Here is a 56607-nt window from a genome sequence, read left to right as displayed (position 1 = left end):
ACTTCAGCAACACCGGGGTTTACGCCGGCCAGGGCAACAACCAGATGCTGTGCGCGGACCCCGCGACCGGCGAGATCCGCCGCTTCCTCGTCGGCCCGTCGGGTTGCGAGATCACCGGCCTCACCTTCACCCCGGACGGCAAGACGATGTTCATCAACGTCCAGCACCCCGGCGAAGTCGGCAGTCACCCCAAGCGCCCGACCCCGCCGGCGGGCACGTCGATGGACGATTACATTGCGGCCAACCCGCTGGCGTTCAGCCAATGGCCGGATGCGAGCGGTGGCCGCCCGCGCTCGGCCACCGTCATCGTCACCAAGAACGACGGCGGCGTGATCGGCACCTGACGAACGGCATCAGCCGCGCAGCCCGCATAGTCCCGTCAGGCGCTGTGCGGGACCTGCCGGTCGCAAGACCATCGAGCCTGCCCCGGAGTCACGTCCGTGGCAGGCTCGAATTCTTTACGCTGCGCTCGGCTTCTCGTCGCTCGATTTCCCTTCGCCGGTGATTTCCAGAGCCTCCCCGGCTGCGCGCACATTGCCGCCGTCGGCGCCGAGCAGCTTCAGGTAAGCCGGTGGCGCCTTGCCCTGCTTGTCCTCACCGAAGTAGAGCGTCATGTGCGGGAACGGAATCTCGATGCCAGCCGCATCGAAGTGGCGTTTCACCAGGCGATTGTAGGCCCGACCGACCGGGAACTGCGAGCCCGCAAGCGTCTTGATCCGCACCCGCAGATTGACCGAGCTATCCGCAAGTGCAGTGACACCATGCACCTCGAGTTCGTCGCTGAGAATCTGAGCACGCAGCGCCGGATCCTGCAGCAGTTCATCGAACGCCCCCCGCAGATGCTCGATCGCCTCGTCGGTGTCCTCCCGATAGCCGATCCCGTACTCACCGACGTGGTAGGCGAAGTCGCGGTTGTAGTTCGACACCGTGTCGACCGAAGAAAACGGTAGCAGGTGATACGTCCCGGAGAGGTCGCGCAAGCCGAGCGAGCGGATCGTCATCCGTTCTACCGTGCCGGTGATGCCGCCCGCGGTGACGGCATCGCCAACGTCGATCGCGCGCTCGAGCTGGATGAACACACCGGTGATCACGTCCTGAACAAGCTTCTGCGCGCCGAAGCCGATCGCCAGGCCGAGCACGCCGGCTCCGGCCAGCAGCGGTGCGATGTTGATGCCGATCTCGGCCAGCACCACCATTGAAGTCACCACCACGAGCGCAATGGCCACCGCGTTGCGAAAGATGGTGAGCAGCGTGCGCGCACGCGGATTGGGCGTGGCGCCGGCTTCAGGGTTGAGGCGGAACTCGATCCAGCTCGCGATCACCAGCCACACCAACAAGGCGAGTACGACGATCAGCGCCACCGAAAGCAGGCGGCCGATCATGCCCGCCCCTGCATCCGATGCCACCCAGGCCCCCAGATCGAAGGGCGTCCACGCGTCGACGATGAAGGCAAGCACGACCGCAAGGATGACGAAGCGCGCGAGCTTGAGCGCAGTCGGCACATAGGCGTTGAGTCGGGCCTCGAGCAGCGGGAACTTCGCACGCAACTCGTCGCCGATGCGGATCCGGCGCAGGATGACCTGCGTCAGTAGCGCGGCCAGTGCAATGCCCACCACCACCGCAACGATCGTCTGTCCGGTCGCCGCCAGCATGAACGGAAGCGCTTCCTCCGGATACAGGATGGAGGTGACCAGGATGGCGACGAGATAGATGATCGCGACCACATGCCAGATACGCGCTCCGATCGCGAGGCTGACGCGCGCAAACGGCGAGGCCATGCGCTCGCCCAGCGCCTCTAGCGCGGCACCGGTGCGCACCCGGTTCTGCATCACGATCACCGCCGCCCGCAGCAGCGCGGCGAGCATGATGACGATCGCGACCGCACGCCCCAGCTCGGCGGTGACGAAATGGTTGATCAGCGGCACCGCAAGCAGCAGGCCATAGCCGAGGAAGAACACCATGCGCGAGGCCCATGCATACCAGTAGGCCGTTTCCTCGGACGACACGGGCAGCACGCGCAGGTGCTCACCATAGCGCGAGAACACAAGCCGCAACACGGCGCGCAGCGATTCCACGACCAGGAAGGCATTGAGGAAAAGCGACTCCTGGGGGCGCAGCTCGCCGGCGGTGCCGAGCAGGAACAATGCGAACGCATACCCAACCGCACCGGCAAGCGCAATCGTCGCCACGTCGGTCAGTGCAGCACCCGCAACCGCGAGCCCGCGCCGGACCCAGATGACGGCACGCGGGCCACCGGACGCAGCGGCGGAGCGATCCAGCGTGCGGAAGATGAAACCGGCGCCGATGTACAAGAGGCGGAACGCGACCAGCGTCACCACGACCAGGGCCGCAAACTCCCCCACCAGCCAGAGCAGCGCCTGCGGGTCGGCGCTCAGCAGCCGAGCCCATGCATCGCCGACCGATTCGACCGCGTTGCGCGTCTCGCGCACCGTGCCCTGCGCCACGCGCTGGGAAAAGTCGGCAACGCGCGCGGCGACCGACGGGTCGGGCGCCGCGGTGGCGAGGGCGTCTGCGCTGACATTGTCGCCCAGCTTGCGCAGTTGCTCGACGAGCGCGGCGCGAGCTGCCTCATCCTCGAGCAGGTCGGCGAGGCGTTGGTGACCGGCCTCGCCGGAGGCGGTCTGAACCGCGGGTTCGGCGGCGAGCGCGGATGATGGAAAGAGGCCTGCGAGCAGAAGCGCAAATACAAACGCGCGGCAGGCCATGAGCATGTGCGTCATGGCGGGGCTCCTGGAGTGGGGATGGTCGGGGTTCGGCACCGCCAGGGGGTGCCGAGGCCGCACGATGTCCCCGCAGCGGGAGACGCCTGGCTCGCCTGCCTCGTTCTAGCCCGGGAGGTCAGCGCAAGTGGCGTGCGGCCGATTAGTTTTGCGCAATTGTATCATGCTCGACAGATAGCCCCTCCCGCACGCCACCGTACGCCCGCGCGACGCGCACCGGATGCTCACTCGGTGCGATGCGCTTCCGCAAGATAGTCGCGCGTGCGCATCTCCATCAAGCGGCTGACCGTGCGCACGAATTCGTGCGCGTTGTGGCCTTCGGTATAGAGGTCGTAGGCATCGACGGCCGCGCTCATGATCAGCTTCACCCGGTGGTCGTAGAGCACGTCGATGAGCCAGGTGAAGCGGCGCGCCTCCGACGCATTGGCAACCAGCATCTTCGGTACGGCGGAGAGGATCACCGTGTGATGCTCGCGGGCGATCTCCAGATAATCGTTCTGCGAACGCGGGCCGCCACACAGCGTCACGAAGTCGAACCAGATCACCCCCGGTGCCTGGCGTACCACCGGCAGGCTGCGGCCGAGCACCTCGACTGCCCCGCCCCGCCCCTCGCTCGCCGCGAGGCGGCGGAAGTCTTCGGCCATCTTGCGCTCGGCGCCCTCATCATGCGGGACGAGGTACATCTCCATGTTCTCAAGGGTGCGCAGCCGGTAGTCGGTGCCGTCGTCCACCTCGATGACGTCGAAGCGCTGCTTGATCATCTCGATCGTGGGCAGGAAGTTGATGCGCATCAGGCCGTTCGGATACAGGCCGTCGGGCGGGTAGTTCGAGGTCATCACGAAGATCACGCCGCGCGCGAACAGCGCATCGAGCAAGCGGCCGAGGATCATCGCGTCGGCGATGTCGGAGACGTGAAACTCGTCGAAGCACAGCATCCGGGTGTGGCGGGCGATGCGGTCGGCCACCTTCTGCAGCGGATCGGGTTCGTGGTTATGGTCCTTGAGGTCGTTCTGTACTTCCTGCATGAAGGCGTGGAAGTGCACCCGACGCTTGCGCTTGTAGGGCACGGCGTCGTAAAAACAGTCCATCAGGAAGCTCTTGCCTCGCCCCACGCCGCCCCAGAAATAGACGCTGCGCGGCATCTTCGGTTTGTTGAAAAGCTGCTTGATCTTGCTGCCCTGGCGAGCCGCCTTGAAGCCAACGAGTTCCGTATAGAGCCCCTGAAGCCGCTGCGCGGCTGCGCGCTGCGCGGGGTCTGACTTGAACCCGCGCGTCCTGAGCTGGTTCTCGTAGGCGTCGATCATCCCGTGTTCGGGAACGTTGAGAGTGCGATGCGGCATGGTGTCAGGCGAACGAAACGGATTGATGGCTCGGCGCCCCGAATGGGTCAGGGCCACTTACGCGCGCCGGGCAAGAAGCGCGGAACGGATGCAGAAAAAACAGACGGCAGGGTAGACGGAAAAAGGGTGAGTGGCGAGGACCGGCCCCGCGCAGCTCACCCTCCCGTGCATCAGTACCCGATCAGAAGTGCAACGGGCGCTTGTCGCAGGCGAGCGCAGCCTCGTGCACCACTTCCGAGAGCGTCGGATGGGCGTGGCAGATGCGCGCCAGGTCTTCGGAGCAGCCGGCGAACTCCATCGCCACCACCGCTTCCGAGATCAGCTCGGAGGCATTGGCGCCGATGATGTGCACGCCGAGGATGCGGTCGGTGCTGGCGTCCGCCAGCATCTTGACGAAGCCGGTCGGGTCGCCCATGCCGAGCGCACGGCCGTTGGCCATGAACGGGATCTTGCCGACCTTGTAGGCCACACCGGCGGCCTTCAACTGCTGCTCGGTCTTGCCGACCCAGGCAATCTCCGGGCTGGTGTAGATCACCCAGGGTACGGTGTCGAAGTTGCAGTGCCCCGCCTGGCCAGCCATCAGCTCGGCGACCATGACCGCTTCTTCCATCGCCTTGTGCGCCAGCATCGGACCACGCACCACGTCGCCCACCGCCCACACGCCGGGCAGGTTGGTCTTGCAGTGGTCGTCGACCTCGATCATGCCGCGCTCGGTGATCTTCAGTCCCACCGCTTCGGCGTTAAGGCCTTCGGTGTTGGGCACGCGGCCAACCGACACGATCAGGCGATCAGCTTCCAGCTTCTGATCTGCGCCGTCCTTGTCCTTGTAGTTGATCGTCACACCCTTCTTGCCGATCTTGACCTCGCCGATCTGCACCCCGAGGTTGATCTTGAGGCCCTGCTTGGTGAACACCTTGAGCGCCTCCTTTGCCACATCCTGATCGGCAGCGGCAAGGAAGTCGGGCATGGCTTCGAGCACGGTGACGTCCGCACCCACGCGGCGCCACACCGAGCCCATCTCCAGGCCGATGACGCCCGCGCCGATCACGGCGAGCTTCTTCGGCACCGCGTCGATGTCGAGCGCGCCGACGTTGTCACACACGATCTTGTTGTCGACCGGGATGCCCGGCAGGTGGCGCGGCGACGATCCGGTGGCGACGATGACCTGCTTGGCGACGACGAGCTCGTCACCCACCTTGACGTGCCAACCTGCGTCGCCCTTGCCGGCGAAAGCACCATGGCCGTTGAGCAAGGTCACCTTGTTCTTCTTGAACAAGCCCTTGATGCCCCCGGTGAGCTGGTCGACGATGCCCGACTTGCGCGCAATCATCTTTGCAACGTCGATCTTCGGCGTACCCACGCTGATGCCCTGGCTCTCGAAGCTGTGACCCGCTTCTTCGAACAGGTGCGAGGTATGCAGCAGCGCCTTGGACGGGATGCAACCGACGTTCAGGCAGGTGCCGCCGAGGCGCGGCTCGCCCTTGGGGTCGGCATAGGGGTTGGATTCGCAGCATGCGGTCTTGAAGCCGAGTTGCGCGGCACGGATGGCTGCGACATAGCCGCCGGGGCCACCGCCGATGACGAGGACGTCGAATTCTTTGGACATAAATCTCTCCCTACGGAAAAACGGGGCGCTGCCCCGCCGCGCAGGTCTTCACCTGGCAGCGTGACGCGCCCCTGTTCGTTGTGATCAGACGTCGAGGATCAGGCGAGCGGGATCTTCCAGCGCTTCCTTCATCGTCACCAGGCCCAGCACCGCCTCGCGACCGTCGATGATGCGGTGGTCGTAAGACATGGCCAGATAGTTGATGGGACGCACGACGACCTGGCCGTTCTCGACCACGGCGCGATCCTTGGTGGCATGGATGCCGAGGATGGCAGACTGCGGCGGGTTGATGATCGGCGTCGACATCATCGAGCCGAACACGCCCCCGTTGGAGATCGAGAACGTGCCGCCCGACAGGTCCTCCAGCGACAGCTTGCCGTCCTTGGCCTTCTGGCCGAACTCGGCGATCTTGAGCTCGATCTCGGCAATCGACATGGACTCGGCGTTGCGCAGGATGGGCACCACCAGACCGCGCGGCGAACCCACCGCGATGCCGATGTCGATGTAGCCGTGATAGACGATATCGTTGCCATCGACCGATGCGTTCAGGATCGGGAACTTCTTCAGCGCGGCCACCGCGGCCTTGACGAAGAAGCCCATGAAGCCCAGACGCACGCCGTGCGCCTTCTCGAACTTGTCGCCGTACTGCTTGCGCAGCGCCATGACGGGGGCCATGTTCACTTCGTTGAACGTCGTGAGGATGGCATTCTCGTTCTTCGACTGCAGCAGGCGCTCGGCGATGCGGGCGCGCAGTCGCGTCATCGGCACGCGTTCTTCGGCGCGATCGCCGGTAGCGACCACTGCCGCAGGTGCGGCAGCAGCGGCAGCCTTGGGCTGGGCAGCGACGGCATCTTCCTTGGTCACGCGACCGCCACGTCCCGACCCGGCGACGTCACCGGCAGCGACACCTTTTTCGTCGAGGATCTTGCGCGCTGCCGGGCTGGCTGCACCGGCCGCACTCGAGGCGACGGCGGCGGGCGGCGGGGTGACGGCCTGAACCGGCTCAACCACCGGACCGCCAGCAGCGGCAGTAGCCTCGGTGTCGATCTGTGCGATCAATTCACCCGAGGTCACGGTGTCGCCATCGGTCTTGATGATCTTGACCAGCACACCGGCGGCCGGCGCCGGCGTCTCGAGGACGACCTTGTCGGTTTCGATGTCGATCAGGTTTTCGTCACGCGCAACGGCGTCGCCTTCCTTCTTGTGCCACGACACCAGCGTCGCTTCGGACACGGACTCGGACAGCTGCGGTACTTTAACTTCGATAAGCATGAATTCTCTCCCAAGGTACTGTATTAGTTAGGGGATTGCGGCGTCGCGTCCTGGATCGGACCGAAAGCGTTTTCGAGGATGTCCTTCTGCTGCTGGTTATGCTTTGCGTAATACCCCACTGCAGGCGAGGCCGATGCCGGACGGCTCACGAGCAACAGCTTGCGCTTGGTGCCCAGCACATTGACGAGATGCTGACGCGAGGCGAGCCAGTACCACGCGCCCTGGTTGCGGGGCTCTTCCTGGCACCAGACAACTTCCTTGGCGTTCGGGAACTGCGCGATCGCCTTGCCAAACGCATCGGCCGGGAACGGATACAACTGCTCCACACGAACCAGGGCGGTGTCGGTGATGTTGTTCTCGCGGCGGTGCGCCAGCAATTCGTAGTAGATCTTGCCCTGGCACAGGACAACGCGCTTCACCTTCTTCGGATCGAGTTTCTCGACTTCCGGGATCACGGTCTGGAAGCAACCGTTCGCCAGCTCGTCGATCGACGAAATCGCTTCCTTGTGGCGCAGCAGCGACTTCGGCGTGATGATGATCAAGGGCTTGCGCAGACGACGCACCATCTGCCGGCGCAGCAGATGGAAGATCTGTGCCGGCGTGGTCGGCACGCAAATCTGCCAGTTGTTCTCTGCGGCCATGTTCATGAAGCGCTCGGGACGTGCCGAAGAGTGCTCCGGACCCTGGCCTTCATAGCCGTGCGGCAGCATCATGACCAGGCCGGACAGTCGGCCCCACTTGGCCTCGCCAGAGCTGATGAACTGGTCGATCACCACCTGAGCGCCGTTCACGAAGTCACCGAACTGCGCTTCCCACACGACGAGCTCATTGGGCTCAGCAGTCGAATATCCGTATTCGAAAGCCAGCAGGGCCTCTTCGGACAGCACCGAGTCGTAACACTGGAAGCGCGCCTGGCCTTCCTGGATGTGCTCGAGCGGCTTGAACGTGCCCTCGTCCCAGCGCTCACGCTTCTGGTCGTGCAGTGCAGCGTGACGGTGGAAGAAGGTGCCGCGATTGACGTCCTCACCCGAGATACGCACTGCGTAGCCCTGTGCCAGCAAGCTGGCATAAGCGAGATTCTCACCCATGCCCCAGTCGAGCGGCAGTTCGCCACGACCCATCGCAGCGCGATCGTCAATGATCTTCTTGACGCGCGAATGCAGGGCGAACCCTTCGGGCAGCGTGGTGAGCCGTTCGGCCAGACGCTTCACTTCCTGGCCCGGGATGGCGGTATCGGCTGCGTCGGTATATGGCTGCTTGAGGAAGGGCGTCCAGTCCACCGCATGCTGGCGGTTGTGACCGGAGAGCACCGGGTTGTAGAGCAGTTCGCCGCGGTCAAGGTGCTCGCGGTACTCGGCAATCATCTTCTCGGGCTCGTCGGCGGTGATCGAGCCCTCAGCTACCAGGCGATCCGCATACAACTTGCGGGTGCCGGGATGCTTCTGAATGGTGCGGTACATCAGCGGCTGGGTCACCATCGGCTCGTCCTGCTCGTTGTGGCCGAGCTTGCGGAAGCAGATGATGTCGACCACGACGTCTTTCTTGAACTCCTGACGAAACTCGATCGCCAACGCGGTCACGAAGGCCACCGCCTCCGGATCATCACCATTCACATGGAAGATCGGCGCCTCGACCATCTTGAAGATGTCGGTGCAATACAGCGAGGAGCGGTAGTCGCGCGGATCGGAAGTCGTGAAGCCGATCTGGTTGTTGACGACGATGTGCATCGTCCCGCCCGTGCCGTAGCCGCGGGTCTGGGAGAAGTTGAGCATCTCCTGGTTGACACCCTGACCGGCGACAGCAGCGTCACCGTGGATCAGCACCGGCAGCACCTCGCGCTTCTCGATGTCCTTGCGGCGCACCTGGCGCGCGAAAACCGAGCCCGCGACCACCGGGTTGATGATCTCGAGGTGAGACGGGTTGAAGGCCAGCGTCAGGTGCATCGGGCCGCCCGGCGTCATCACGTCGCTGGAGAAGCCCATGTGGTATTTCACGTCGCCCGCCGAAAGATCGGCAGCGGCCTTGCCTTCAAACTCCGAGAACAGCATCGAGGGCGACTTGCCGAGCGTGTTCACGAGCACGTTCAGGCGACCGCGGTGCGCCATCCCGATCACCGTCTCGGCAACCCCCAGGCCACCGGCCACGCGGATGATCTCGTCCATGGCGACGATGGCGGTTTCACCGCCCTCAAGCGAGAACCGCTTCTGACCAACGTACTTGGTGTGCAGGTAACGTTCCAGCGTTTCAGCAGCCGTCGTGCGCTCCAGAATGCGCTTCTTCATTTCGAGCGAGAACTTGGGCGTACCACGTACGCTCTCGAGTCGGCTCTGGATCCAGCGCTTCTGGGCGATGTCGGAGATGTACATGTACTCCGCACCGATCGAGCTGCAGTAGGTCTGGCGCAGGGCTTCGAGGATCTCGCGCAGGCTGGCGTGCTCGGTCGTGAAGCCGTGGAACGAGCCCACGTTGAAGCTCTTCGAAAGGTCGGCTTCGGTGAAGCCGTAATACGACGGCTCGAGTTCGGGGATCTGCGGACGCTCGGTGCGCTTGAGCGGATCGAGGTTCGCCCAGCGGTTGCCCAGGAAGCGGTAGGCGTTGATCAGTTGCAGGACCGAAACCTGCTGCTTGTCCTCACCACCACCCGAAACGATGGTGCGGACCGGGCCACGCTTGGCCATCTGCTCGAAAGCCGCGATGACCGGGCCATGCGCAACGTCGCGCGTGGCCGCACCGGCCTGGCTCTGCAGCTTGTCAAAGTATTCGCGCCATTCGGCAGTCACTGACGCCGGGTCGGCGAGGTAATTTTCGTATTGCTCTTCGATGAACGGCGCGTTCGAGCCGAACAAGTGCGAAGTTTGTTCGAGTTGCTTCATCATGATGAAAGCCACCTGTTATGTGCTTATGTGCCATTGCCCCGCTTGGGGGTGATGCGGTGTTCGGGAACGCCCCGGCGCCTGTCGGAAGGAAAAACGGGATGGCCACGCATGCGCAGCCACCCCGTACACTTCAGAGTCGGCGAAGCCTCCCTCCCCTCTCCATCGTCTCTTACGGACGCTGTCCGAGTGCCGGAACGTCGCGGCGTGCAGTACCAACGTAAAGCTGGCGCGGCCGACCGATCTTGTATTCCGGGTCAGTGATCATTTCTTCCCACTGGGTGATCCAGCCGACCGTACGCGCCAGGGCAAAGATGCAGGTGAACATCGAGGTCGGGATACCGAGTGCCTTCTGCACGATGCCCGAGTAGAAGTCGACGTTCGGGTACAGCTTCTTCTCGACGAAGTACTCGTCTTCGAGCGCGATCTTCTCGAGTTCCTTGGCCAGCTTGAACAGGCGGTCGTTCTCCAGCCCCAGTTCGGCCAGCACGTCGGAGCAGACCTTGCCCATCAGCTTGGCGCGCGGATCGAAGTTCTTGTACACGCGGTGGCCGAAGCCCATCAGCTTGAAGCTGTCGTTCTTGTCCTTCGCGCGCTTGATGTACTCGCCCACGCGCGACACGTCGCCGATTTCCTCGAGCATGTTGAGGCAGGCTTCATTCGCGCCACCGTGCGCCGGACCCCACAGGCAGGCAATACCGGCCGAGATGCAGGCGAACGGGTTGGCGCCCGAGGAACCGGCCAGACGGACGGTCGAGGTCGAGGCGTTCTGCTCGTGGTCGGCGTGCAGGGTGAAGATGACGTCGAGCGCGCGGACGAGCACCGGGTTCGGCTCGTAACGCTCGCACGGCGTCCCGAACATCATGTGCATGAAGTTCGCGGTGTAGTCGAGGTCGTTGCGCGGGTACATGAACGGCTGGCCGCTGTTGTACTTGTAGGCCATCGCAACAATGGTGGGCAGCTTGGCGATCAGGCGGTTGATCGAGATGTTGCGGTGCTCGGCGTCGGAAAAGTCCATCGCCTCGTGATAGAAGGCCGACAGCGCACCGACGACACCCACCATGACCGCCATCGGGTGTGCGTCACGGCGGAAGCCCGAGTAGAACTTGGTCATCTGGTCGTGCACCATCGTGTGGTTCTTGATGGTGCCTTCGAAAGCCGTCTTCTGCTGCGCGTTCGGGAGTTCCCCATTCTTCAGCAGATAGGCAACCTCGAGGAAGTTGCAGTGTTCAGCAAGCTGCTCGATCGGGTAGCCGCGATACAGCAACTCGCCCTTGTCACCATCGATGAAGGTGATCTTCGACTTGCAGCTGGCCGTCGACAGGAAGCCCGAGTCGTAGGTGAAGAGGCCAGTCTTGCCGCCCAGGGTACGGATGTCGATGACATCGTTGCCGTGGGTGCCGGTCATGACCGGAAATTCGACGGACTGGCCATCGACGTTGAGGGTTGCAGTGCGTTCAGTGCTCATAGATCGTCCCTTCTACTTGCCGGTTTAACTGCTTATCGTCGTAATCGAACCGAAAAACACTGCGTCACCCCTGACGCAGCAGCCCGATCATCTCCTTCCAGCGGTCATTTTCACAAGCCTTGCTGCCGTTTACCCACGCCCAGAGATCGTAGTCATCGCAGCTCAGCAGGTCGTCCAGATCCGCCACCTGATCGTCGGTCAGACGATCGAAATGCTTTTCGAGAAAACGCGTGAACACCAGGTCGAGCTCTAGCAGAGCCCGACGGCACTGCCAGCGCACGCGCCCTCTGTTGATCGTCATACGGTCGACCTGCCCTTAGACCGCACGCCGGACCATCATGTCCTTGATCTTGCCAATCGCGCGAGTCGGATTCAGACCCTTCGGACAGACATCGACGCAGTTCATGATGGAGTGGCAGCGGAACAGACGGTACGGATCCTCGAGATTGTCGAGGCGCGCCCCGGTGTCCTGATCGCGAGTGTCGGCCAGGAAGCGGTACGCGGCAAGCAGGCCGGCCGGGCCGACGAACTTGTCCGGGTTCCACCAGAACGACGGGCACGAGGTCGAGCAGCACGCGCACAGGATGCACTCGTACAGCCCGTTGAGTTCCTCACGGTCTTCCGGCGACTGCAGACGCTCACGCTCCGGTGCCGGATCGTTGTTGACCAGGTAGGGCTTGATCGAGTGGTACTGCTTGAAGAACTGCGTCATGTCCACGATCAGGTCGCGGATGACCGGCAAGCCGGGCAACGGACGCAGCGTGATCGGCTCCTGCAGGCCCTCCACGTCGGTCAGACACGCCAGGCCATTCTTGCCGTTGATGTTCATCGCATCCGAACCGCACACGCCTTCTCGGCAGGAGCGACGGAACGACATCGAGTCGTCCTTCGCGCGCAGGCGGATCAGCGCATCGAGCAGCTTCTTGTCGGACGGTTCGAGTTCGACCGAGATGTCCTGCATGTAGGGCTTCTCGTCCTTGTCCGGATCGTAGCGGTAGATCTTGAAATGAACGGTACGCTTGCTCATGTGTATTTCTCCCGTGCGCTCAGTAGGAGCGCGTGGCGAGCTTGATCGGCTCGACATCGTCTGACAGCGGCTTGAGATTGACCGGCTTGTAATCGAGGCGATTCCCCTCGCTGTACCAGAGGCTGTGCTTCAGCCAGTTGGCATCATCCCGCCCGTTCGGATTTGCCGCCGTATCCGGCGCGTCGTCGCGGACGTGGGCGCCACGCGACTCCTTGCGGGCCTCGGCCGACACCATGGTGGCGCGCGCAACTTCGATCAGGTTGTCGAGCTCCAGCGCTTCCATGCGGGCCACGTTCCAGACCTTGGACTTGTCCGCAATCTCGGTACGCTTGGCGCGCTCGGCGACCTCGCCGATCTTCTGCACGCCTTCCTTGAGCAGATTGTCGAAGCGGAACACGCCCGCATGCTTCTGCATGGTGCGTCGCATCTCTAGACCGACGTCGAACACGCTTTCGCCGTTGGTCTGGCCATCGAGGCGCGCCAGGCGAGCGAGCGAAACCTCCGCAGCGTCGGCCGGCAGCGGCTTGAGCTTGAGCTGGCCCGACTGGAAGTCCTCGACCACGGTCTCGCCCGCAGACTTGCCGAACACCAGCAGGTCGAGCAGCGAATTGGTACCGAGGCGGTTGGCACCGTGCACCGAGGCGCAGGCACACTCGCCCGCCGCGTAGAAACCGGCGACCGGGCTGTTCGGGCTGCCGTCCTTCGGCACCACGACCTGGCCCTTGTAGTTGGTCGGGATGCCGCCCATCTGATAGTGGCAGGTCGGCACGACCGGGATCGGCGCCTTGATCGGATCGACGCCGGCGAACTGGATCGCGATCTCGCGAATGCCAGGCAGGCGCTTCATGATGGTCTCGGGCGAAAGGTGGGTGATGTCGAGCAGCACATGGTCCTTGTCCGGGCCCGCACCGCGACCTTCGTTGATCTCGGTCGTCATCGCACGCGACACGATGTCGCGCGAGGCGAGGTCCTTCAGGTTGGGCGCGTAGCGCTCCATGAAGCGCTCGCCGGACGAGTTACGCAGAATGCCGCCTTCGCCGCGCACCCCTTCGGTGATCAGCACGCCCGCGCCGGCCACGCCGGTGGGGTGGAACTGCCAGAACTCCATGTCTTCCAGCGGAATGCCGGCGCGCGCTGCCATGCCCACGCCGTCGCCGGTGTTGATGAAAGCGTTGGTCGAGGAGTAATAGATACGGCCGGCACCGCCGGTGGCGAAGATGGTGGCCTTGGCGTGGAAGATCGAAACCTCGCCGGTCTCCATTTCCATCGCGGTCACGCCGAGCACGTCGCCATCGGCATCGCGGATCAGGTCGAGCGCCATCCACTCGACGAAGAACTGGGTGTTCGCGCGCACGTTGCGCTGGTACAGCGCGTGCAGCATGGCGTGACCGGTACGGTCGGCCGCGGCACAGGAGCGCATGACCGGCGCCTGGCCGTAGTTCATCGAGTGACCGCCAAACGGACGCTGGTAGATCTTGCCGTTGTCGGTACGGTCAAAAGGCATGCCGTAGTGCTCGAGCTCGATGACGACTTCGTTCGCCTTCTTGCACATGAACTCGATGGCATCCTGGTCGCCCAGCCAGTCCGACCCCTTGACGGTGTCGTACATATGCCAGTGCCAGTTGTCCTCGGTCGAGTTGCCGAGCGAGGCGGCCACGCCACCCTGCGCCGCTACGGTGTGCGAGCGAGTCGGGAAAACCTTGGTCAGCACGGCGGTCTTGAGGCCGGACTCGGAGAGTTGCAGGGCTGCACGCAGGCCGGCACCACCGGCACCGACGATGACCGCATCAAAGGTACGCTTAGCGACGTTCACGCTTAAAGCCTCCACAGGATCTGGGCCGCCCAGCCGGCATAGCCGACGAGCAGGAAGAGGGTGACGAGGTGCAGCGCCAGGCGCACACCCGTCGGTTTGACGTAGTCCATCCAGATGTCGCGGATGCCGATCCAGGCGTGATAGAACAGCGACAGGAAGAACAGGAAGCTGAGGAAGCGGAACAGGCCGCCGGAGAACAGACCCGACCACGCCTCGTAGCTCAACTCGGACAGACTGAACGCGCTGAAGGCGAAGATGATCGTGAAGATCGCCATATAGACCGCGGTCGCACGCTGCGCGATCCAGTCCTTGAGGCCATAGTGGGCGCCGACGACGATACGCTGTTTCACCATAGTGCCACCCCGATGATCAAGGTCAGCGCGATGCTCACGCCGAGGACGATTTTGGAAGACATGCGCGCAGCCTCGAGCTCCAGGCCCTTGTGCATGTCGAGCAGCAGGAAGCGGATGCCAGCGCAGAAGTGATGCAGGTAGGCCCAGAGCAGGCCCATCAGGAGCAGCTTGACCAGCGGGTGACCAACCACAGCACTGAAGGTCTCGAAGGTTTCGGCAGAACCGAGACTGCGGTCGAGCAGATAAAGCAGAAAGGGAAGCAGCAGGAACAGGCCTGCACCACTCACCCGATGAAGAATCGAAACAATACCCGGCAACGGGAGCCGGATCTGATTCAAGGCCAGGTGCTTCGGCCTTTGTTTGCGCACTGTCGCTTCTGACATGAAGACTCCCCTCTGCATGTGCGACGGACTCCCGTCGCGGACTCCGAAAAAGACATAATTATAGCGTCGGAGCTTGCCGACAACTTACAACCACACCCGTCAATTCAACTCGTTCAGATAAAAATGTTCCGCGGTCGAATACAGCCCGCGCCGCCACTCGACCGGCTTGTCGCCATAGGTGTAAGTGACGCGCTCGACCGACAGCAGTGGCGTACCCTCCGTAACTTTGAGCGCCTCGCTGGCGCCACGATCGGCGGCCACCGCGCGGATGCGCTCTTGCGCGCGTATCATGCGCACCCCGAACCGGCTCTCGAAAAGGCTGTAGAGAGACCCGTGCCAGCCTTGAAGAGTTTCCGCGCTCAGACCCTGGAAAAGCTCACCAGGAAGATAGATCTCGTCGATGACGACGGGTTTGTTTGCGAATTTGAGGAGACGACGCACGATGATGATTGGCGCGCCAGGCTCGATCGCGAGCATCCGCGAGGCCTCCTGCCCGGCCTTTGCCCGCCAGCAGTCGAGGGGTATGCTCTGCGGCGCCGACAGATCGCTATCGACCGGAACCAGACGAAGGAAGCGGAAGAGCGCGCGCGGGTCGTTGTGCGACGCGACATAGGTGCCCTTGCCCTGCTTGCGCACCAGCAGGTTCTCGGCAGCCATCTCGTCGATGGCCTTGCGCACCGTACCTTGCGACACGCTGAAGCGGCCGGCGAGCTCCTGCTCACTGGGAATGGCCTGCCCGGGGCGCCACTCACCCGTCTCAAGTGCCTGAAGGATCAAGGCCTTGATCTGGCGATATAGCGGGCTGAAGGTAGGCGATTCATGCGACATGCGCGCATTTGATCATAAAAATACGCGAACGTCTATCACTCTTCTTATATCTTATATAAGACATAAGACCATATTTGACAGAGTCGATCCAACCCATTAGTATCCGTGCGCCTTATCGGTGGCCTCGAAAAAGGGCTCCCAAGCGCTGCGGGGCGACACGACGTGCATCCGGACCAGATCCGCGTCGAGTCCTTCATCGCAAGTGCAGGGCAGGATTCCAGCACATTAACGACCGTCTCACTCGAGGGAGTATCTACATGAGCAAAGCCCCCATGCGCGTTGCTGTCACCGGCGCCGCCGGCCAGATCGGCTACAGCCTGCTGTTCCGGATCGCCAGTGGTGAAATGCTGGGCAAGGACCAGCCCGTCATCCTGCAACTGCTCGATCTGCCCCAGGCCCAGAAAGCGGTCAAGGGCGTGATGATGGAACTGGAAGACTGCGCCTTCCCGCTGCTCGCCGGCATGGTCGCCACCGACGACCCCAACGTTGCCTTCAAGGACGCCGACGTCTGCCTGCTGGTCGGTGCCCGTCCGCGCGGCCCCGGCATGGAGCGTGCCGACCTGCTGACCGCCAACGGCGCCATCTTCACGGTGCAGGGCAAGGCCATCGCCGAGAACGCCAAGGAAGACGTGCGCGTGCTGGTCGTCGGCAACCCCTGCAACACCAATGCCTACATCGCCCGCTCCGCCGCGATCAAGGTCGGCCGCACCAACCCGGCCAACTACCACGGCATGCTGCGCCTGGACCACAACCGTGCCCTGTCGCAACTCGCCGCCAAGACCGGCCGTGAAGTGTCGTCGCTGAAGAAGATGGTCGTGTGGGGCAACCACTCGCCCACGATGTACGCCGACTACCGCTTCTGCGAGTCGAACGGCGACGGCGTCAAGGCCCTGGTGAACGACCACGCCTGGAACAACGACGTCTTCCTGCCCACCGTCGGCAAGCGCGGCGCTGCGATCATCGAGGCCCGTGGCCTGTCGTCGGCTGCCTCGGCTGCCAACGCCGCCATCGACCACGTGCGTGACTGGGTGCTCGGTTCGAGCGACTGGGTCACCATGGGCGTTCCGTCCGACGGTTCCTACGGCATCCCCGAAGGCGTCGTGTTCGGCTTCCCGTGCGAGTGCAAGGACGGCCAGTTCAAGATCATCCAGGGTCTGGAGATCGACGAGTACTCCCAGGGCAAGATCAACATCACGCTCAAGGAACTCGAAGACGAGCGCGCGGCCGTTGCCGACATGCTGAAGTAATACCAGCGCAAGCGCGGCGTCAAGCCGCCTTCGCCGAGGGCCACGGGGTTAGAATCCCGTGGCTTTTTTCTTTTCTGCCCCCCGTTCTCCGCCCCGCCCTTTTTCGTCTCTCGACGCACCCCCAGTTCTGGCGCGGCAGAACGAGGCATTCACCGCCGCCATCGAGGAGTCCGACATGCACCTGCATCCCGCCGAAGTCCTGTTCTCAGGCGAGAAGCCCTTCCCCGCCCTCCCCGCTGTCGACCACTATGCCGGCGCCGAGAAGCTGATGCTCAAGGCGCTCAAGCTGCAGCAGGAGCTCGGCCCTGTGTTCGACATCACCTGCGACTGCGAGGATGGCGCACGCGCGGGGGCCGAGGCCGAGCACGCGCGCATGGTGGTCGAGCTCGTCAATGGCGCCGAGAACCACTTCGGCCGCGTCGGTGCGCGCATCCACGACATCACCCATGCGCACTGGCAGCGCGACCTCGAGATCCTCGTTGGCGGTGCCGGCAATCGACTGGCCTTCATCACCCTCCCCAAGGTGCGCTCCGCCGCCGATGCCGCCGAACAGATCACCGAGCTGCGCCGGGTCGAGGCAGCCTGCAACCTGGAGCGTGCGCTGCCGGTGCACGTGCTGATCGAGACCCACGGTGCCCTGCGCGACGCATGGGAGATCGCCGCGCTAGACGGCGTCGAGGCGCTCGACTTCGGCCTGATGGATTTCGTCTCCGGCCACCACGGCGCCATCCCCGGTAGCGCGATGAAGAGCCCGGGCCAGTTCGAGCACCCGCTCATCGTGCGCGCCAAGGCCGACATCACCGCTGCCGCGCTCGCCAATGGCGTCGTGCCCTCGCACAACGTCACCACCGAACTGCAGGACGTCGCGGTGATCCGCCACGATGCCGAACGCGCCCGCCGCGAGTTCGGCTACCTGCGCATGTGGAGCATCCACCCCAACCAGATCATGCCGATCATCGCAGCCATGCAGCCGGACTTCACCGAGGTCGAGGAAGCCGCCGAGATCCTGACCGCGGCACAGGACAACGCCTGGGGCCCGATCCAGCACAGGGGACGGCTGCACGATCGCGCGTCCTACCGCTATTACTGGGAGCTGCTGCAGCGCGCGCGCAACACCGGCGTGGAGCTTCCCGGCGAGGCCCGACAGCGTTTCTTCGCGCTCTGACGCCGAGAACCTGCAACGCATCGGTCGCCGCGCCGCTCACCATGTCCCTGCCCCCTTCCCCAAGCACCGGCGATGCGTTGCCGGCGCACCTCGAAGCCGGCACCCCCGAGTACCGCCGCGCCAACCTGGCGATGTTCGTGGGCGGCTTCGCCACCTTTGCGCTCGTCTACAGCACCCAGCCGCTGCTGCCGCTGCTCGCCGACGAGTTCGGCGTCAGCGCGGCCAGCGCCAGCCTCACCGTCTCGGCCACCACCGCGGGGCTGGCGCTGATGCTGATCCCGGGCAGCGTGCTGGCGGATCGGCTCGGGCGCCAGCAGGTGATGAAGATCGCGCTCGCGATCGCGGCCGTGCTGGCGCTTGCGACCGCCTTCGCGCCCGACTTCTTGACGCTGCTGGTACTGCGCGCCCTGCTCGGCGCGGTGATCGCCGGGCTGCCAGCGGCGGCGATGGCCTATATCGGCGAGGAGGTGGCCGCCAATGCCCAGGCGCGGGCGATGGGCCTCTACATCGCCGGCAATGCGCTCGGCGGCATGAGCGGACGCTTCGTCGCCGCGCTGCTCACCGATCTCGGTTCATGGCGCACCGCGCTGGCGGTGATCGGCGGGTTCGGCCTCGTGGCGGCCGTGGTGTTCTGGCGCCGCCTGCCCGATTCGCGCCACTTCCAGCCGCGCGCGGCCACCCCGGCGCGCATCGTGCGCGACACGGTCGCCATCTACCGCGACCCCGGCCTGCCCTGGCTGTTCCTGGTCGCCTTCCTCGCCATGGGCGCCTTCGTCGGACTGTACAACTTCCTCGGCTTTCGCCTGCTGGAATCGCCCTACCTGCTCGGGCAAACCGCGATCGGCGCGATCTTCCTGCTCTACCTCGTCGGCACCTGGGCCTCGGCGCTCAGCGGCCGCCTGGCCGAGCGTCACGGCCGGCAGAAGGTGATGTGGCGGATGGTCGCGGTGATGGGCGCCGGCCTGGCGCTGACATTGGGGCAGCCGCTGTGGCTGATCATCGCCGGCGTGGGCGTGTTCACCTTCGGCTTCTTTGCCGCCCACGCGCTCGCCAGCGGCTGGGTGGGACGGCGTGCCGGCGAGCGCCGGGCGCTGGCCTCGGCGCTCTACCTGTCGAGCTACTACCTCGGCGCCAGCGTCATCGGCAGCGTTGCCGGTACAGCCTGGGCGGCCGGGCACTGGCCCGGGCTGGCGCTGCTGCTCGGCGCCTGCGTGCTGGCGACCGGCGCCGTCGCGCTGTGGCTGCGCCGCCTGCCTACTTGAGGTTGCCGGACAGGAACTGGCGCAGGCGTTCGCTCTTCGGCTGGCCAAACACCTGCGTCGGTGGGCCGCTCTCTTCCGCCAGCCCCTGGTGCAGGAACATCACCTGGCTCGACACCTCGCGCGCAAAACCCATCTCGTGGGTCACCACCACCATGGTGCGCCCCTCCTCGGCCAGGCCGCGCATCACCTTCAGCACCTCGCCCACCAGCTCCGGGTCCAGCGCCGAGGTCGGCTCGTCGAACAGCAATACCGCCGGCTCCATCGCCAGCGCGCGCGCAATCGCCACCCGCTGCTGCTGCCCGCCCGACAGGTGCGCCGGATAGCTGTCCTTGAAACGGCTGATGCCGACCTTGTCGAGGTAAGCCATCGCGCGCTCGCGCGCCTCCTTCTTCGGCACGCCCAGCACATGCACCGGCGCCTCGATCACGTTCTCCAGCACCGTCATGTGCGCCCACAGGTTGAAGTGCTGGAACACCATCGCCAGCCGGGTGCGCAGGCGCTGCAACTGCTTCGCATCGGCCACCTGCAGGTGACCATCCTTGCCCTTCACCAGGCGGATCTCCTCGCCCGCGACCGTGATGCGCCCGGCGTCGGGCTGCTCGAGGAAGTTGATGCAGCGCAGGAAGGTGCTCTTGCCCGATCCGGACGAGCCGATGATGGTGATGACGTCGCCCGCCTCGGCCGACAGCGACACGCCCTTGAGCACTTCGTGGTCGCCGTAGCGCTTGTGCAGGTCTTCGACGGTAAGCTGGGTCATTGAAAGATGTCCTTGGAGCAGGCTCACGCACCCTTGCGCAGCGGCTTGCGCGGCTGCAGGTGGGCGAGCCAGCGCCGCTCGGCGACGCGGAACAGGGCGACGAGGGCGAAGGTGATGCAGAGGTAGATCAGGCCGGCGAAGACGAAGGCCTCGAACGGCGCGAAGAACTGCGAGTAGGCGTTGCGCGCGGCGCCGGTCAGATCCATCAGGGTGACGGTGGAAGCGATCGCCGTGCCGTGCAGCATGAATATGATCTCGTTGCTGTACGCCGGCAACGCGCGCCGCAGCGCGCCCGGCAGCAGGATGCGGCGCAGCATCGTGAACCGGCTCATGCCGCACGCACGCGCCGCCTCCACCTCGCCGTGCGGCATCGCGCGCAAGGCACCGGCGATGATCTCGGTGGTGTAGGCCCCGGTGTTGAGCGCGAAGGTCACCAGCGCACAGCCGTATGGGTCGCGGAAGATCAGCCAGAACGCGTTGCCGTCGGCCCATTGCGCCTGGATCCACTCGAACTGGCCAAGGCCGTAGTACATCAGCAGCACCTGCACCAGCATCGGCGTGCCGCGGAAGAAATAGCTGTACGCCCACACCGGGCCGGACACCCAGCGACTGGGCGACACGCGCAGCACGGCGAGCGGAATCGCCAGCACCAGGCCGACGATCAGCGACAGCGCGGTGAGCTGCAGCGTCAGCCACAGCCCCGCCGCATACGACGGCCAGCTCTCGGTGAACAGGCTCCACTCGATCATGCCGAGGCCCTCCGCACACCGACCGAATAGCGCCGCTCCAGCCAGTTGAAGACCAGCCCGGACACCGCGGTCAGCGCGAGGTAGAACACGCACACCACCGCATAGAACAGGAAGGGCTCGTGCGTCGTGCGCCCGGCCTGGTCGGCCAGCCAGGTGATGTCCGACAGGCCGATGATCGACACCAGCGCGGTGCTCTTCTGCATGACCTGCCAGTTGTTGCCCAGGCCCGGCAGCGCGTGACGCAGCATCTGCGGGAACAGGATGCGGCTGAAGACCTGCCAGCGGCTCATGCCGTACGCCCGCCCGGCCTCGAGCTGCCCGGCCGGCACCGCCATGAAGGCGCCGCGGAAGGTCTCGGTGAAATACGCGCCGAAGATGAAGCCCAGCGTCACCACGCCGGCGACGAAGGGATTGACGTCGACATACTCGAGGCCGAGCGCGTCCGTCAGCACGTTGATGCCCACCTGCCCGCCGTAGAAGATCAGCAGCATCATCACCAGGTCGGGGATGCCGCGCACGATGGTCGTGTAGGCGGTCGCCGGCAGGCGCAGCAGGCGGTTCGGCGACAGGCGCGACGACGCGCCGAGCAGGCCGAGCACGAGCGCGAGCAGCAGCGAGAACACTGCGATCCGCAGCGTCACCCAGGCGCCATCGAGAAGGGAAGGTAGATAGCCGTAGAGCATCGGGATCGCCGCGCGCTCAGGCCAGGCAGCCGAGAGCGCAGCGGTCAGAAACATGAAGGCGGCCTTGCGGCCGCCGGGTAGTCAGGTGACGGGTCGGGCGGGAACCATTACCCGGCCACCCGCCGCATTCATTCACCGTAGATGTCGTAGTCGAAGTACTTCTTGCGAATCTCGTCGTACTTACCGTTGGCGCGGATCGCCGCCAGCGCCTTGTCGAGCTTCTGCTTGAGTTCGGCGTCCTGCTTGCGAATCGCGATGCCGACACCCTCGCCGATCACCCCTTTCTCGTCCGCGCTGCGGCCATGGTAGAGGCCGCCGGAGAACTCATAGTCGGCGCCCGCGGGCTGCTTGAGGAAGCCGCCGTCGGCCACCAGCGCATCCGCCCACGCCGCGTCGATGCGACCGGCCGACAGGTCGAGGTAGGCCTCTTCCTGGCGCGCATAACGCACCACGTTCACACCCTGGTCCGCCCAGAAGCGGGTCGCGAAGCCATCCGCCACCGTGCCGCGCTGCACGCCGATGCGCTTGCCCTTGAGCGCGTCCAGTTCGGGGACGAGCACACTGCCCTTTTTCGCCACCAGGGCGAGCGGGGTCGCGTAGTACTTGTCGGTGAAATCCACCCGCTTCTTGCGTTCCTCGGTGATCGACATCGATGCCGAGATGGCGTCGAACTTGCGGCTCAGCAGCGCCGGGATCATGCCGTCCCATTCCTGCTTCACCCAGGTGCACTTCGCCTTCATCTCTTCACACAAGGCGTTGGCAATGTCCACGTCGAACCCCTGCACTGCACCGCTGGTGTCGACCGTGTTGAACGGAGGGTAGGCGCCCTCCGTGGCGAAACGGATGCTGTCCCAGTCCTTGGCCATCGCGCCCTGCATGGCCAGGGCCATTGCGGCAAACATCAGCGTGCGTCGGATCATGTTGAACCCTTCGAATTGTAAGAATTTCGCCATTCTAACCGCTGCGCCGCTGCGCCGATTGCGCATTTGACCGCAATCAGCGATTGCTGCAGCGCAAAAACGCCGTTGATTCAATACAGCTTTTCGGCAAGCGCGCGCGCCAGCTCCTCGGCGGCCGGTGGATGAAAGCGGAAGAAGAGTTCGGGCTCGACGAGCTCGAGCTCCATCAGCCGGAAACCACCGGCGGCGTCGCGCACGAAATCCACCCGCGCATACACCGGCTGGGACGGACACGCGGCCACTGCCGCCTCGGCAAATGCGCGCTCCTCTGCGCTGGGTGCATGCGCATGCACCGTGCCGCCGTGATCGTCCTGCACCCGAAAATCCCCCACTCGCGCCGTCTTGCGAATGGCGTGCGTGCTGCGCCCGTCGATCACGATCAGCGACAGCTCGCCCTCAGCGACGATCGCCGGCTCGAAGCGCTGCACCATCATGGCCTCCTGCGCCAGGCAACGCGCGAACACGGCCTCGTGCCCGGCGAGCGCCTCCGTGCCCACCCGGTAGGTCAGCCGCGCCGCGCCCGACACCACCGGCTTGAAGACGATCTCGTCCCAGCCCTCCTCCGCCATGATCGACGCCAGCGACAGCTGCGCCCCGCGCGCGAGGAAGCGCGTCGGCACGACCGCCACGCCGCGCTGCGCGAGCTCGGCCAGGTAATGCTTGTCGACATTCCAGCGGATCAGGCCTGCGTCGTTGAACAGGCGTGTCTGCGCCGACACCGCATCCAGCCACGGCGAGAACTCGGCAAAGCGCTCGAAGTAATCCCAAGTCGAGCGAAACAGGACGCAGCCGCACTCGGACCAATCCATCTCCGGATCGGCCCACGAGCGCCGCACCACCGTCAGCCCCAGCGCCTGCAAGGCATCGCCCACCAGCGCCTCCTCGCGGGCAATCTGGGCCTGGTACCAGTCATCCAGGTCGGGATGCACATAGCGATCCTCGGTCAGGATCACCACGTCGATCGGCTTGGCATTCATCGCGGGCCTGTGGCGTAATGAAAGCCCGCGATTCTAGCAAGACTCCCATGTCCAATTCCCTGTCCCCCAGCCCTTCCCCCAACTCCATCCCGCTGTCCGTACTCGACCTCGCCCCGGTCACCGCCGGCAGCACGCCCGCCGACGCCTTGCGCAACACGCGCGAACTGGCGCAACTGGCCGACCGCAGCGGTTACACCCGCTTCTGGCTCGCCGAACACCACAACATGACCGGCATCGCCAGCGCCGCCACCGCGGTCGTGATCGCTCACGTGGCCGGCGCCACCGAACGCATCCGCGTCGGCGCCGGCGGCATCATGCTGCCCAACCACGCGCCGCTGGTGATCGCCGAGCAGTTCGGCACCCTCGAGTCCCTGTTCCCCGGCCGAATCGACCTCGGCCTCGGCCGCGCGCCGGGCACCGACCAGAACACCGCCCGCGCCCTGCGCCGCCACCTGGCCGGCAGCGACGACAACTTCCCGCAGGACGTGCTCGAGCTGCAGTCCTACTTCCAGCCCGTCCAGCCCAACCAGGCCGTGCGCGCCGTACCCGGCGCCGGGCTCGACGTGCCGATCTGGCTGCTCGGCTCCAGCCTGTACAGCGCAGAGCTCGCCGCCCACCTCGGCCTGCCCTTCGCGTTCGCCTCGCACTTTGCGCCGCGCTTCCTGTTCAAGGCCATCGACCTCTACCGCAGCCGCTTCCAGCCCTCCGCGCAGCTCGACAAGCCCTATGTCGCCGTCGCCGCCAACGCCATCGCGGCCGACACCGACGCCGAAGCCCACCGCCTGTTGCGCTCGCTGCGCCTGCGCTTCGCGGGCATGGCGCGCGGCGTGCGCGGCCAGTTGCAGGCGCCCGACGCCTTCGTCGAGGCCGACTGGTCAGCCGCCGAGCTGGCGTTTGCCGACGAATCGCTGGCGTGCTCCGCGGTCGGTTCGCCGAGCACGGTGCGCGAAGGGCTGCAGGCGCTGATCGAACGCACCGGCGCGGACGAACTCGTGCTCACCGCGCAGATCTTCGATCACGCGGCGCGGTTGAAGTCGTTTGAGCTGATTGCCCAGGCCTGGGGGCTCACGGGGACCACGGCTGCAGAGCTCGGCACAAGCGAGGACCAGGCCGCACTCATCGAAGCAGGAAGGCATATTCAGGACGAACTAGCCCGTATCGACATCACCGATGACAATGCATCGGCTGACGCCAAGGCTTGGCGCGAGAGCCAGAATCCTTCTTAAGCGGCTCGTCATCAACGCCAACGAGCTCCCTGCCTTCACGCCTGCTGATCAGAGCTCGGCAGCCGTTCCAGCATGAAGCGGTCGTACCCCTGCAGCACCAGCTCGCGCGTCTTCGTCACGTCGGCCTCGAGCGCGCCGTTGAAGACGCCGAGCCCGCTCAGGATGTCGCGCGCCTCGCCGAAACCCTTCTCGAAACCACCGCGGATGACGTCCATGAAGTCGCGCAGCACGGTCTCGGGGTCATCCTCGGGACGGCGCGCGGCATAGGCATCGAAGAACGCGGTCGACATCGACACGATGCGCCCAGCGGTGGCCTCGGCCGAGTTGTCCTGGCCCATCGCGTTCTGGATGGCATCCGGGCCCAGCATCGGCGCGAGCGCCTCGTTGATGCCCTCGATCGCGGAGCGGAACAGCAAGGCCTGCGACTGATCGCCCGCGCGGATCGACACCGCCATCGAGGCCTGCAGGATGCCGACGTTCAGATCCTTGCGCAGCGCGGCCTCGGACACCTGCTCCTGACGCTGCACGCGCGAACCCGCGGCGCTGTTCTGGCGGGCGGCGTCGGCGGGCTGGAAAGCGCCGCTTGCAAGGGCGGAAGTGGCGGGAAGGATTGTGTTCATGGGCGGCTCCGGTAGCGGGTTCTCTGAATTTCATTGTAGGCCTCTGCGGGCCAAGTCGCCCGGCCGGCACGGCACCTACTCGCCCCGCAAGATGCTGAATTCCCTGAACAAGCGACTCGGCAAGGGCACGATCAATCGCCAGTGAATGCTCATTGGCTTACCACCTTCCTTCGCACTATCCAGAATCACGGGGCCACACGCACGGTATGGCTCCCCCTTGGCGGTACGAACGAAAAGCTGGAAGCCCCAGCCATTGCCCGGGCTCTCCAGATAGCGACGGCCCGCAGGCGTCTCCGGCCCCGCCGAGTTCTGCGACTGCCAGTGAAACAGCTCGGGACTGATCGCGTAGTCTCGATACGCGATGCGCTCGTGATAGCCCTCACGCTTGTCCAGCGTCACGAACAGCAACTCGACCTTGCGCTCGTGCAGCGCGAGAACGCCGGCCTGGAAAGGCGTGCGCCGGCTCGGGCTCAGCCAGCCCAGCGCCGTGAGAATCTCGCGGATGCCATAAGCCGCGTGCAGGCAGAGCGGCACATCCTCCAGTCCCGGCACAGCCTGCGCCCGCAAGCTGCTGCGCGCCTGCAAGACACCGCCCAGCTCGGCAAGCTCCGCCACTTGCTCAGGGTTATGCTGCAGCCGCTGCAGGAAATCCTCGCCGCTACCCTTCTGATGCTGCTGCGCATCGATCTGATAGGCGAGCATCTGCAGTAGGCGCCGGTCCCGCTCGTCCCGCACCCGGTAGGCCGCGTCCGGCTCGCGCAGCGAGCACAGCAGATCGGTCCGCGCCGGATCGTCGAAGTGCAGCAGATCCCCAAACCGCCGCCCGAAGTAATCGTCCTCGCTACCCGGCGGCGTGCTCAGCAAGCCCGCGTCGCGCTTGAGGTTGGTCCAGCCCGAGCGCCCGCTGCTGCGATAGAGGTCGTCGAGCTCGATCGCCTGCTCGGTGAGGAAGCTGGCAAGCCGGATGTCGGTGCGTCCGCGCAGCGCGGCGTAGGCCTGCAGCTCCGTCTTCAGCCGCCGCCAGTTCTGCTGCACCAGCTTGCGCAGGCTGCGCAGCACCTGCTCGCGCGTCTGGCGCTGCAGATGAATGTGGCAACCGGGCGGCAGCATGCCGAAGCCCTTGTCCACCGCATCGATCAACTGCGTGCGCGACAGCCCGGTGATGGTCGACAGCAGGCGGTCGAAGCGGAATTCCTCGCGGTGTCGGCCGACGAAATCCAGGATCAGGCAGCTCTCCTTGCCCTTGGCCAGACGCAGGCCGCGGCCGATCTGCTGCTGGAACAGCACCGGGCTCTGCGTCGGACGAAGCAGGAGCAGCGTATCGACGAGCGGCAGGTCGACGCCCTCGTTGTACAGGTCGCAGGTCACCAGCGCGGCGACCTCGCCGCGCGCCAGTAGCTCGGGCGCACGGCGGCGCTCGTCCGTGGGCGTATCGCCCACCACGCACAGCGCCTTGATGCCGGCCCGGTTCAGCCGCGCCGTCATGTCCTGCGCGTGCGCCACCGAGACGCAGAACACCAGCGCCCGCCCGCGCGCCGGGTCGCCCGTCAGGCGCCGCCACTCGTCGAGCACCAGCCGCGCGCGGACATCGTTCCCGGTGACCAGCTTCTCGATTGCGGCGACCTCCCCCGCCTGCTGCCAAGGCACGGCGGAGAAATCCGTGTCGTCGTCGCAGGCGTAATACTCGAACGGACTCAGCAACTGCTGGTCGAGCGCATGCCAGAGCCGCAGCTCCACCGCCGGCGAGCCATCCGGCCGGTTGTCGAAATAACCCAGGATCGGCTTGCCATCGCTGCGCTCCGGCGTCGCCGTCAGGCCGAGCAGCACGCGCGGGCGCACAGCGCTGACAAAGGCATCGAAGCGATCCGCCGCCAGGCGATGGCACTCGTCGACCACCACGGTGTGCCAGTAATCGGCACCGCAGCGGGACACCAGCGCGCGCGCGGACACGCTGTCGATGGTGGCGAACAGATGGTCGAAGCCCTCGGGCTGCACGCCGCCGACCAGCACCTCGCCGAAGGCGTGGTCGCGCAGCACCTCGCGATAGGCGCGCAGCGCCTGCTTCAGGATCTCCTCACGGTGCGCCACGAACAGCAGCCGCGGCCGCCCACCTTCCTGCTGGCAGAGGCGCTTGTAGTCGAAGGCCGCCACCACCGTCTTGCCGGTGCCGGTCGCGGCCACCACCAGGTTGCGCCAGCGGCCGTGATCGCGCTCGATCTGCAGTTGGTCGAGCATCTCCTGCTGGTAGGTCTTGGGCTCGAGATCGAAATAGGTCGGGCGCGCGATCAAGTCGTCCCCCGACTCGCGCCTGAGCGCCTCGCCCAGCGCCTTGCGATGCGCGGGGTTGGCGGGGTCATAGGACTGGAACTCGCTGTCTTCCCAGAGCGTCTCGAAGTGCGCGCTGGCACGCTCGAACAGATCGGTCTGGCCGCGCTCGGTGAACTTCACCGTCCATTCCAGCCCGCCCATCAAGGCGGCGCCCGACAGGTTGGCACTGCCCACGTAGGCGGAGCCAAAGCCGGTGCGGCGGCGGAACAGCCAGGCCTTGGCATGCAGCCGGGTACGACGACCATCCAGCGACACGCGGATCTCGCAACCCGGTAACCGGGCGAGCTCGTCCAGCGCACGGATCTCGGTGGCGCCGGTGTAGGTGGTGGTCAGCACCCGCAGCCGCGTGCGCGGCATGCCATCCGGCCCGACCGCAGTGATCCAGTGCAGGATATCAAGCAGCTTGCGCACGCCGGAATGGGTGATGAAGCTCACCAGGATGTCAACCTGATCGCAGGCCGCCAGCTCGCGGCGCAGCTCGGTCAGTAGCGACGGCGAACCCTTGCCCGCAGTGAACAGCCAGGGGAAAGCCAGACCGGTTTCCGGGATTGCAGGTTTGGGCGACCGCTGGTGGATGGCCTGGAGAATGTGGGGCGGCGCGGACAGCGTCTCGGCCTCGCCCGCGCGCTTGCCGAGACGCTGCTTCAGGCTGACGAGCAGGAAATTGACGAGGTCGAGCTGCTGGCGGAGCTTCTCGGCGCCCTCGCCGTGCAGGTCATCGAGGATGCGGGAGAGTTGGGAGGCGAGCGCATCGGCGAGGCGCTCGGGGGCGTCTTCGACGGTGAGGGGTTTGAGGCTGTGGGCGTGCTCGTCCGTCGTCCGGGTGACGGCGTCGCGAAGGGCCTCGGTGAGGAGTTGGTCGTAGAGACCATCAGGCAGTGTCATACGATTCCCGCTGGTCCTCCGCCGTGGCGAATGGTCCCTGAGACTTCAGAACCCCTGAAACAGCATATCCAGCGCTGTCGTAATTTCGGCCCTGAAAGCGCCAAGTCGCGCCACCGGCACCTTGAGCAGGCTGGCCGGTACCGCCGCCATGAACTGGGTAGCCATCACGAAACGGCCGTCTTCGATCTCAAAGACGGGATTGAGCCCTCTGGCTGGCTGGAGCTCACCACCGCTCGGCAGCAGCGGCACGACGACCCGGGTGTTCAGGTGGCTCAGCAGGTCAGCTTGAACATCGAGCAGAAAGCCCTCGCCCGCGCTGTTTCGGTAGACGTCGAAGCGTGCCATCAGAAGTTCCGAAACTGCGCGAGCGGCAAGCCGTGCTGCTCAACGTATGCGTTCGAGCTGTCTAGCGCGCGACGATTCTCTTCGAGCCATTGCGCTGCACGACGCTCCGCCACGGCAAGCGCCAAACCGGCCTCGGCCGCCTGTGAGATATTGATGCGCAGGGCCTTCGCCTCTACAAGCAAGGCTTCATCGAGCGTCACGTTCGTCGCTTTGCGGGCAGCGCCGGGAACAGTCGTGTGCATCATGATGGAGTCGCCTCGTGAAAGAAGTGCCCACATTATAGATGCGGAATTTCGTGCGCATTCACGCCCACATAAAGCAAAACCCCCCGCCATCTCTGACGAGGGGTCTCTCCACCAGGACGGCCTCCCGGCCGTCCCAGCCTTCCAGCTACTTACCGACTCAAACTTCCACCGTATCCGCAACCGCGCGGAATTCCTCGATCTGGTCGAAGTTCATGTAGCGGTAGATGTCGGCGGCCTTCTTGTTCACCACCTCCACCTGCGCCATGTACTCCTGCACGGTCGGGATCTTGCCCATCAGCGCGCACACCGCGGCCAGCTCGGCCGAGCCCAGGTAGACGCGGGTGTCGATGCCGAGGCGGTTGGGGAAGTTGCGCGTCGAGGTCGACATCGCGGTGCTGCCCTTGCGGATCTGCGCCTGGTTGCCCATGCACAGCGAGCAGCCCGGCATCTCCATGCGGGCGCCCGACTTGCCGAGCACGCCGTAGTAGCCTTCCTCGTTGAGGATCATCGCGTCCATCTTGGTGGGCGGGGCGATCCACAGGCGGGTCGGGATGTCGGACTTGCCCTCGAGCACCTTGCCGGCGGCGCGGAAGTGGCCGATGTTGGTCATGCACGAGCCGATGAAGACTTCGTCGATCTTGTCGCCGGCGACTTCGGACAGCAGCTTGACGTCGTCCGGGTCGTTCGGGCAGGCGACGACCGGCTCCTTGATGTCGGCGAGGTCGATCTCGATAACCGCGGCGTACTCGGCATCGGCGTCGCCCTCGAGCAGCTCGCCCTTGGCGATCCACTCTTCCATCGCCTTGATGCGGCGCTTGAGGGTGCGCGCATCCTCGTAGCCGTTGGCGATCATCCACTTCATCAGGGTGATGTTCGAGTTCATGTACTCGACGATCGGCTCCTTGTTGAGGTGGACCGTGCAGCCGGCGGCCGAGCGCTCGGCCGAGGCGTCGGTGAGCTCGAAAGCCTGTTCGACCTTCAGGTCCGGCAGCCCTTCGATTTCGAGGATGCGGCCGGAGAAGATGTTCTTCTTGCCCTTCTTCTCGACGGTCAGCAGACCGGCCTTGATCGCGTACAGCGGGATGGCGTTGACCAGGTCACGCAGGGTGACGCCCGGCTGCATCGTGCCCTTGAAGCGCACGAGCACCGATTCCGGCATGTCGAGCGGCATGACGCCGGTGGCTGCGGCAAAGGCGACCAGGCCGGAGCCGGCGGGGAAGGAGATGCCGATCGGGAAGCGGGTGTGGCTGTCGCCGCCGGTGCCGACGGTGTCGGGCAGCAGCAGGCGGTTGAGCCAGGAGTGGATCACGCCGTCGCCCGGACGCAGCGAGACGCCGCCGCGGGTGCTGATGAAGCTCGGCAGCTCGCGGTGCATCTTGACGTCGACCAGCTTCGGGTAGGCCGCGGTGTGGCAGAAGGACTGCATCACCAGGTCGGCGGAGAAGCCGAGGCAGGCGAGGTCCTTGAGTTCGTCGCGGGTCATCGGGCCGGTGGTGTCCTGCGAGCCGACGGTGGTCATGCGCGGTTCGCAGTAGGTGCCCGGACGGACGCCCTGGCCTTCCGGCATGCCGCAGGCACGGCCGACCATCTTCTGCGCCAGCGAGTAGCCCTTGCCGGAATCGGCGGGGGCCTGCGGCAGGCGGAACAGCGTGGAGGCCGGCAGACCGAGGGCTTCGCGCGCCTTGGTGGTGAGGCCCCGACCGATGATCAGCGGGATGCGGCCACCGGCGCGCACTTCGTCGAGGATCACCAGGGTCTTGAGTTGCGACTCGGCAACCACGGCGCCGTTCTTGAGCGCGGTGACCTTGCCGGTCTGGGCGTCGACCTTGAGCTCGATCTCGTCGCCCATGTCGAACTGGCCGCAGTCGATCTCGATCGGCAGCGCGCCGGCGTCTTCCATGGTGTTGAAGAAGATCGGGGCGATCTTGGAGCCCAGGCACACGCCGCCGAAGCGCTTGTTCGGGACGAAGGGGATGTCTTCGCCGGTGAACCACAGCACCGAGTTGGTGGCGGACTTGCGCGAGGAGCCGGTACCGACCACGTCACCGACGTAGGCGACCAGGTTGCCCTTGGCACGCAGGTCTTCGAGGAACTTGACCGGGCCGCGCACGCCGGCTTCTTCCGGCTCGATGCCCGGACGCGGGTTCTTGAGCATGGCCAGCGCGTGCAGCGGGATGTCGGGGCGCGACCAGGCGTCCGGGGCGGGCGACAGGTCGTCGGTGTTGGTTTCGCCGGTGACCTTGAGCACGGTGAGCTTTTGCGAGGCGGGGACTTCCGGGCGGCTGGTGAACCACTCGGCGTCGGCCCACGACTGCATGACGCCCTTGGCGTTGGCGTTGCCCTTTTCGGCCAGTTCCTTTACGTCGTGGAAGTAGTCGAACATCAGCAGGGTCTTCTTGAGACCCTCGGCGGCGACCGCGCCGACTTCGGCGTCGGCGAGCAGGTCGATCATCGGCTTGATGTTGAAGCCGCCCAGCATGGTGCCGAGCAGCTCGGTGGCCTTGGCGCGCGACACCAGCGCACAGGCTTCGTCACCCTTGGAGACCTTGGCCAGGAACTCGGCCTTGACCTTGGCGGCGTCGTCCACGCCAGCCGGAACACGATAGGTGAGGAGCTCGACGAGGAAGGCCTCCTCGCCCGCGGGGGGGTTCTTCAGCAGCTCGACCAGCTCGGTGACCTGCTGCTTGCTCAGCGGCAGCGGCGGGATTCCGAGGGCGGCACGTTCGGCGACATGGGCACGGTAGGCTTCAAGCACGGCGAATTCCTCACTTGTTCGTGGCGGTGATCAGGCTCCGGACGGGCGACGCCCGCGCGGGACAGGTTGGATTATATGTCTTTTATAAGACTTGCGGTGCAGTGCAACACCAAGACATCCCTTCCGGGTGACAAACCCGCAAAATTCTACTCCTCTCGCGGGCGCAGGCCCAGATCACCCACCTGCCCCGCAAGCCGCCCGGAATCGGGCGCCGGCGTGATCGTGCCGGCCGATGCCGGCTCGACCTGGGGCGAAGCGCCCTGCCCGCTCTCCCCCTGCCCGCCGGCCGGAGGGTTGTGGTAACGGATCCGGGTGGGCGAGGTCGCCCCGCCGGTCATGACGAAGCTCATCGCCTCGTCCATGGTCCAGTCGGTCGACACCACCTGGGACACCGGCACGATCTCGATGTAGCCCGAGGTCGGGTTGGGCGAGGTCGGCACGTAGACCGCTGCGAGCTCTTCGCCGGTGGTCTCGTCGCGGATGACGCGGGTGACGAAGCCGACTGCCTTCATGTCCCGCGATGGGAAGCTGATCAGCACCACGCGCTGCACACCCTCCGGCTTTTCCTTCACTGCGGCGAGGAAGCGCTTGGTACCGCCATAGATCGCCGCCACCAGCGGAATGCTCTGCACCACGCGCTCGAGCCAGCCGATGATGCGCTGGCCGATCACCAGCGAAGCCAGCCAGCCCAGCACGTAGAGCACCACCACGGTGAAGATCACGCCCAGCACCGACTGAAACTGCGGCAGCAGGATGAAGTCCGCCACCGCCGGGTAGTTGCGCTGCAGGCCGCGCGAGATCGCGATCACCCAGGGCGTGCCGAGCCTGGACAACTGCGTGAAGATGAAATCGAAGACCAGCCAGGTGACCCAGAGCGGTGCAGCCGTCAGCAGGCCAATGAGCAGGTAGCGCCGGGTGGTGCGGATGCGTTCTTGGGTATGTTTGTCCATCGCGAGCGTCTGCTCTCGGGCCATGTGCGAAGTGGCAGGAGCATACCGCAAGCACTGCGCCATCTGCCGCGCTGCACGCCGACGCGCACGCGTTTTTGCCCTCATCGACGGGTTTTTATCACTGCCGTGGGGCGCCATGGTGCAGAATTGCAGGGCCTTTCACGCCCATGCCCGATGAAGCCCGACCAGCCCTGCCCCTGCGACTCGAGCCGCCCCTACGCACGTTGCTGTGGGCCACTGCACGCAGGCGCCGCAGCACCCTCGGCCGAAGCGCTGATGCGGTCGCGCTACGCGGCCTTCGTCCTCGGCCTGGACGATTACCTGCTCGCCACCTGGCATCACACCACCCGCCCCGCCTCCCTCGATCACGACGAGGCCCAGCCGCCAAAATGGATTGGGCTGCAGATCAGGATGCAGCGGCAGCTCGACGCGGAGCATGCCGAAGTGGAGTTCGTCGCACGCTACCGCATCGGCGGGCGCGCGCAGCGCCTGCATGAACTCAGCCGCTTCGTGCGCGAGGACGGACGCTGGCTCTATGTCGATGGCACCCTTTACTGAACCGGAGCCCCACCATGAACCTCGAGAAAGTCATCTTCGGTTTCTTCATCGTGCTCGCCGCCACCCTGAACTTCGGCTTTTTCGTCGGCGACATCGACAACCCTGCACACCATGACATCTACGAGCTCTTCGCTGCACTCGTGGTCAGCCTGATCGCCACCGTGCTCAAGTTCGGCGACCGCACGCAGATCGGCGCGGTGCATCTTTCGACCAGCCTCGCAGCAGATCTTCAACTGATCGCCGCCGCGCTGGTCTGGGGGTATGCGGCGCATGTCTCTGAGACGGGCCTCAGCCCCGACATGACGGCCAAGGTGGTTTCGCTGTCGGGCGGCGCGCTGTTCGCCAACATGGTCTCGGTCATCATCCTGATCGCCGAAACCATCATCCAGCGCCGCTGACAGGCGAGCCGGGAACGCGGCCGTGCAGGATCTCGCCCGCCATCACAGCGTCTTCTTCCTGATCCTGCGGCGCCTGCGTGCGCCGCTGATCCTGCTGATCACGCTGTTTGCCATCTCGGTCCTCGGACTCACGCTGGCGCCCGGGCCCGAGGTGGACGGCCGGACGAGCTACCTGAGTTTCTTCCACGCCTTCTACTTCATCAGCTACACCGCCACCACGATCGGGTTCGGGGAGATCCCCTACACCTTCTCGGACCAGCAGCGGCTGTGGGTGATCTTCAGCATCTATCTCTCGGTGATCGGCTGGGCCTACACGCTCGGCTCGATCTTCAGCCTGCTGTCGGACCGCAGCCTGCGCCAGGCGATCGCGATGCAGGGCTTCGTGCGCGCCGTGCGGCGCCTGAGCGAACCGTTCTATCTGGTGTGCGGCTACGGCGAGACCGGCCGCCTGATCTGTCAGGCGCTGGACCGGATGGGCCTGCGTGCCGTGGTGGTGGAAGTGGACGAGAGCAAGGTCGGCGAGCTCGACCTGCACGCCTACGCGGCCGATGTGCCGGCGCTGTGCGCCGACGCCGGTAACCCGGAAACGCTCAAGTTCGCCGGCCTGACGCATTCAAGCTGCATCGGCGTGATCGCGCTGACCAACGACGACCCCACCAACCTCGCGATCGCGATCAGCGCCCGCCTGCTCGCACCGCGGGTGCCCGCGCTGTGCCGAGCCGAGCACGACGCCACCGCCGACAACATGGCCTCGTTCGGCACGCGCCACATCATCAACCCCTTCGAGCGCTTCAGTGAGACGCTTGCGCTCTCGCTGCACGCGCCCAAGGCCTCGCAACTGATGGGCTGGCTGACCGGAGTGCCCGGCACCGAGGTCGAGCAGCGCCGCGACCCGCCGCGCGGAAACTGGATCGTGTGCGGCCACGGCCGCTTCGGGCGACTCATGGTGAGTGCGATGGACTCCGAGGCTTTGCCCGTGACCATCATCGACCTCGAGCCCAAGCCCGACGGCATCCATCGCTGGATTCAGGGCGACGGCACCGGCGCCAACGCGCTGCATCAGGCAGGGGTGGAGAACGCGACCGGCATCGTGTGCGGCACCAGCTCGGACACCGACAACCTGTCGATCGCCGTGACCGCACGCGAGCTCAACAAGGAACTGTTCGTGATCGTGCGCCAGAACCACGAATCTAACCGTGCCCTGTTCGATGCCTACGACGCCGACATCACCGTGGTGCCGAGCCGGGTGATCGCACACGAGTGCATTGCGATATTGAGCACACCCTTGCTGGTGCCCTTCCTCGACGAGGTGCGCGCCCGCGACGAGGCCTGGTGCGGCACCCAACTCGAACGCCTGACCGGCCGCCTCGGGTGGACGGTGCCCGAGATCCGCAGCGAACGCATCAACGTCAGTCGCGCGCCTGCCCTATACCGGCGCCTGATGCACGGCGAAACGATCACGCTCGACACCTTGCTGCGCTCACCGTCCAACCGCGACCGCATGCTCGAGTGCGAGGTGCTTTTCCTCGACCGCGACGACGACGACCACCTGCTGATGCCCGCCGGCGACAGCCGGATCCGCGCCGGTGACGAGCTGCTGCTGGCCGGCACGCGCGCGGCGCTCAACGACATCGGGCTCATCATCGCCAACGAACACACGCTGGCCTACATCCTCACCGGCGAAGACCTGCCCGGGGGCTGGATCTGGGAGCGGATGGCGCGCCGCAAGCAGGCGCCGGTGCGCGCACGGATTCCCTGAAGCGGAACGGCCCTTCGGCTACTCGGCCGCAACCAGCTCGATCTCTTCCCCGGCGAAGCGGACCCGCTGCCCGGGCCGCAGCTTTGCCCGCTTGCGGCTTTCGACGGCACCATCCACCCGTACCTGCCCCTGCTCGACAGCGGCATGTGCCGCACCGCCCGAGTCCACCAGACCCGCTGCCTTGAGCAACTGATCGAGCTGGATGTAATCACCCCGCACTGCAAACTGGACTGCCATATCGTTCCCCGTTGTGTGTCTTTGGCGGCGGTTTCTCTTTCCCGACGCATCTCGCTGGGCCCACGCCCCGTGTCAGAATGGCGGCATTCTCGCCCGCCCTCTCCAGCATGACCAGCACGCCCACCCGCCACCGCTCCCCGTTCGACGATCCGGCAATCGAAAGCCTTCTCGACCGCGCCGACGACGTCATCCGCCGCGCCCTGCACCGCGGCGCGCTGCAGCCGATCCGCACCGAGCAATGCTGGCTGGCCGATGGCACCTTCCGCTTCTCGGTGCGCTGGGTGTCGTCGCTCGCGCTCAAGGATCGCGCCCGCGTCGATACCGTCATCCACCGCAAGCCCGACTTCAACCCCTTCCTCCCACCGGAGGCCGATCTGACGGTGGCGGAGCTGGGTGACGCGCATCTGGTGGTGTTGAACAAGTTTCCGGTCATCGATCGCCACCTGCTGATCGTGACGCGCCAGTTCGAGGATCAGCACACCCCGCTCTCGCGCACCGACTTCGACGCCCTGGCGGCGGTGATTGCGGCGCATGGCGGACTCGGCTTCTACAACGGCGGCCGGACGGCCGGTGCGAGTCAGGCCCACAAGCACCTGCAGTGGGTGCCGGAAAGCGCGGCCACGCTCGATGCCTTCATTCCGGCAGATCTTCCGGCACAAGCACCGGCGGCCGGCGCAAGAGCCTTTGCCAATCCTGCCCTGCCGTGGGCGCACGCCTTTGTCCGCCTGGCCAGCGGCGAGCGCTCCGACACCGAGCTCGACGGCGCAACGCTGGCCGCCGCGTTCCGCATTGCCTGCGCCGCGCTCGGATTGCCCTGCGCAGCTGATCCGATGCCACCCTACAACCTGCTGGTGACCCGCGAGGCCTTGCTGCTGGTCCCGCGCGTGCACGAGAAGTGGCAGGACGTATCGGTCAATTCGCTGGGCTACGCCGGATCGCTCTTCGTGCGCGACCGCGAGCAGATCGAGCGCCTGCGCGCCTGTGGCCCGCTCGCGGTACTGGCCGCGGTGGGACGCGCGCCGGGCTGACGCACGATCCCCCTTACAGCGCAGGCAAACCGTGGCGGCTGCGAGCCCGGTTGCAGGCATCGTCACCGATACCAAGCGCGGCATACGGCGCGAAGTCGCGACAGGGCGAGGGGCGGCTGGCGTACAGGCCGCAGCGCACCGACACCCCGATCTCGCCTTCGAGCGCCACGCACCGCGGCGACGCCTCGTCGGTTCCGCGCATGCGCACGAGGGTCGCCGTCACCGGTACGGTCAGCGCGTCGGGCACGCCCCCCGGCGTGCGACTGGCGAGTTCGGAATGGTGAAAATCCACCCGGAACGCTGCACAGCAAGCGCCGCAGCGCGTGCAGTGATCCTCACGCATCCGTGTCGCCGGCCTCGGCACCGCAGCACTTCTTGTACTTCTTGCCGCTGCCGCAGGGGCACGGGTCGTTGCGCCCGGGGGTGGGTGCGCCCGGCTTGCGCGGCGGCGCGGTGGACAGCGCCGCCGCGGCAGGCAGCCCGAGGTCGCGCCAGTGCGAGAAGATGTCGTTGGCCGCCTCGCCAACCGCCGCCAGCCAGCCGAGGCGGGTTTCGTCGTCGGCCTTGGCGGCGTCATCCTCGCCCCAGGGCGTGAGCACCTCATCCAGCGTCTCGCGCACCGCTTCGACAGCCTCGTCGTCGAGGCCCTCTTCCCAGCCTTCGGGCCACAGGTCCAGGCCCTGCGCAAAACCGTCGATCCAGGCTTCGCCGAGCTTGAGCCCGTCGCCATCGGCAATCGCGAAGCAGAACGGCTCCCAGCACGCCTCGTCGTCGTCGTCGAGCCCCAGCGTGGCCAGCAGCTCGTTGTGATACGCCTTGACCAGGCGGATGGCGCGCTGCAGTCCGGTACCCGAACCAAAGCCGACCTCGTCACCGTGCGCCGACCACACGCCCGGCATCCAGCGCTCGGCGGCAATCGGGCGCGGTGAAATGAGCACGCCGGCGAGATAGCCGTCGAGCATCTCGAGATCCATGCAGTCCTCGGGGACGACGTCCGAAGTCAGGATCTCCTCGAGTGCCTCGAAGTCCTCGTCGCTCATCAGCGTCGTGGCGGGCAGTTCGATCTCGGCGGCAGCGCCAGGGACATCATCAGGAGTGGAGTCGGGGGCGTTGTTCATGGCAATCTCCTTTTATCGGCGCCAAGGGTGGCCCAAGGCGCCATGGCGGGCAAGTCAATTCTTCGTGAGGGCCGCGGCGGCAGACAGATCGACGCCGAGCCGGTAAAGGGTCTGGCCCGAATCGCGATACTTGCGCTCGAAGGGCGTCAGCGGCACCTCGGCCGAGAATGCCTCCCAGACGACCGGCTGCCCGATCGCCACCTCCAGTGCAATCGCAAACTCTTCGATGTAGACACGCCAGTTGCTGCGACATTCCAGCACGCCACCAAGGCGCGCAATCCACGGGAACGCCGGGTGCGCATGCCAGCGCCGACCGAGATGACCGATCTTCGGCCACGGGTTCGGATACAGCAGGTAGTGCCGTGCCAGGCGCAAGCCCGCCTCATCCAGCAGACGCCAGAAATCGACGAGGTCGGCGCGCACGAACACCATGTTCCCGGGCAGCAGCGCATCGGGATACGGCTTGCGGCGCTTGAGCCGATCCTCGGACTGATCGACGCCGATCACCCAGTGCCCGGGATACTGGCGCGCGATCTGGATCGTGCTGTGTCCCACGCCGCAGCCAGCGTCGAGAATCAGCGGCGCCTTGCCGTCCCAGCCTGCCAGCGCCGCCTGCAGCGCGGCACGGTTGTACTCGGCGAAGGGTTTGCGAAACGGTTCGGCGAGATGCTTGCGCACGCGCTCGATCAGGGCCTCATGCACGCCTTGCTGCGCGCTTTGCGGGATACGGGAATTGGCGTAACTCAATTGGCGTGACTCATCGTATTTCAGATCCTTGTCGGCGACGGCGAGGCCTACCCACTCGCTCCATGCCGCGCCAGCACCTGGTCCACTTCGGCCAGCGAGCGCAGGCCACGGATCTCGGCAAACAGCAGGCGTGCACCGGTGTAATTGCGCGCGAGCAGATGCAGCCACTGCTTGATGCGGCCCGGGGCATGGCGCGCCTCCACCTTGAGCCGTACACGATCGCGGAACTCACCGAGCAGCGGCAGCAGGGCTTGCCATTCGGCAGCGCGTTCGTCGGCATCGGGCTCGGCCAGATGCCCGGCGCGGATGCGGCGGGCGAGGAAGGGGTCGGCCACCGCCCCGCGCCCGAGCATCACGTCGGCGACACCCGAGACCGCGCGGCAGCGTGTCCAGTCGGCCGCGGTCCACACCTCACCGTTGGCCACCACCGGCACGGCCACCGCCTCGGCCACCCTGGCCACCCACTCCCAGTGCGCCGGCGGCCGGTAGCCATCGAGCTTGGTGCGCGCATGCACCACCAGCAGGCTCGCCCCGCCATCGGTCAGGGCTTGCGCACACTCGGCCGCGCGGCCGGGATCGCTGACGCCGAGGCGCATCTTTGCGCTCAGTTGCAGCCCTGGCGGAAGCACGTCGGCAACCGCGCGTGCGATGCGAACGAGCAACTCCGGCTCGTCGAGCAGCACGGCGCCGCCGCGATGGCGATTGACCGTGGGCGCCGGGCAGCCGAAGTTCAGGTCGATGCCTGCCGGACCGAGCCGAGCGAGACGGGCTGCGTTGGCCGCCATGCACTCGGGGTCGGAACCGAGCAGCTGCACGCGCACGGGCGTGCCGCCGGGCGTGAAGCTGTCGCGATCGAGTTCGGACGCGATGCGACGGAAGAACCGATCCGGCAACAGCGTCCCCGACACGCGCGCAAACTCGCTGACCGCATAGTCATAGCCACCCGGCCGCGTGAGCACCGCGCGCAGGACGTCATCGAGCAAGCCTTCCATCGGCGCAAGCAGCAGGCGCACCCTTTCCTCCACCGCCAGCGCGGTTCCTTTCCATACCGGGCCGCGATTGTACTGCGAGCGGCCTGCCGACCCCGCGGTTTCAACCCAATTCCCTTGCAAGGCGCAACGTAGTGCAGGATAATCCTGCGCTTTACTACTCAGGGCGGTCACATCCGCCGCCCGCAAGATTCCAGGAAGACACTATGAGAGCGGACATCCATCCGAAGTACAACGAAGTGAGCGTGACCTGCTCCTGCGGCAACACCTTCACCACGCGCTCCACCCTCGGCAAGCCCCAGTACCACGTCGAAGTGTGCTCGGCCTGCCACCCGTTCTATACCGGCAAGCAGAAGATCGTCGACACCGCCGGCCGTGTCGAGCGCTTCCGCCAGAAGTACGGCAGCGTCCAGCGCGCCAGCTAAGTACACGGGGGCCTGGAAGACAGGCCCTGCGGTACAGGTCCCGGGCCCCAGGGGCGCAAGACAGCGCGCCCGCGGTCAAGCCCCTCGGGGATAGCCCCCTGAGCGGACCTCCCGACAAGAAGGCAGCCCAGGCTGCCTTTTTTGTTGTCCGCAGCCCTCATCGGCTGCATCGCACTTGGCCTGCGCTACCGGTCCGCCGCAAAATGCCCCCCATGACTCGCGACCCCGTCACCCCCACCCTGTTCCAGCGCCGTATTTACGGCACGGTCGGCCTGGCTGTGCTCGTCGCGCTCTATCTGCTTGTCGGGCTGACCGTGCACGACCCGTGGCGCGGGGACGACGCGCGCTATTTCGGTCCCGTCCTGGCGACGCTGCGCGGCGAATCCTGGCTGTTCCCGATGCTGGCAGGCGAGCCGCTCGCCGACTATCCGCCGCTGTATTTCTGGACGGCATCGGCCTTCGCCTGGATGGGCAGCAACTTTCTCCCCGCGCATGGTGCCGCACGCCTGGCAAGTGCGTTCTTCGTCGCCCTTGCGGTGTATTTCGTCGCCCGCGCCACCGAAACCCTGCATGGCCGGTCGGTGCGCACGCCGGGCGCGTTGCTCGCCCTAGGCGCGCTCGGCCTGGTGCTGCACGCGCACGAAACCCAGCCCCTGCTCGCCGTGTTCGCAATGTTGGCGCTGGTCGTGAACGGCCTGGCCGAGCTTCCGCAACGCCCACTCGCGGGCAGTCTCAAGGCTGGTATCGGCAGCGCGCTGGCGTTTCTTGGCGGTGGTTTTTCGGGCCTGCTCGTCACCGCGCCGCTGCTGCCGCTCGTCCTCCTGTTCACCCGCGAGTGCCGCACGCCGCGCGCAAGCGGTGCCTTGCTGATCGGCCTGTGTCTTGCGCTCACGCTCGCGGCCGCCTGGCCGATCGCGCTGCAGCTGACCCAGCCCGAACTGCTCACGCTGTGGCTGCGTGCCGAGTGGCTGCGGCTGACCGGCCCGGCGCTCCAGGTCCGCGAGCTCGTCGACCTGCTCGAACTGGCCGGCTGGTTCCTGTGGCCCTTGTGGCCGCTCGTGCTCTGGGCCTTGTGGCGAGGTCGCCGCAGGCTCGCCACCCTGCCTCTCATGTTGCCGCTGCTGAGCCTCATGCTGGTGTTGCTGTGGCTGGTAACGAGCGGAGATTCGTCGCAGGCACGCATGCTCCTGCTGATTCCGGCTGGCGCCCTGCTCGCGGCCAGCGGTGTATCCACGCTGCGGCGCGGCGCCGCGAGCGCCTTCGACTGGTTCGCGCTGATGAGCCTTGCGGCTTTCGGTGTACTGGTCTGGCTGGCATGGACGGCGCAGGCAGTTGGCTGGCCACCCGGGCTGGCGCGTCACGCCGCGCGCAACGCGCCCGACTTCGTGCTCCCTGACGGCGGCTTCCAGCTCGGCGCGGGTATTGCGATCAGCGCATTGTGGATCCTGCTGGTCGCACGCCTGCCGCGCTCTCCGTCACGCGCGCCCGCAAACTGGACCATCGGGCTGGTGATGCTGTGGTGCCTGGCCGTGGTGTTGCTGATGCCCTGGTTCGACCATGGCCGCAGCTATCGGGCGGTCGTTCAGTCGCTGGACATCGCCGTGCGCGGCGAACGCACCGAACGCCCCAACGCCTGCATCGCCACCACCGGCCTGCCCGACGCGATGCGCAGCTCGATGGACTACTTCGCCGCGCTGCGCACCCAGCGCATCACCGACGGCGCGACGCCCTGCCCACTGCTGCTCGTCCATACCGAGCGCCTGCGCAGCTTCGGCGAGTTCGCACCCGAATGGGAAACGGTGTGGGAATTCCGCCGCGGCGCAGGCAAGCGCCAGGAAACCTTCCGGCTGCTGCGCCGCGCAACGCCCTGATCAGCGCCGCTTCTTGGTACCACTTCCCGCACAGCCCCTCACTCGAGGCGCAGGAAATGGTCGCGGTAGTGGCGCAGTTCGCCGATCGACTCGTGGATGTCGGCCAGTGCGGTGTGGCTGTCGCTCTTCTTCACCCCGGCGTACACCTCCGGACGCCAGCGGCGCGCGAGTTCCTTGACCGTGGATACATCCAGATTGCGGTAATGGAACCAGTTCTCCAGCGACGGCATCCAGCGCGCGAGGAAGCGGCGGTCCTGGCACACCGAGTTGCCGCACATCGGCGACGTGCGCGCCGGCACCCACTGCTGCAGGAAGGCCAGCGCCTGCGCCTCGGCCTCGGCCTCGGACACCTTGGAGGCGCGCACGCGATCGATCAGGCCGGATTTGCCATGCGTGGTACGGTTCCACTCGTCCATCGCGTCGAGCACGCTGTCGGGCTGGTGCACGGTGATCACCGGGGCTTCGACGATGGTTTCCAGCGCCTCATTGGTAAGCACGAGCGCAATCTCGATGATGCGATCGCGGTCGGGTTCGAGGCCGGTCATCTCCATGTCCAGCCATATCAGCGTCTTCGGGTCCTGTGCCATAATCCATCCGCCTTTTTCGGGCACCTTGGTGCGAAACAATCAAGGGCGCGATTGTGTCACAGTTCCTGTCCGCCCCGGTTCTGCGGCGCGTTCAGCCAGGCTGCCCCGGCTGAACGCATCCCGACCAGGCGGCAGACGACCCTGTGAAGAGCCTGCTTCAGGACTCGCCGGCCTTTCTCATCCTCGCCACCGGAACCGCCATGAACGCCTTTGCCCTTGTTTTCGTCGGCCTGTTGCTGGCCGGTATGGCCGCCAAGCTGGCCCTGATGCGACGCCACGTGCACCACGTCCAGGCTCACCGGGACACCGTACCCGAAGCCTTCGCAACCTCGATCCCCTTGTCGTCCCACCAGCGCGCTGCGGACTACACCACCGCCCGCGCCGGCCTCTCGGCGCGCCAGACCATCGCCAGCGCCGTCTTCCTGCTGGTGATGACGCTCGGCGGCGGGCTGCAGTCGGTGCACGACGCCTGGTCGGCCGTGCTCGCACCGGGCGGGCTCGCCCACGGCGTCGCCCTGCTCGCCACGCTCGGCGTGCTCGGCTGGGTGCTGGAACTGCCCTTCGTCCTCACCCGCACCTTCGTCATCGAGAAGAAGTTCGGCTTCAACCGCATGACGCCGCGCCTGTTCGTCACCGACACCGCGCGCGAAGCCGTGCTCGCCGCCCTGATCGGACTGCCGCTGCTCGCCGTGGTGTTGTGGATCACGAGTTCGATGGGCGAGCTGTGGTGGCTGTGGGTGTGGGCGTTCTGGCTCGGCTTCAACGTGCTGGTGATGCTGGTGTGGCCCACCTTCATAGCGCCGCTGTTCAACAAGTTCACGCCGCTGGCCGACGCCGCGCTGAAGGCCCGCGTCGAAGCCTTGCTCGCGCGCTGCGGCTTCCAGTCCAAGGGCCTGTTCGTCATGGACGGCTCGCGCCGCTCGGCCCATGGCAACGCCTACTTCACCGGCTTCGGCGCCGCCAAGCGCATCGTGTTCTTCGACACCCTGCTCGACAAGCTCAGTGCCGACGAGGTGGAGGCGGTGCTCGCCCACGAGCTCGGGCATTTCCGCCATCGCCACATCTTCAAGCGCCTGGCCGTGCTCGCCCCGGGCAGCCTGGGCATGCTCGCCCTGCTCGGCTGGCTGATGCAGCAGCCGTGGTTCTTCTCGAGTCTGGGCATGACGGCCACCGACATCGCGAGCGCGCTGGCGCTGTTCATGCTGATCCTGCCGGTGTTCACCTTCCCGCTCGCGCCCTTCTTCAGCCACTGGTCGCGCGTGCATGAGTACGAAGCCGACGCCTATGCCGCCAGCCAGACACGCGCTGCCGACCTGGTCGCTGCGCTGGTCAAGCTCTATCGCGACAATGCCTCGACGCTCACACCGGATCCGCTGTACTCGCGCTTCTTCGACTCGCACCCGCCGGCGGCGCTACGCGTCGCGCGGCTGCAGACCCTGCAGCAGTGACACCCCCACAACAGAGAGAGAGGAGACAGACATGAGAACGCGCATTTCCACCGCCGCCACCGCCGCTACCGCCACCCTCCTGCTGGCGCTGCCGCTGGCCGCCCAGGCCGACCCCTTCCCCAACGCCGACCACGCCGCCGGCAAGGACATGCACGCCCGCCTGTGCGTGGAATGCCACGAGCGCAAGTACGGCGGCGAGGACGGCTCGGCCATCTACCTCCGTCCCGATCGGCGCGTGACCACGCCGAGCGCCCTGTCGCAACAACTGACCGCGTGCACGACGATGCTCAACCTCGACCTCTTCCCGGAAGACGAGCATCACCTCGCCGGCTACCTGAACAAGCTCTACTACAAGTTCGAGTGAAAAAAAGCGCCCACCCCGTCAAGCCTACCGAGGCACGCCTGAAGGGCGTCATCGTCGCCGCCTTCGGCCGCCATTACGAAGTCAACACCGCCGCCGGCCGCCTGCAATGCTACCCGCGCGGCAAGCGGAGCAGCTACGCCTGCGGCGACGAGGTCGAGATCGTGCGCGGCGGCGACGGCCAGGGCGTCATCGAGAAGCTGACGCCACGCCGCAACCTGCTGTGGCGCTCCGACGCCTTCCGCGAAAAGCTGATCGCCGCCAACCTCAGCCACATCGTCATCGTCGTCGCCACCGAACCCGGCTTCTCCGACCTGCTGGTGTCGCGCTGCATCGCCGCCGCCGAAAGCCAGGACATCACGCCGCTGATCGTGCTCAACAAGGCCGACCTCGAAGAGCGCCTGCCCGGCGCGCGCGCGCAGCTCGCGCCTTTCCGCAAGCTGGGCTACGAAGTGATCGAGGTCTCCGCCCTGCACGGCGCCGACGGCCTGCGCGCACGCCTGAGCGAGTTGCACGCGATCTTCGTCGGCCAGTCGGGTATGGGTAAATCGACCCTGACCAACGCCCTGATCCCGGAAGCCAACGCGGCCACGCGCGAGATATCGGACGCGCTGGACTCGGGCAAGCACACGACCACCTTCGCGCGGCTCTACCCCCTGACACCGGGGGGCGAGAGCGCAGAAGCAGCCGAAACCAACGCAGCCGATCCCACCTCCGGTGGCTGGCTGATCGACAGCCCCGGCCTGCAGGTCTTCGGCCTGGCACACCTGACACCAGACAGCCTCGCCGAGGCCTTCATCGAGTTCCGCCCCTTTCTCGGCAAGTGCCGCTTCCGCGACTGCCGCCACGACAGCGAGCCGGGTTGCGCGCTGCTGGGCGCGGTGGCGTCGGGGCAGATTCACCCGCGGCGCTGGGAGCATTTCCGCAACATCCGCAGCGAGATCGCCGCGGCGAGAAAGCTCAATCCGGGCTGGTGAGTCCCCAGCGCCAGCGAGCCGACAGGGCAAGAACGATCGCGCTCAGCGCGCGAGCAGAAAGTCGCGCACCACGGCGATCTGGGCCGGGTCCATCAGCATCGGCGCGTGGCCCACGCCGGCGAACTCCACCGTCCGCGCGTGCGGACCGCGCGCCGCCATGGCGCTCAGCGTTGCCGGCTCGAGCAGGTCGGAGTCGGCGCCACGCAGGGCCAGGGTCGGACAGCGGACCGCCTCGTACACCGGCCACAGGTCGATGTCTTCCAGGATGGGCGCCGCCCGGAAAACGTCGCCTAGCCCCGGGTCGTACACCATCGCGAACCCGCCCTCCTCCCCCTCCAGCGGGCACACCGAATACGTTGTCAGATGACGCCACTGCGCGTCGGTGAGCGCACCGAAGGGCGCACCGACCTCGCGAATCCACGCCTCCGCCGCCGCCAGGTCCGGAAACTCGGGGGCCCTGCCGACATACTGCGCGATGCGCTGCAGCGAGGCCGAGGTGATGACCGGCCCCACATCGTTGAGCACGAGGCGGGTGATCGGGGTGCGTGGCTGGCTCGCCAGCACCATGCCGATGATCCCGCCCATCGATGTGCCCACCCAATGCACCTCATCCACATTCAGGCGCGCGATCAGGGTGACCATGTCGTTCACGTACACCGGAAAGCCGTAGTCGGCCTTCACGTCCAGCCAGTCACTACGCCCACGGCCGACCACGTCGGGGCAGACCACGCGGTACTCGTCGGCCAGCGCGCGCGCCAGGTCGTCGAAGTCGCGTCCGTTGCGGGTCAGGCCATGCACGCAGACGAGCACCCGCGGGTTGTCGGGGTCGCCCCATTCCGTATAGGCCATGCGGTGCAGCCCATGCGGGCCCATGCACTGCACCGAAGCCTCGCGCATGGCAGGGACTGGCGACGGGGATGAGTGGAGCAGATGCTGCAGCGCGGACTGGAGGGACATGGTCTGGGCGATCCGTGAACCGAGGCTATCGAAGGCCTTGAGTCTAGCCCGAAGCGGCCGTGGCGGCGCAAACCTTGTTCAGCGCGGTCCGCACGTCGCAGCGCTCAGCGTCCATGCCAGTAGCGCGGCGTCCGCTCACGTTCGGCAAACACCGTCACCCCCTCGTCGGCATCGGCCGCAAACACCATGCCGATGGCTCCTTGTGCATCGGTACGCCAGTTGCGCGCACCGGCTGCCGCCCAGCGCGCCCACACCTGCGGATGCGGATGACCGAATGCGTTGCGGTAGCCCGCCGAATGCACCACGTGCGCCGGCAGCGTCGCGTCCACAAAGCCCTGCGATGAAGAAGAGCGGCTGCCGTGGTGAGCGCTGACGACGACCTCGCTGCGCAATGCGCTCGTATGCGCACGCGCGAGCAGAGCGGCTTCCGCCGCGACCCCGATGTCGCCTGTCAGCAGCAAGGCCCCCGACGGCCCCGACACCCTGAGCACACAGGACGCATCGTTGTCGTGGTTGCGCCCGGAAAGCAGCTCGGCAACGGGGTGCAGCACTTCGAAGCGCACGCCATCCCATATCCACGGTGCTGCACCCGCGCAAGAACGCAGCGCCGTGGCCTGCAGCCACGGCTCGTCACCGCCCGGCGCGCCGGCTGCGGCCTCGGGCTGCCCGGCCAGCACGTCACCGACCGGCAGGCCGCCGATCACGCTGGCCGCCCCACCCACGTGATCGACGTCACCGTGGGACAGCACGAGGCGGTCGATCGCGCGCGTGCCCGCTCCACGCAGGTAAGGCAGGATCACCCGACTGCCAGCGTCCGCCTCGCTGCCATAGGGCGGCCCGGCGTCAAAGAGCAGGTCGTGACCGCGCGTGCGCACATGCACGGCCAGGCCCTGCCCCACATCGAGCACCTGCACCTCGAAGCCCCCCTCCAAAGGTCGCGCAGGCTGCCAGACCAGCAAGCCGCCAAGCAGCACAGGCGCAGCAAGCCGCCCCGGCGTGGCGCGCGGCAGCAGCAGCACGGCCACCGCCACCAGCCCGCCGGCGAGCAACCACGGCGGTGGCGTCGCCTGCTCCCACAGCGCCTGGTCCCATGCGGCCAGCCCGTTCAGCGCCGCCATCATCAAGCCCGCGGCGACATCCGCGGGCACGAGCAACAAGGCATTCGGCCACGGCAGCGCGAGCAGCACCAGCGGCGTGATCACGAAGCTCACCACCGGAATCGCCACCAGGTTCGCGACCGGCGACAGCAACGGAAAGGACTGGAACTGAGCCAGCAGCAAGGGGATCAGCGCCACGCTGATCGCAAGCTGGACGCGCACCGCGCCCCGCCATCCCGTTCGCGCGCGAACCCGCCCGCCGACACAGGCAAGGATGATCGCGACCGCGCCGAAGGACAGCCAGAACCCCGCCGACAGCACCGCCCACGGATCGGCCACCAGCACGACCAGCAGCGCAATCGCCAGCACGCGCGAGGGCGCCACCGTTCGCCCGGTAAACAGCACCCACACCGCCACGGCGAGCATGAGCCAGGCGCGCAGCACCGGAATGCCGAGCCCCGCCAGCAGGGCGTAGGCACTCGCCCCTGCCAGCGCCGCCAGCGCGCCGGCCTTTTGCGCCGGCACGCGCAGCGCCAGGGTTGGCACCCGACGCCACACCATCGCCACCGCGCCGCCGCAGAACAGGCCGACGAGCGCGACGTGCAGCCCGGAGATGGACACCAGATGCCCGACGCCGGTGCGCCGGAACACCTCCCAGTCCTGAGCTGGGATGCCGCCCTGATCACCCACGGCGAGGGCCACCATCAGGCCACCGTGATCGCCGCCGGGCATGGCGGCAAGCAGACGCTCGCGCACCGCGGCGCGGACTCGGTGCACCTGCTGCATCGGGCCGCCGACGCCATCATCGACACGGATCGCAGGGTCGCGCACATAACCGGTGGCGCGGATGCCGCGCTCGAGCAGCCAGGCCTCGTAGTCGAACCCGCCCGGATTGACGAAGCCGTGCGGGCGCCGCAAGCGCACGCCAAAAGACCAGCGCTCGCCGGGCTGTGGCATCACCGGCAGTGTGCCGTCCTCGCCCCTGCGCTCGCGCCAGCTCAGCAGCACCCGGCGCGGCACGCCGTCCTGACCCGCATCCGGCTCGAAGACGAAGCGCCAGCCCTGATCGAGCGCCTGCGGCAGGCCGGCGATGCGCCCCTGAATCACGCGATCGGCGCCTTCCAGATCACCGCGCAGCTCGTCCGCCAGCCGCAATTCGGCCCGCCACGCGGACCAGGCGACACCTGCCGCGGCCGCGATCGCCACCGTCAGCACGGCGCACGCCACTCGAGCTTGAAATGGAAGGCGCGCAGCCCCCCGCAGCAGCGCGATGCGCAGCACGAGCGCCGCACCGAGGCCCAGCATGCCGGCCGCCGCCCAGCCGTCGAGGGCAGCACGCGTCTGGACCACACAGACCCCGATCAGGAAGGCGAGTGCAAACATTCTCATGGCATAGCATGATGCCAATCGCAAACCCTTTAGGCCAGCCCGCGCGCCAGATCCGCCTCCGATGGCAAAGCTCCCGGTCGCGGATACAAAGCGCAACATCGCCACTGCGAACCCGGCGCGCGTAAGGCGCATCCGACGCTGACGGCGCGCACGCTGACAACTGCTAGACTCTCGCCGACCCGACCGACCATGCGCAAGACACTCAAGCGGCTTCTTCCCGACCACCACACAGTCAGTTCGAATCGCTGGCTGCGGCCGTTTGCGTCCACGCTGCTGCACCCACGGCTGTGGCACCTCAACCGCCATTCGGCGGCGGGCGCGGTTGCGGTGGGGATGTTCTGCGGACTGATCCCGGGGCCGCTGCAGATGATGGGCGCGGCAATCTGCTGCGTGCTGTTCCGGGTGAACCTGCCGCTGGCGCTGATCACCACCCTGTACAGCAACCCGCTGACGATCGTGCCGCTCTACGTGCTCGCCTTTGGCATCGGCAGCCTGATCCTGGGCAACGGCGACTTCGACTTCACGCCGCCGCCCGATCTGGTGGGGATGAATCCGGCGGTGTGGATCGGCGACCTCGCCGCGTGGGCGTCATCGCTCGGCAAGCCGCTCTTTCTCGGCCTCATCGTGCTCGCCGCCAGCCTGTCGATGCTGTCCTACCTGGCCGTGCGCTGGGGCTGGCGGCTGTGGTTGATCCGGCAATGGCGCAGACGGCCGTGGTCTAAACAGCACAAGGGCCCGCGTCAGCCGCGAGCCCCTGGACCCTGAACACCGTGCGCGGCGCTTTCAGACGTGGAAGCGGCTCGCCTGCTGGCGCAGCGTGGTCGCAAGCTGTTCCAGCGTCTCCGCGGTGCCGGTGGTCTCGCGTACCGATCCACTGTTGTGCTCGGCCATCTCGGCAATGCGCTCGATGTTGCGCGCGATCTCGTTGCTGGCCAGGCTCTGCTCGTTCAACGCGGTCGAGATCTCGCGCACCGCGGTCAGTACCTCGCCCGCGCCGCTGCTGATCTGCGCCATCGATTCACCGGCGCGGTTGCTCATCGCCACGCCGTCGCGTACCCGCTGCACGCCCTGCTGCATCGTCTCCACGGCGCGCCCGGTTCCCTGCTGGATCGCCTGCACCATCTGGCCGATCTCATGGGTCGCCAGCGAGGTGCGTTCGGCCAGCTTGCGTACTTCATCGGCCACCACCGCAAAGCCGCGCCCGCTCTCGCCCGCACGCGCCGCCTCGATCGCCGCGTTGAGCGCGAGCAGGTTGGTCTGGTCGGCGATGTCGCGGATCGAATCGACGATGGTGTTGATCTGGCGCGACTTCTCGCCGAGCTCGCGGATCGCGTCGCTCGACAGGTCGACCGCCTCGGCGATGCGCTCCATTTCGCTCACCGAGCGCTGCATCACGTCGCGGCCTTCGTCGGACAGGCGGCCGGAGTCTTCGGCCAGCTTCTGCGCCGTCAGCGCGTGGTGGGCGATGCCGTCGACCCCGCGCGACATCTCCTCCACGGCGGCGGCCACGCCGGATGCGGCGTCGCTCTGCGCCTCGGAGCCCTGCAGCACGCGCCGCGCCGACGCCGACAGCTCGGTCGCCGCACCGCCGACGTGCTCGGCGCCAAGCTGGATCTCGCGGATCAGCCCCGCCACCTGGTCAGCCATGCCGTTGAACTGGCGGGCGACCTCGGCAAGCTCGTCGTGCGCAGAGAACCGGACGCGGGCGCGGTAGTCACCCCCCGCAAACTGCTGCGCTCCGGTCGATAGCTCGCGCACCGAACGCAGGATGGCCAGATACACCGCGACGAACAGATAGGCCGCGAGCAGCATCGCCAGCACCGAGACGGTGATCTGCACCACCAGCCGATCCTCCAGCGTCTGCAGACGCGCCTCGAGCAGGCGACCGGCTTCGGGGCGCAGGACCTGGTCGAAATTGCGCACCGCGGTGTCGATCGAGCGGGTGACCAGCTCGAAGAAGGCTGCCGAGCCGATCGTGAAACGCTGGTCGAGGATCTCCTGCCGGGTCGTCACCCTGACCTCCTCCACGCCCGCAGAAATCTCCTTGCCCGCAGCGTCGAGCCGCGCGGCCAGCGCCGCGTTGATGCGCGCCGTGCGTTGCAGGCGCTCGACGAGTGCAGTCTCGGCCCGGCCAATCTCGGCCAGCAAGGACACCACGGCGTGCTCGTCGGCCTGCGTGAGCTCACGGCGCGCAGTGAGGCTGGTGCCGCGGGCGCGCAGTTGGCCGAGGCGCTCGCTCAGTTCCGGCAGGGTATTGAGCAGGGGTGCGATCAGGTTCGCGCTGACAGGGTCCGGATCCAGCGCGAGGCCGGACACGTCGCCCATGTCACCAAGCCAGCGCAGCAAGTCGGCGATCGCCTCGGTGTGGGTGCGGAAATTGTTCGGGCCTTCAAGGCGCAGCCCCTCGTCGGCCAGGCTCAACAGAGTGCCACGCACACGCTGCCAACCGGGCTGCAGCGGGGCCCAGCTCACATCGCCCGCGATCGCAGCATCGAGTGCCGTCATCGCGGCCTTGAGCTCCTGCGCCTTCTGTTCCCGTTTCGGCACCAGATCCGCGCTGCCGCCGAGCACGCCTGCAGACAGGCCGCGGTGCTGCTGCGTCTTGAGGATGACCGCGAATCCGGCGTCAAAGAGCTCCAGCCCGGAGATCTCCTGCTGGGTCACGCGAATCTCGCCGCGCAGGTTGTTGAAGATCTGCGTGAGCAGGACCGCCGAGGCGGCGGCACACACCAGGATGATCAGGCCGAACTTGAGTGGGTAACTCAGTCGATCGAGCAGGCGGATGGCAGGCAGGAAGAGCAGTTTCATGATCGGGGCACCGACACCACGGCCGGGATTTGATGCTGACCACAGGCCTATCGGCGCCCCACCGCCAAACTTTACCGAGTTCGAAGCGATTCTGTTCCTTGCGCCTGTTCAGGACAGGCGGCCGTCGCACAGGCGCAGCGTGCGCTGTGCGCGCGCGGCGAGCGCCTCGTCGTGGGTGACGATGACGAAGCTGGTCGCGAAGCGCTCGTTGAGCGACAGCATCAGGTCGAACACCGCACCGGCGGTGCGCCGGTCGAGGTTGCCGGTGGGCTCGTCGGCCAGCACGCACGCAGGCTGGGTGACCAGGGCGCGCGCCATCGCCGCGCGCTGGCGCTCGCCGCCGGAGAGTTCGCCCGGCGCATGATCGAGCCGGTGCGCCAGCCCGACCTCGCCCAGCATCTGCGCGGCGCGCTCGTCGGCCTCGGCGCGCGGCACGCGGCGGATGTACAGCGGCATGGCGACGTTCTCCAGCGCGCTGAACTCGGGCAGCAGGTGATGAAACTGATAGACGAAACCGAGCGCCTCGTTGCGCAGCCGGCCGCGCGCGGTCTCCGACAGCCCGGAGAAATCCTGCCCCATCAGGCGCACGCTGCCCGCGCTGGGCACGTCCAGCCCGCCCAGCAGATGCATCAGCGTGCTCTTGCCCGAACCGGACGCACCGACGATGGCGATGCGCTCGCCGCGCCCGACGCTGAGCGTCACCTCGTCGAGCACCCGCACCGCCTCGGCGCCTTCGCGAAAGTGCTTGCTCAGGCCCGTGCAGGCCACCACCGGCGGCGTCGCCGCGGCGGGCGTGAGGAATTGGCGATCACTCATAGCGCAGGGCCTCCGCCGGATTCACCCGCGACGCCCGCCAGCTCGGGTACAGCGCGGCGAGCAGGGTCAGCACGAAGGACACCGACACGATCCAGGTCACGTCGGCCGGCAGCACCTTCGAGGGCAGCTCGTTGATGTAATAGATTTCCTTGTTCCACAGTGTGGCACCGGTGAGCATCTCGAGCGCGGGGATGACCACGTCGAGGTTGTTGGCGATTGCCAGGCCGCCGATCACGCCTGCAGCCAGGCCGACCAGGCCGATGATCGAACCCTGCAGCACGAAGATGCCCATGATCGAGGCCGGGCTCGCGCCCAGGGTGCGCAGGATGGCGATGTCGGCGTACTTCTCCTGCACCGCCATCACCAGCGTGGACACGATGTTGAACGCCGCCACCGCGACGATCAGGAACAGGATCAGCGTCATCATCGTCTTCTCGAGCGCCACCGCGCGGAAGAAGTTGGCGTGGCTGCGCGTCCAGTCGGCCACCACCAAGCCGGGTTCGGTGATCGTCATCGCCAGCTCGCGCGCAACCCTCGGCGCGGCAAAGAGGTCGTCGAGCTTGAGGCGCACGCCGCTCACCGCGTCACCCAGCCGGTAAAGCGCCTGCGCATCGGCGACGTGCACCAGGGCGAGCCCGGAGTCGTACTCGTACATGCCGGCCTCGAAGATGCCCACGACCTCGAACTGCTTCACCCGCGGCAGCACCGCCGCCGGCGTCACCAGGCCCTGGGGCGCGATCAGCGTGACCTTGTCGCCCATCTGCACGCGCAGCGCCTGGGCGAGATCGCGGCCGAGCACGATGCCGAAGCGCCCGGCCTGCAGCGCGGCGAAGTCGCCGGCTTTCATGTAGCTGCCGAAATCCGCCACCTTGTCTTCCTCGGCCGGGATCACGCCGCGCACGATGGTGCCGCGCACGCCCTGGTCGAATGACAGCATGCCCTGCTCCTGCACGTAGGGCGCCGCCGCCTTCACCGACGGATGGCGCATCGCCTCGTCCGCCACCTGCTGCCACGAGAGCAGCCCGCCGTCGACGCTCTGCACCTGCACGTGGGAGGCCACGCCGAGGATGCGCGTACGCAATTCCTCCTGGAAACCGTTCATCACCGACAGCACCACGATCAGCGCGGCGACCCCCAGCGCGATGCCGAGCATCGACACGAAGGAGATGAACGAGATGAAGCGGTTGCGCCCCTGCGCCCGCTTACGCGAGCGCGTATAGCGCAGACCGACGAGAAATTCGTAACGCATCGACACCTGGCTTCCCGAATCCTTTGGCAACAAGGCCGGCATTGTGCCCGCGGATGGGTCCGCACGCGACAGCAAAGCGCATGTGAATGTAAGTCGCGAATCCACGCCCTCAACCCATCCGTCGTACGACACGCCCCCGGACCGGCATTCAAGGGCGATGAAGTACGGCTGGCAGCCCGCTTCGATTCGTGAAAAACTGAGTTCCCGATCCCGGTATCGCCATTGCGACCCATGCCGCCGCAAGACAAACCCTCGCCCGGGCGCTTCCACGCCCTGCTCGACCGCAGCGCAGCCGCGTGGCTGATCCTGGCGATCGGCCTGGTGGTGACGCTCGGGCTGTGGCAGTACTTCGGCACGCATTTCGCCGAGCGCGCGCGCGACCGGTTTTCTCATCGCGCCGAAGCCGCGAAGAACCTGCTGCTGTCACGCATGCAGGCACACGAGAAGATCCTGCGCGGCGCAGCCGCACTCTTTGCCGCCAGTGATCACGTCAGCCGCGCGGAATGGCGGGCCTACATTGCCGCGCTCGAGCTCGACAGATCCCTGCCCGGCATCCAGGGCACGGGCTTCACGCGGATGATTTCCGCCGATCAACTGGCCGCGCACGTCGCCGGGGTGCGCGCGGAAGGCTTTCCCGACTACGTCATCAATCCGCCAGGCGAGCGCGACGCCTACAGCAGCATCCTCTACCTCGAGCCCTTCACCGATCGCAACCTGCGCGCCTTCGGCTACGACATGTACTCCGAGCCGGTGCGCCGCGAGGCAATGCAGCGCGCCCGCGACTCTGGCGCGCCCGCCCTGTCGGGCAAGGTCACGCTGGTGCAGGAATCTGGCCCCGAGGTGCAGGCCGGCTTCCTGATCTACCTGCCGATCTACGCGCGTGGTACCGAGCCGGAAACGGTGAACGCGCGCCGCGAGGCGCTGCTCGGGTTCGTCTACAGCCCGTTTCGCGCGCACGACATCATGGACAGCATCTTCAGCGACAGACTGAACGATGTGGCCCTCGAACTCTTCGACGGCGCGCCGACGGCCGACAGCCTGCTGTTCGCCTCCGCGCAGCACAGCGCGCTCGCACGCTTCGTCGTCGACCATCCGGTGGACATTGCCGGCCGCACCTGGCTGGCGCGCTTCAGCAGCACGCCGGCCTTCGACGCTGACAACGACAGCGCCGAACCTGGGCTGATCCTGTTCGGCGGCACGACGATGAGCCTGATGCTCTTCGCCCTCCTCAACATCAACGCCCGTCACCGCCGCCGCATGCAGACCGCCGCCGCCCGGCTCGCGCAAAGTCGCGACGAGTTTCGCACGCTGGTCGAGAACGTCCCCGGCGTGGTGTTCCGCTGCCAGGTCGCCGCGCCTTGGTCCGTCATCCACATCAGCCCGAACATCCGGGCGCTTACCGGTGCCGCGCCCGAGGAGTTCGTGTCGGCGCACGTCTCTTTCGGCGACTTCATCGTCCCAGAAGACTTCACCACGATCGAGGACGCGATCGCGACCGCGCTGCGCGAGCGCACGAGCTACGAGGTGGAATACCGCATGCAGTCGCGCACCGGGCAGACGTACTGGGTCAGCGAGCGCGGCCACGTCTATGTCGACAGCAACGGCCAACCGCAGTGGCTGGACGGCGTCATCATCGACATCACCGAACGCAAGAAAGCCGAGGAGGCGATCCGCAACCTCGCCTTCGTCGACACGCTCACAAACCTGCCCAACCGCCGCTTCCTGCTCGAACGGCTGCGCCAGGGTCTGGCAAACAGCCGCCGCCATGGCAACCACGGCGCGCTGCTGTTCATCGACCTCGATCACTTCAAATCGATCAACGACACCTATGGCCACGAGGCCGGCGACCGGCTGCTGTGCGAGGTCGCGCGGCGGCTGCGCCAGAGCGTGCGCAAGGGCGACACCGTCGGCCGCCTCGGCGGCGACGAATTCGTGGTGATGCTCGAGGATCTCAGCGACAGCGCCGAGGCGGCCCGCGAAAAAGGCGCGGCGATCGGCGACAAGATCCTCGCCGCGCTCAACGAGCCCTTCGAGATCGACGGCGACCTGCACCAGAACACGCCAAGCATCGGCATGACCTGCTTCGGCAGCACGGACGAGCACGCCGAGGAGTTGTTGCGGCGCGCCGACGCGGCCATGTACCGCGCCAAGGCAGCGGGCCGAAATCGGCTGGAGACGAACAGCGCGCAGCCCGTCTAGCGCCTGCCGCGCCGGGCGCCATCCTTCCCCGCACCCGTTTGCAACCCGCTGTGCTGTCGTGCGCCGGGCTTCTTCAAACCGGCCTTGGGCGGGTCTTCGTCTCGCGCTTCGGCCTTGCGCGGCGGCGCCTTCTGCATCCCCGCCTGCTTCCCGCACACAGTGCTGGTGCTCGCCACCGCCGGCTGATGCCGCGGCACCAGGCAGTTCGGTCCGTTGCCGATCAGCTCTGCCCGCCCCATGCGCATCAGCCCCTCGCGCAGGAGCGGCCAGTTCTCCGGATCGTGCCAGCGCAGGAAGGCCTTGTGCAGCTTGCGGATCTTGCCCGCACGCGCGGTCTCGACCACCTCCGAATCCGCCGACACCTTCCTGAGCGGGTTCTTGCGCGAGTGGTACATCGTGGTCGCCAGCGCCATCGGCGTGGGCAGGAAGGTCTGCACCTGATCGAGGCGGAAGTTGTTCTTCTTCAGCCACAGCGCCAGATTGAGCATGTCCTCGTCGGTCGTGCCGGGGTGGGCGGCGATGAAGTACGGCACCAGGTGCTGCTTCTTGCCCGCCTGCGCCGAGAACTTCTCGAACATCTGGCGGAACTCCTCATACGCGCCGATGCCCGGCTTCATCATCTTGGAGAGCGTGTTCTCCTCGGTGTGCTCGGGCGCGATCTTGAGCAGCCCGCTGACGTGGTGCGTCACCAACTCCTTCACGTACTCCGGCGAGCGCACCGCCAGGTCGTAG

Annotated in this window: 51 protein-coding genes and 1 pseudogene (2 of these 52 running past the window's edge); 17 read left to right on the top strand and 35 right to left on the bottom strand. The window is 66.5% G+C overall.

Going from position 1 to position 56607, the window contains the following annotated elements; genetic code table 11:
* Nucleotides 1-344, top strand: the 3' portion of a protein-coding gene (locus RBT54_RS02685; RefSeq protein WP_320363833.1) for a PhoX family phosphatase. The gene continues 1684 nt to the left of window position 1, outside the view; only the last 344 of its 2028 coding nucleotides appear in the window; its start codon lies beyond the left edge, outside the window; it ends in the stop codon at nt 342-344.
* A gap of 114 nt (nt 345-458) precedes the next feature.
* On the opposite strand, the gene RBT54_RS02680 is transcribed toward RBT54_RS02685, so the two are convergent.
* The 12 genes from RBT54_RS02680 to RBT54_RS02625 all read right to left on the bottom strand — a co-directional run bounded on the left by RBT54_RS02680 (nt 459) and on the right by RBT54_RS02625 (nt 15704).
* Nucleotides 459-2741 carry a mechanosensitive ion channel domain-containing protein gene (locus RBT54_RS02680; RefSeq protein ID WP_320363831.1) on the bottom strand — a complete coding sequence of 761 codons (2283 nt, stop codon included), beginning with the start codon at nt 2739-2741 and terminating at the stop codon, nt 459-461.
* Nucleotides 2742-2965: 224 nt separating this feature from the next.
* Nucleotides 2966-4081: a cell division protein ZapE gene (gene zapE, locus RBT54_RS02675; protein ID WP_320363829.1), complete on the bottom strand. Its 1116-nt coding sequence runs from the start codon at nt 4079-4081 to the stop codon at nt 2966-2968.
* Between the two features lie 181 nt (nt 4082-4262).
* Complete coding sequence (gene lpdA / locus RBT54_RS02670; RefSeq protein WP_320363827.1) at nt 4263-5687, bottom strand: dihydrolipoyl dehydrogenase; 1425 nt, start codon at nt 5685-5687, stop codon at nt 4263-4265.
* 84 nt (nt 5688-5771) lie between these two features.
* Nucleotides 5772-6959, bottom strand: coding sequence for a 2-oxoglutarate dehydrogenase complex dihydrolipoyllysine-residue succinyltransferase (gene odhB / locus RBT54_RS02665; protein WP_320363825.1), 1188 nt, complete (start codon nt 6957-6959; stop codon nt 5772-5774).
* A 23-nt stretch (nt 6960-6982) separates the two neighbouring features.
* Nucleotides 6983-9835: a 2-oxoglutarate dehydrogenase E1 component gene (locus RBT54_RS02660; protein WP_320363823.1), complete on the bottom strand. Its 2853-nt coding sequence runs from the start codon at nt 9833-9835 to the stop codon at nt 6983-6985.
* Nucleotides 9836-10004: 169 nt separating this feature from the next.
* Nucleotides 10005-11300: a citrate synthase gene (gltA, locus tag RBT54_RS02655; protein WP_320363821.1), complete on the bottom strand. Its 1296-nt coding sequence runs from the start codon at nt 11298-11300 to the stop codon at nt 10005-10007.
* Nucleotides 11301-11364: 64 nt separating this feature from the next.
* Nucleotides 11365-11601, bottom strand: a complete 237-nt coding sequence (locus RBT54_RS02650) for a succinate dehydrogenase assembly factor 2 (protein WP_320363819.1) — start codon at nt 11599-11601, stop codon at nt 11365-11367.
* Nucleotides 11602-11616: 15 nt separating this feature from the next.
* Nucleotides 11617-12327, bottom strand: coding sequence for a succinate dehydrogenase iron-sulfur subunit (locus RBT54_RS02645; RefSeq protein WP_320363817.1), 711 nt, complete (start codon nt 12325-12327; stop codon nt 11617-11619).
* A gap of 19 nt (nt 12328-12346) precedes the next feature.
* Complete coding sequence (gene sdhA / locus RBT54_RS02640; RefSeq protein ID WP_320363814.1) at nt 12347-14140, bottom strand: succinate dehydrogenase flavoprotein subunit; 1794 nt, start codon at nt 14138-14140, stop codon at nt 12347-12349.
* A gap of 2 nt (nt 14141-14142) precedes the next feature.
* Complete coding sequence (gene sdhD / locus RBT54_RS02635) at nt 14143-14493, bottom strand: succinate dehydrogenase, hydrophobic membrane anchor protein (protein ID WP_320363812.1); 351 nt, start codon at nt 14491-14493, stop codon at nt 14143-14145.
* Nucleotides 14487-14876 carry a succinate dehydrogenase, cytochrome b556 subunit gene (sdhC, locus tag RBT54_RS02630; protein WP_320363953.1) on the bottom strand — a complete coding sequence of 130 codons (390 nt, stop codon included), beginning with the start codon at nt 14874-14876 and terminating at the stop codon, nt 14487-14489. Before sdhC ends, sdhD begins: the two co-directional genes overlap by 7 nt.
* Before the next feature lie 99 nt (nt 14877-14975).
* Nucleotides 14976-15704, bottom strand: a complete 729-nt coding sequence (locus tag RBT54_RS02625; protein WP_320363810.1) for a GntR family transcriptional regulator — start codon at nt 15702-15704, stop codon at nt 14976-14978.
* 257 nt (nt 15705-15961) lie between these two features.
* On the opposite strand from RBT54_RS02625, the gene RBT54_RS02620 reads away from it, so the two are divergent.
* From RBT54_RS02620 to RBT54_RS02610, 3 genes are all read left to right on the top strand, one after another.
* Nucleotides 15962-16951: a malate dehydrogenase gene (locus tag RBT54_RS02620; protein WP_320363808.1), complete on the top strand. Its 990-nt coding sequence runs from the start codon at nt 15962-15964 to the stop codon at nt 16949-16951.
* Nucleotides 16952-17126: 175 nt separating this feature from the next.
* Nucleotides 17127-18116, top strand: coding sequence for an HpcH/HpaI aldolase/citrate lyase family protein (locus RBT54_RS02615; RefSeq protein WP_320363805.1), 990 nt, complete (start codon nt 17127-17129; stop codon nt 18114-18116).
* Nucleotides 18117-18247: 131 nt separating this feature from the next.
* On the top strand, nt 18248-19378 hold the full coding sequence (locus RBT54_RS02610; protein ID WP_320363952.1) for an MFS transporter: 1131 nt from the start codon (nt 18248-18250) through the stop codon (nt 19376-19378).
* Here RBT54_RS02610 and RBT54_RS02605 read toward each other — a convergent pair.
* The 5 genes from RBT54_RS02605 to RBT54_RS02585 form a co-directional block, all read right to left on the bottom strand.
* A complete protein-coding gene (locus RBT54_RS02605; protein WP_320363803.1) occupies nt 19371-20135 on the bottom strand; it encodes an ABC transporter ATP-binding protein in 765 nt (254 codons plus the stop codon). The genes RBT54_RS02610 and RBT54_RS02605 overlap by 8 nt on opposite strands.
* Before the next feature lie 23 nt (nt 20136-20158).
* Entirely contained in the window at nt 20159-20884 is a 726-nt protein-coding gene (locus tag RBT54_RS02600) for an ABC transporter permease (RefSeq protein WP_320363801.1), read from the bottom strand.
* Nucleotides 20881-21567 (bottom strand): ABC transporter permease, encoded by a 687-nt coding sequence (locus RBT54_RS02595; protein ID WP_320363950.1) that lies wholly within the window; start codon nt 21565-21567, stop codon nt 20881-20883. Before RBT54_RS02595 ends, RBT54_RS02600 begins: the two co-directional genes overlap by 4 nt.
* A gap of 128 nt (nt 21568-21695) precedes the next feature.
* The gene (locus RBT54_RS02590) at nt 21696-22487 is read right to left on the bottom strand and encodes an ABC transporter substrate-binding protein (RefSeq protein WP_320363800.1); all 792 of its coding nucleotides are present in this window, start codon (nt 22485-22487) and stop codon (nt 21696-21698) included.
* Nucleotides 22488-22597: 110 nt separating this feature from the next.
* Nucleotides 22598-23503, bottom strand: a complete 906-nt coding sequence (locus tag RBT54_RS02585; RefSeq protein ID WP_320363798.1) for a hypothetical protein — start codon at nt 23501-23503, stop codon at nt 22598-22600.
* Nucleotides 23504-23550: 47 nt separating this feature from the next.
* On the opposite strand from RBT54_RS02585, the gene RBT54_RS02580 reads away from it, so the two are divergent.
* On the top strand, nt 23551-24729 hold the full coding sequence (locus RBT54_RS02580) for an LLM class flavin-dependent oxidoreductase (RefSeq protein ID WP_320363796.1): 1179 nt from the start codon (nt 23551-23553) through the stop codon (nt 24727-24729).
* A gap of 35 nt (nt 24730-24764) precedes the next feature.
* Here the strand turns inward: RBT54_RS02580 and RBT54_RS02575 are convergent, their stop codons facing one another.
* The 6 genes from RBT54_RS02575 to RBT54_RS02550 form a co-directional block, all read right to left on the bottom strand.
* Nucleotides 24765-25349, bottom strand: coding sequence for a DUF5610 domain-containing protein (locus RBT54_RS02575; protein WP_320363794.1), 585 nt, complete (start codon nt 25347-25349; stop codon nt 24765-24767).
* A gap of 75 nt (nt 25350-25424) precedes the next feature.
* Nucleotides 25425-28562, bottom strand: a complete 3138-nt coding sequence (locus RBT54_RS02570) for a DUF3427 domain-containing protein (protein ID WP_320363792.1) — start codon at nt 28560-28562, stop codon at nt 25425-25427.
* A gap of 45 nt (nt 28563-28607) precedes the next feature.
* The gene (locus RBT54_RS02565; RefSeq protein ID WP_320363790.1) at nt 28608-28907 is read right to left on the bottom strand and encodes a CcdB family protein; all 300 of its coding nucleotides are present in this window, start codon (nt 28905-28907) and stop codon (nt 28608-28610) included.
* Entirely contained in the window at nt 28907-29152 is a 246-nt protein-coding gene (locus RBT54_RS02560) for a type II toxin-antitoxin system CcdA family antitoxin (protein WP_320363788.1), read from the bottom strand. Before RBT54_RS02560 ends, RBT54_RS02565 begins: the two co-directional genes overlap by 1 nt.
* Before the next feature lie 157 nt (nt 29153-29309).
* Nucleotides 29310-31907, bottom strand: coding sequence for a bifunctional aconitate hydratase 2/2-methylisocitrate dehydratase (gene acnB, locus RBT54_RS02555; RefSeq protein ID WP_320363786.1), 2598 nt, complete (start codon nt 31905-31907; stop codon nt 29310-29312).
* A 146-nt stretch (nt 31908-32053) separates the two neighbouring features.
* Nucleotides 32054-32857, bottom strand: a complete 804-nt coding sequence (locus tag RBT54_RS02550; protein WP_320363784.1) for a DUF502 domain-containing protein — start codon at nt 32855-32857, stop codon at nt 32054-32056.
* Between RBT54_RS02550 and RBT54_RS02545 the strand changes: the two are divergent.
* The 4 genes and pseudogenes from RBT54_RS02545 to RBT54_RS02530 form a co-directional block, all read left to right on the top strand.
* Nucleotides 32846-33094, top strand: a pseudogene (locus tag RBT54_RS02545) (SEC-C metal-binding domain-containing protein); the annotation flags it as partial. The gene RBT54_RS02550 and the pseudogene RBT54_RS02545 overlap by 12 nt on opposite strands.
* Complete coding sequence (locus RBT54_RS02540) at nt 33095-33415, top strand: YchJ family protein (protein ID WP_320363948.1); 321 nt, start codon at nt 33095-33097, stop codon at nt 33413-33415.
* A 14-nt stretch (nt 33416-33429) separates the two neighbouring features.
* Complete coding sequence (locus RBT54_RS02535; protein WP_320363782.1) at nt 33430-33813, top strand: DUF6394 family protein; 384 nt, start codon at nt 33430-33432, stop codon at nt 33811-33813.
* A gap of 22 nt (nt 33814-33835) precedes the next feature.
* Nucleotides 33836-35572 (top strand): potassium channel family protein, encoded by a 1737-nt coding sequence (locus RBT54_RS02530; protein ID WP_320363780.1) that lies wholly within the window; start codon nt 33836-33838, stop codon nt 35570-35572.
* 18 nt (nt 35573-35590) lie between these two features.
* Here the strand turns inward: RBT54_RS02530 and RBT54_RS02525 are convergent, their stop codons facing one another.
* Nucleotides 35591-35809, bottom strand: a complete 219-nt coding sequence (locus RBT54_RS02525) for an RNA-binding S4 domain-containing protein (protein ID WP_320363777.1) — start codon at nt 35807-35809, stop codon at nt 35591-35593.
* A 107-nt stretch (nt 35810-35916) separates the two neighbouring features.
* On the opposite strand from RBT54_RS02525, the gene RBT54_RS02520 reads away from it, so the two are divergent.
* Complete coding sequence (locus RBT54_RS02520) at nt 35917-36837, top strand: ATP adenylyltransferase family protein (RefSeq protein ID WP_320363775.1); 921 nt, start codon at nt 35917-35919, stop codon at nt 36835-36837.
* A gap of 13 nt (nt 36838-36850) precedes the next feature.
* On the opposite strand, the gene RBT54_RS02515 is transcribed toward RBT54_RS02520, so the two are convergent.
* From RBT54_RS02515 to RBT54_RS02500, 4 genes are read right to left on the bottom strand one after another with little or no spacing between them, the layout of a single operon-like run.
* Nucleotides 36851-37180, bottom strand: coding sequence for a YkgJ family cysteine cluster protein (locus RBT54_RS02515; protein ID WP_320363773.1), 330 nt, complete (start codon nt 37178-37180; stop codon nt 36851-36853).
* Nucleotides 37173-37955 carry a UPF0149 family protein gene (locus RBT54_RS02510; protein WP_320363771.1) on the bottom strand — a complete coding sequence of 261 codons (783 nt, stop codon included), beginning with the start codon at nt 37953-37955 and terminating at the stop codon, nt 37173-37175. Before RBT54_RS02510 ends, RBT54_RS02515 begins: the two co-directional genes overlap by 8 nt.
* A 54-nt stretch (nt 37956-38009) precedes the next feature.
* Nucleotides 38010-38702 carry a tRNA (guanine(46)-N(7))-methyltransferase TrmB gene (trmB, locus tag RBT54_RS02505; RefSeq protein WP_320363769.1) on the bottom strand — a complete coding sequence of 231 codons (693 nt, stop codon included), beginning with the start codon at nt 38700-38702 and terminating at the stop codon, nt 38010-38012.
* A 47-nt stretch (nt 38703-38749) separates the two neighbouring features.
* A complete protein-coding gene (locus RBT54_RS02500; RefSeq protein WP_320363767.1) occupies nt 38750-39715 on the bottom strand; it encodes a tRNA dihydrouridine synthase in 966 nt (321 codons plus the stop codon).
* Between the two features lie 182 nt (nt 39716-39897).
* On the opposite strand from RBT54_RS02500, the gene rpmE reads away from it, so the two are divergent.
* A complete protein-coding gene (gene rpmE / locus RBT54_RS02495) occupies nt 39898-40116 on the top strand; it encodes a 50S ribosomal protein L31 (protein WP_320363765.1) in 219 nt (72 codons plus the stop codon).
* A gap of 212 nt (nt 40117-40328) precedes the next feature.
* On the top strand, nt 40329-41987 hold the full coding sequence (locus RBT54_RS02490) for a hypothetical protein (RefSeq protein ID WP_320363763.1): 1659 nt from the start codon (nt 40329-40331) through the stop codon (nt 41985-41987).
* A 38-nt stretch (nt 41988-42025) separates the two neighbouring features.
* Here the strand turns inward: RBT54_RS02490 and orn are convergent, their stop codons facing one another.
* Nucleotides 42026-42574: an oligoribonuclease gene (gene orn / locus RBT54_RS02485; protein WP_320363761.1), complete on the bottom strand. Its 549-nt coding sequence runs from the start codon at nt 42572-42574 to the stop codon at nt 42026-42028.
* Nucleotides 42575-42774: 200 nt separating this feature from the next.
* Between orn and RBT54_RS02480 the strand changes: the two genes are divergently transcribed.
* Genes RBT54_RS02480 through rsgA form a run of 3 tightly spaced genes read left to right on the top strand, consistent with a single transcriptional unit; the run spans nt 42775 to nt 45360 of the window.
* Nucleotides 42775-44022, top strand: coding sequence for a M48 family metallopeptidase (locus tag RBT54_RS02480; RefSeq protein ID WP_320363946.1), 1248 nt, complete (start codon nt 42775-42777; stop codon nt 44020-44022).
* Between the two features lie 31 nt (nt 44023-44053).
* On the top strand, nt 44054-44386 hold the full coding sequence (locus RBT54_RS02475; RefSeq protein ID WP_320363759.1) for a cytochrome c: 333 nt from the start codon (nt 44054-44056) through the stop codon (nt 44384-44386).
* A 38-nt stretch (nt 44387-44424) separates the two neighbouring features.
* Nucleotides 44425-45360, top strand: a complete 936-nt coding sequence (rsgA, locus tag RBT54_RS02470; protein WP_320363944.1) for a ribosome small subunit-dependent GTPase A — start codon at nt 44425-44427, stop codon at nt 45358-45360.
* A 42-nt stretch (nt 45361-45402) separates the two neighbouring features.
* On the opposite strand, the gene RBT54_RS02465 is transcribed toward rsgA, so the two are convergent.
* Complete coding sequence (locus tag RBT54_RS02465) at nt 45403-46257, bottom strand: alpha/beta hydrolase (protein WP_320363942.1); 855 nt, start codon at nt 46255-46257, stop codon at nt 45403-45405.
* Between the two features lie 164 nt (nt 46258-46421).
* Nucleotides 46422-48803 carry a DNA internalization-related competence protein ComEC/Rec2 gene (locus RBT54_RS02460; RefSeq protein ID WP_320363757.1) on the bottom strand — a complete coding sequence of 794 codons (2382 nt, stop codon included), beginning with the start codon at nt 48801-48803 and terminating at the stop codon, nt 46422-46424.
* 189 nt (nt 48804-48992) lie between these two features.
* On the opposite strand from RBT54_RS02460, the gene RBT54_RS02455 reads away from it, so the two are divergent.
* Complete coding sequence (locus RBT54_RS02455; protein WP_320363755.1) at nt 48993-49568, top strand: DUF2062 domain-containing protein; 576 nt, start codon at nt 48993-48995, stop codon at nt 49566-49568.
* An 18-nt stretch (nt 49569-49586) separates the two neighbouring features.
* Here the strand turns inward: RBT54_RS02455 and RBT54_RS02450 are convergent, their stop codons facing one another.
* From RBT54_RS02450 to RBT54_RS02440, 3 genes are all read right to left on the bottom strand, one after another.
* Nucleotides 49587-51611, bottom strand: a complete 2025-nt coding sequence (locus RBT54_RS02450; RefSeq protein ID WP_320363753.1) for a methyl-accepting chemotaxis protein — start codon at nt 51609-51611, stop codon at nt 49587-49589.
* A 108-nt stretch (nt 51612-51719) separates the two neighbouring features.
* Nucleotides 51720-52427 carry a lipoprotein-releasing ABC transporter ATP-binding protein LolD gene (gene lolD, locus RBT54_RS02445; protein WP_320363750.1) on the bottom strand — a complete coding sequence of 236 codons (708 nt, stop codon included), beginning with the start codon at nt 52425-52427 and terminating at the stop codon, nt 51720-51722.
* On the bottom strand, nt 52420-53676 hold the full coding sequence (locus RBT54_RS02440) for a lipoprotein-releasing ABC transporter permease subunit (protein WP_320363748.1): 1257 nt from the start codon (nt 53674-53676) through the stop codon (nt 52420-52422). The genes lolD and RBT54_RS02440 overlap by 8 nt, the downstream gene beginning before the upstream one ends.
* A gap of 231 nt (nt 53677-53907) precedes the next feature.
* Between RBT54_RS02440 and RBT54_RS02435 the strand changes: the two genes are divergently transcribed.
* Entirely contained in the window at nt 53908-55875 is a 1968-nt protein-coding gene (locus tag RBT54_RS02435; protein WP_320363746.1) for a CHASE domain-containing protein, read from the top strand.
* Here RBT54_RS02435 and RBT54_RS02430 read toward each other — a convergent pair.
* Nucleotides 55872-56607, bottom strand: partial view of a YgiQ family radical SAM protein gene (locus RBT54_RS02430; RefSeq protein WP_320363941.1) — the end only. It continues 1427 nt past the right edge of the window; the window shows 736 of its 2163 coding nt (coding positions 1428-2163); its start codon lies off the right edge, out of view — the gene reads right to left on this strand; its stop codon occupies nt 55872-55874. The genes RBT54_RS02435 and RBT54_RS02430 overlap by 4 nt on opposite strands.

The sequence above is a fragment of the Thauera sp. genome (assembly GCF_034003485.1).
Lineage (GTDB): Bacteria > Pseudomonadota > Gammaproteobacteria > Burkholderiales > Rhodocyclaceae > Thauera.
This window is presented reverse-complemented; position numbering and strand designations above follow the sequence as displayed.

Excerpts from the sequence above, each read along its gene's own strand:
- RBT54_RS02450 (WP_320363753.1), bottom strand. The coding sequence starts at position 51,611 with ATGAAACTGCTCTTCCTGCCTGCCATCCGCCTGCTCGATCGACTGAGT.
- zapE (WP_320363829.1), bottom strand. The coding sequence starts at position 4,081 with ATGCCGCATCGCACTCTCAACGTTCCCGAACACGGGATGATCGACGCC.
- RBT54_RS02460 (WP_320363757.1), bottom strand. The coding sequence starts at position 48,803 with ATGAGAATGTTTGCACTCGCCTTCCTGATCGGGGTCTGTGTGGTCCAG.
- RBT54_RS02465 (WP_320363942.1), bottom strand. The coding sequence starts at position 46,257 with ATGCGCGAGGCTTCGGTGCAGTGCATGGGCCCGCATGGGCTGCACCGC.
- RBT54_RS02490 (WP_320363763.1), top strand. The coding sequence starts at position 40,329 with ATGACTCGCGACCCCGTCACCCCCACCCTGTTCCAGCGCCGTATTTAC.
- RBT54_RS02435 (WP_320363746.1), top strand. The coding sequence starts at position 53,908 with ATGCCGCCGCAAGACAAACCCTCGCCCGGGCGCTTCCACGCCCTGCTC.
- sdhD (WP_320363812.1), bottom strand. The coding sequence starts at position 14,493 with ATGGTGAAACAGCGTATCGTCGTCGGCGCCCACTATGGCCTCAAGGAC.
- RBT54_RS02605 (WP_320363803.1), bottom strand. The coding sequence starts at position 20,135 with ATGACCCAGCTTACCGTCGAAGACCTGCACAAGCGCTACGGCGACCAC.
- RBT54_RS02560 (WP_320363788.1), bottom strand. The coding sequence starts at position 29,152 with ATGATGCACACGACTGTTCCCGGCGCTGCCCGCAAAGCGACGAACGTG.
- RBT54_RS02600 (WP_320363801.1), bottom strand. The coding sequence starts at position 20,884 with ATGATCGAGTGGAGCCTGTTCACCGAGAGCTGGCCGTCGTATGCGGCG.
- RBT54_RS02510 (WP_320363771.1), bottom strand. The coding sequence starts at position 37,955 with ATGAACAACGCCCCCGACTCCACTCCTGATGATGTCCCTGGCGCTGCC.
- RBT54_RS02455 (WP_320363755.1), top strand. The coding sequence starts at position 48,993 with ATGCGCAAGACACTCAAGCGGCTTCTTCCCGACCACCACACAGTCAGT.
- RBT54_RS02525 (WP_320363777.1), bottom strand. The coding sequence starts at position 35,809 with ATGGCAGTCCAGTTTGCAGTGCGGGGTGATTACATCCAGCTCGATCAG.
- RBT54_RS02475 (WP_320363759.1), top strand. The coding sequence starts at position 44,054 with ATGAGAACGCGCATTTCCACCGCCGCCACCGCCGCTACCGCCACCCTC.
- orn (WP_320363761.1), bottom strand. The coding sequence starts at position 42,574 with ATGGCACAGGACCCGAAGACGCTGATATGGCTGGACATGGAGATGACC.
- RBT54_RS02535 (WP_320363782.1), top strand. The coding sequence starts at position 33,430 with ATGAACCTCGAGAAAGTCATCTTCGGTTTCTTCATCGTGCTCGCCGCC.
- RBT54_RS02575 (WP_320363794.1), bottom strand. The coding sequence starts at position 25,349 with ATGAACACAATCCTTCCCGCCACTTCCGCCCTTGCAAGCGGCGCTTTC.
- RBT54_RS02550 (WP_320363784.1), bottom strand. The coding sequence starts at position 32,857 with ATGGACAAACATACCCAAGAACGCATCCGCACCACCCGGCGCTACCTG.
- RBT54_RS02610 (WP_320363952.1), top strand. The coding sequence starts at position 18,248 with ATGTTCGTGGGCGGCTTCGCCACCTTTGCGCTCGTCTACAGCACCCAG.
- RBT54_RS02625 (WP_320363810.1), bottom strand. The coding sequence starts at position 15,704 with ATGTCGCATGAATCGCCTACCTTCAGCCCGCTATATCGCCAGATCAAG.
- lolD (WP_320363750.1), bottom strand. The coding sequence starts at position 52,427 with ATGAGTGATCGCCAATTCCTCACGCCCGCCGCGGCGACGCCGCCGGTG.
- RBT54_RS02565 (WP_320363790.1), bottom strand. The coding sequence starts at position 28,907 with ATGGCACGCTTCGACGTCTACCGAAACAGCGCGGGCGAGGGCTTTCTG.
- RBT54_RS02645 (WP_320363817.1), bottom strand. The coding sequence starts at position 12,327 with ATGAGCAAGCGTACCGTTCATTTCAAGATCTACCGCTACGATCCGGAC.
- odhB (WP_320363825.1), bottom strand. The coding sequence starts at position 6,959 with ATGCTTATCGAAGTTAAAGTACCGCAGCTGTCCGAGTCCGTGTCCGAA.
- RBT54_RS02650 (WP_320363819.1), bottom strand. The coding sequence starts at position 11,601 with ATGACGATCAACAGAGGGCGCGTGCGCTGGCAGTGCCGTCGGGCTCTG.
- lpdA (WP_320363827.1), bottom strand. The coding sequence starts at position 5,687 with ATGTCCAAAGAATTCGACGTCCTCGTCATCGGCGGTGGCCCCGGCGGC.
- RBT54_RS02570 (WP_320363792.1), bottom strand. The coding sequence starts at position 28,562 with ATGACACTGCCTGATGGTCTCTACGACCAACTCCTCACCGAGGCCCTT.
- RBT54_RS02515 (WP_320363773.1), bottom strand. The coding sequence starts at position 37,180 with ATGCGTGAGGATCACTGCACGCGCTGCGGCGCTTGCTGTGCAGCGTTC.
- rpmE (WP_320363765.1), top strand. The coding sequence starts at position 39,898 with ATGAGAGCGGACATCCATCCGAAGTACAACGAAGTGAGCGTGACCTGC.
- RBT54_RS02680 (WP_320363831.1), bottom strand. The coding sequence starts at position 2,741 with ATGACGCACATGCTCATGGCCTGCCGCGCGTTTGTATTTGCGCTTCTG.
- RBT54_RS02580 (WP_320363796.1), top strand. The coding sequence starts at position 23,551 with ATGTCCAATTCCCTGTCCCCCAGCCCTTCCCCCAACTCCATCCCGCTG.
- RBT54_RS02480 (WP_320363946.1), top strand. The coding sequence starts at position 42,775 with ATGAACGCCTTTGCCCTTGTTTTCGTCGGCCTGTTGCTGGCCGGTATG.
- gltA (WP_320363821.1), bottom strand. The coding sequence starts at position 11,300 with ATGAGCACTGAACGCACTGCAACCCTCAACGTCGATGGCCAGTCCGTC.
- RBT54_RS02595 (WP_320363950.1), bottom strand. The coding sequence starts at position 21,567 with ATGCTCTACGGCTATCTACCTTCCCTTCTCGATGGCGCCTGGGTGACG.
- RBT54_RS02585 (WP_320363798.1), bottom strand. The coding sequence starts at position 23,503 with ATGAATGCCAAGCCGATCGACGTGGTGATCCTGACCGAGGATCGCTAT.
- sdhC (WP_320363953.1), bottom strand. The coding sequence starts at position 14,876 with ATGTCAGAAGCGACAGTGCGCAAACAAAGGCCGAAGCACCTGGCCTTG.
- RBT54_RS02660 (WP_320363823.1), bottom strand. The coding sequence starts at position 9,835 with ATGATGAAGCAACTCGAACAAACTTCGCACTTGTTCGGCTCGAACGCG.
- RBT54_RS02440 (WP_320363748.1), bottom strand. The coding sequence starts at position 53,676 with ATGCGTTACGAATTTCTCGTCGGTCTGCGCTATACGCGCTCGCGTAAG.
- RBT54_RS02520 (WP_320363775.1), top strand. The coding sequence starts at position 35,917 with ATGACCAGCACGCCCACCCGCCACCGCTCCCCGTTCGACGATCCGGCA.
- RBT54_RS02615 (WP_320363805.1), top strand. The coding sequence starts at position 17,127 with ATGCACCTGCATCCCGCCGAAGTCCTGTTCTCAGGCGAGAAGCCCTTC.
- RBT54_RS02620 (WP_320363808.1), top strand. The coding sequence starts at position 15,962 with ATGAGCAAAGCCCCCATGCGCGTTGCTGTCACCGGCGCCGCCGGCCAG.
- RBT54_RS02590 (WP_320363800.1), bottom strand. The coding sequence starts at position 22,487 with ATGATCCGACGCACGCTGATGTTTGCCGCAATGGCCCTGGCCATGCAG.